Source organism: Streptomyces sp. NPDC036822, from assembly GCF_055609145.1.
In genome coordinates, this window is record NZ_JBVJPY010000014.1 from 1 (window position 1) to 57,671 (window position 57,671).

The following is a 57,671-nucleotide window of genomic DNA, read 5'->3' on the forward strand; positions in this document are numbered from 1 at the left end:
GACGCCCAGCCGGGTCAGCAGCCGCACCACCGCGCGGCCGGTCTCCGGGTAGAGCGTGTCGTTGACACAGGTGAGGAAGAGGGCGACACGCATCGCGGTCCTTCGATCCGTTCGGTAAGGCTCCGGGCGGGCACGGTGTCAGGGGCCGTGCCCACCCGGAGGATCAGTGGCCGTCCTGGACGGCGATGCGCCGGGCGGCGGCGTCCCAGGACACCCGGTCGCCCGACGGTTCGTAGCGGTGCAGCGGCTGGGTGCGCGCCACCAGCTCACGCATCCGTTCGCGGTCGCCGACGAGTCCCCGGGCACGGGCCTGCACCAGTACGTTCCCCAGCGCGGCCGCCTCCACCGGACCGGCGACGACGGGAATGCCGCACGCGTCGGCCGTCAGCCGGCAGAGCAGCGGGTTGCGGGCGGCGCCCCCCACCACGTACACCACGTCGACGGGACGGCCGGAGAGCCGCTGCGCCTCCTCGATCGCGTGCCGGTGGGCCAGCGCGAGGGAGTCGAGGATGCACCGCGTGATCTCGCCACGCGTCGACGGCACGGGCTGGCCGGTGGCGCGGCACGCCTCCGCGATGCGCCGCGGCATCCGGCCAGGCGCCAGGAACGCGGAGTCGGACGCGTCGACCACCGACCGCAGCCCCTCGGCCGCGGCCGCCTCCCGCAGAACCGCCGGCACGTCCTCCTCGTTCCAGTCGCGCATGCACTCCTGGAGCAGCCACAGGCCCATGATGTTGCGCAGATAGCGGACGGTGCCGTCGATGCCCAGCTCGTTGGTGAAGTTCGCCCGCCGGCTCGCCTCCGTGAGGACGGGCGCGTCGAGTTCGAGCCCGGCCAGGGACCAGGTGCCGGTACAGATGTACGCGAAGTTCTCACGGCGCCCGGCCGGGACCGCGGCGACGGCCGAGGCCGTGTCGTGGGACGCGACCGTGGTGACGGGAACCGCCTCGCGCCGGCCCAGGGCCTCGGTCACGTGCGGCAGCAGGCCGCCCGCCGGGTCACCCGGACGGCGCAGCGGCGCGAACAGGCCGAGGTCGATCCCGAGCGAATGCGCGATGTCCGTCGCCCAGGCGCCGGTACGGGGGTCGACCAGCTGGGTCGTCGAGGCGTTGGTCACCTCCGTGCCCTGCTCGCCGGTCAGCCAGTACGTCATCAGGTCGGGGATCAGCAGCACCCGCCTGGCGATGGAGGCCTGGGGCGTCCGCCCTGCCGCGACGAGTTGGTACAGCGTGTTGAACGGGGCGTACTGGATGCCCGTGCGGGCGTACAGCCGCTCGGCGGGGACGGTCCGCCAGACCTCCTCCGCGACGCCCTCGGTGCGGGCGTCCCGGTAGTGCACGGGCGCGCCGAGGAGGCGACCGTCGGCGTCGAGCAGCCCGTGGTCCACGGCCCAGCTGTCGACGCCGATCGAGTCGACCGGCCCTGCGGCGCGCAGCCCGTCCAGAATCCCCGCGTACAACGCGTGGACGTCCCAGCGCAGACCCTCCGGGAGGCGGACGGGCCGGTTCGCGAACCGGTGCGCCTCCGTGAGCTCCAGGACGTCCCGGGCCACCCGGCCCACCATGACGCGTCCGCTCCCGGCTCCGAGGTCGACGGCGGCGAACGATCCGCCGCGCGGCGTCGTCATCGCAGGAAGGCCGCGGCGACGCCCGCGTCGACGGGGACGTGCAGTCCGGTGGTGTGGGTGAGGTCTCCGCCGGTGAGCGCGAAGACCGCGCTCGCCACGTGCTCGGGCAGCACCTCCCGCTTGAGCAGTGTCCGCTGGGCGTAGAACTCGCCGAGCCTCTCCTCCTCGATGCCGTACGTCGCGGCCCGCTGGGCACCCCAGCCGCCGGCGAAGATCCCGGACCCGCGCACCACCCCGTCGGGGTTGACACCGTTGACACGGATGCCGTGTTCGCCCAGCTCGGCGGCGAGCAGCCGGACCTGGTGGGCCTGGTCGGCCTTGGTGGCCGAGTAGGCGATGTTGTTCGGCCCGGCGAAGACCGCGTTCTTCGACGCGATGTAGACGATGTCGCCGCCGAGACCCTGGTCGATCATGACCCGTGCGGCCTCGCGGGAGACGAGGAACGATCCTCGGGCCATGATGTCGTGCTGGAGGTCCCAGTCCTTCGCGGACGTCTCCAGGAGCGGCTTGGAGATGGAGATGCCGGCGTTGTTGACGACCAGGTCGACCCCGCCGAACGCGAGGACCGCCTGGCGGAACGCGGCGGCGATCCGCTCCTCGCTGGTGACGTCCACCGTGACCGCCACGGCCGTGTCCGGGCCGCCGATCTCCTCCGCGACCGCCCGGGCGTTGGCCGCGTCGAGGTCGGCGACGACGACACAGGCCCCCTCGGCGGCCAGCCGGTGCGCGATCGCCCTGCCGATGCCGCTGCCGGCACCGGTCACCAGCGCCACGCGGGTGGCCAGCGGCTTCGGCTTCGGCATCCGCCGCAGCTTGGCCTCCTCCAGCTCCCAGTACTCGATGCGGAACTTCTCCGACTCGTCGATCGGCGCGTACGTCGAGACCGCCTCCGCGCCCCGCATCACGTTGATCGCGTTGACGTAGAACTCGCCCGCGACCCGGGCGGTCTGCTTGTCCTTGCCGAAGGAGAACATGCCCACGCCGGGGACGAGGACGATCGCCGGGTCGGCGCCGCGCATCGCGGGGGAGCGGGGGGTGGCGTGCCGGTCGTAGTAGGCCGCGTACTCCTCGCGGTAGGCGGCGTGGAGTTCCTTCAGCCTGCGGACGGTGACGTCCAGCGGCGCCGTCGGCGGGAGGTCGAGGACGAGCGGGCGGACCTTGGTCCGCAGGAAGTGGTCGGGGCAGGAGGTGCCGAGCGCGGCGAGGCGAAGGTGCTCGGTCCGGGCGACGAAGTCCAGCACGGCACCGGTGTCGGTGAAGTGCCCGACCTGCGGCCGGTCCTGGGAGGCGAGGGACCGGACGTGCGGGGCGAGCGCGGCGGCGCGGTCCCTTCGCTCGTCCTCCGCGAGCGGCTCGTACCCCTCGATCACGGGACCGAACGGCTCGGCTCGTCCGCGCTCGGCGAGGAACGCCTCGGCGGTGCGGATGATGTGCAGGGAGTTGCGCTCGCACTCCTCGGAGGTCGCGCCCCAGGCGGTGATGCCGTGACCGCCGAGAACGCAGCCGATCGCCCGCGGGTGGGCGGCCTTGACGGCGGCGATGTCCAGGCCGAGCTGGAATCCGGGGCGGCGCCACGGCACCCACACCACCGACTCGCCGAAGCACTCCGCCGTCAGCTTCTCGCCGTCGGCGGCGCAGGCCAGCGCGATGCCGGAGTCGGGGTGGAGATGGTCGACGTGCGCCGCGTCGACCAGGCCGTGCAGGGCGGTGTCGATCGACGGGGCGGCGCCGCCCTTGCCGTAGAGACAGTGGTCGAACGCCGCGACCATCTCGTCCTCGCGCTCCACACCCGGATACACGTCCGCGAGGGCACGCAACCGGTCGAGGCGGAGCACGGCGAGCCCGTCCTCGGTCAGGGTGCCCAGGTCGCCGCCCGAGCCCTTGACCCACATCAGGCCGATGTCCGCGCCGGTCACGGGGTCCGTGCCGGCGCCCTTCGCCGAGGTGTTGCCGCCGGCGTAGTTGGTGTTGCGGGGGTCGGCGCCGAGACGGTGCGAACGCGCCAGCAGTTCGGAGGGCGTGGGAGGGGAAGCGGAAGACATGGACATCCTTCAGGACACGCGGGGGTGCGGACAGGTACGAGGGCGGGTGCGTCGGGGATCGGGGCCGAGTGCGTCGGGAGCCGGGACGGGTCAGGCGCCCCAGCCGGCCTGGTCGCCGCCGACCCGCTCCGCGGCGGCTCTCTCGGCCCAGCCGGAACGGGCGTACGCGGCGAGGGGATCCGCGTCCAGGCCCATCTCCTCGCGCACCTCGCGGAGAAGCGGCCGTACGTCGGTGGCGAAGGCGTCCATCAGGACGGCGTTCGCGGCCAGCACGTCCCCCGACCGCTGGGCGGCGGCCAGCGCGTCCGCGTCGACGAGCAGCGCCTTCGCCGTGGCCTCCTGGACGTTCATCACCGAGCGGATCACGGCCGGAACCTTCGCCTCGATGTTGTGGCACTGGTCGAGCATGAATGCGACCCCGGCCTCGGGCGCGAGCCCGCCGCCGCGCACGACCTCGTGCATGATCCGGAAGAGCTGGAAGGGGTCGGCCGCCCCGGCCATCAGGTCGTCGTCGGCGTAGAACCGGGAGTTGAAGTCGAAACCGCCGAGCTTCCGCTCGCGCAACAGCAGTGCCACGATGAACTCGATGTTGGTGCCGGGCGCGTGGTGGCCAGTGTCCACCACGACCTGCGCCTTCGGCCCCAGCTTCAGGCAGTGGGCATAGGCCGTACCCCAGTCGGGCACGTCGGTGGTGTAGAAGGCCGGCTCGAAGAACTTGTACTCCAGCAGCATCCGCTGCTCCTCGCCGAGCCGGGCGTAGACCTCGGCCAGACACGCGGCGAGCCGCTCCTGCCGCGCCGGGATGTCGTCCTGGCCGGGGTAGTTGGTGCCGTCCGCGAACCACAGCTTGAGGTCCGCCGATCCGGTGGCGTCCATGATGTCGACGCACGCGAGCAGATGGTCCACCGCGCGGCGGCGCACGGAGGCGTCGGGGTGGCAGACGCTCCCCAGCTTGTACGCGTCGTCCTGGAAGGTGTTGGCGTTGATCGCGCCCAGCTCCAGGCCGCGCTCCTCGGCGAAGGAGGCGAGGGCGGCGTAGTCCTCGACCCGGTCCCACGGGATGTGCAGGGACACCTTGGGGGCGATGCCGGTGAACTCGTGGACCTTCGCGGCGTCCTCCAGCTTCTCCCTCGGGGTGCGGGGCACGCCGGGCTGGGTGAACACCTTGAAGCGGGTCCCGGAGTTCCCGTACCCCCAGGAGGGCGTCTCGATCGTCTGGGTCCTCAGCGCGGCCTTCACGGCGTCCCGCACGACAGTCATGGGTACCTCACAACCTGGGCCGTGCATCCGCGACAGGCGGTGAATCGTTTCAGAACGACAAAACCACCTGATGGAAGGGGTGGTCAAGGGGGCGAGCGGAAGTTTGTGAAACGATTCAAAGCGTGGGCGCGGGCGAACTAGGATGAAGGCGTCGACGCGGGACCGAGGTGAACGGACGGGCACAGCTGGTGGTGGGCATCAAGGAGGTGGCCCGGGAAGCAGGCGTCTCGGTGGGCACGGTTTCCAACGTCCTCAACCGGCCGGAGCGGGTCTCCGACCAGGTCCGGGCGCGTGTGCACGCCGCGATCGACGCTCTCGGCTACGTACGGAGCGAATCCGCCCGCCAGCTCCGTGCGGGAACGAGCCGGATGCTGGGACTCCTCGTCATGGACACCGGCAACCCGTTCTTCGCCGCCCTCGCGCGGGGTACGGAGGAGGTGGCCGCCCGGGCCGGGCTCGGCGTCATGGTGTGCAACAGCGGCGAGGACGCCGCGGCCGAGAGGTCGTACCTGTCCCTCTTCGCCGAACAGCGGCTCCGCGGCGCGCTCCTTGCCCCCGTCGAGACCGACGGGGCGCCGTGGGAGGCCCTGCGCCGACAGAACATCCCCTGCGTCGTCGTGGACCGTGCGGTGAGCACCGAAGAAGCGTGCTCCGTGGCCGCCGACGACGTCCTGGGAGGCCTTCTCGCGGGCAGGCACCTGCTGGACGCCGGCCACCGCCGGATCGCCTACGTCCGCGGTCCGGAACACCTGCAGCAGGTGTGCGACCGGCGCACCGGACTGGCGCGCGCCCTGGAGGAGGCGGGACTGCCGCGAAACGCGCTCGTCGAGATCCCCGCGCAGCGGATGGACGTCCCGGCCGGCCGGGACGCCGGCGCGCGCCTGCTCGGGCTCGCCCCGCGTCCCACGGCCGCGTTCTGCGCCAACGACCTCCTGGCCCTCGGACTGCTCCAGACGGCCTTCGGGGCGGGGGTCGCGGTCCCCGAGGACCTCGCCGTCGTCGGCTACGACGACATCGAGTTCGCCGAGGCATCCCTCATCCCGCTGACCTCGGTCCGCCACCCCGCCGACGCCATCGGCCGCCTGGCCGCCGAGCTGCTGCTCGAGGAGATCGAACCGGCACGGGAGACCCACCGCCACCGCGGCATCGTGCTCAAGCCGGAACTCGTCGTGCGCCGCTCCAGCCTTCCGCGCTCCTGACGCCGGGAGCCTTCGCGCGGTGACGTCCGGGGAGTCCTCCCCGGACGCCTCGTACGCCTCGTACGCCTCGTACGACGCGGTACCGGTCGCCGGGCGCGTGCCGGTCGCCGGTACCGCGTCAGCCGCGGCGGTGACCCGGCCGCGAGGCGTAGGGAGTGGCCCGCGACCCGTCCACGCCCACCTCCAGCCGGCCCACCCGCTCGATCTCCACGACGACGCGGTCGCCGTGGCCGAGCGGTCCGACGCCCGCGGGCGTCCCGGTGGCGATCACATCGCCCGGGTGCAGGGTCATCACCGAGGACGCGTAGGCGATCAGCTCCCGCACGCCGAAGATGAGGCTCGCCGTGCTGGTGCGCTGGCGCGTCGTCCCCGCCACGTCGCACCGCAGGTCCAGGGCGTCGGGGTCCGGGATCTCGTCCGCCGTCACCACCCAGGGGCCGAGGGGGGTGAACGTGTCGAACGACTTGCGCGTGGAACGGTCCTCGCCGGAACGGACGGTGATGTCCAGGAGGCACGTGTACCCGAAGACGTGGTCCAGCGCGTCGTCGGCGCTCACGTGCGACGCGGTACGGCCGATGACGACGCCGAGCTCTCCCTCCTGGTCGGTGCGCTTGTCGGAGTAGGGCAGGACGACGTCCTGCCCGGGGCCGATCACGGACGAGTTCGCCTTGAGGAAGACGCCCAGCTCCGCGATGGACGTGGGGTACTCCATCTCGGCCTTGTGGTCGAGGTAGTTGACGGGCGCCCCGATGATCTTGCCGGGGCGCGGCAGCGGCGCCTCCAGGTTCGCCTCCGCCAGCGGGACGCGCCGGCCGCGCGCGAGGTCCAGCGGCGCGGCCGTGCCGGTGGAAACCGCCTCGATGTGGTGGTGGAGCGCGCCGGCGGATCCGGTGCCGGTGAGCTGGTCGGTCACGTCGACGATGTCGTCGCCGTCGACGACGCCGAGCCGCCCCTTGTCGAACAGGGCCAGACGCATCTGGGCCTCCTTGCGATGGTGTCGGGTGGGTGGATCAGGCGCCGGGATCGGCGCTTTCCCCGCGATAGAGGCCGAGGGAGCGCATGACGGGCTCGTCGCTGTAGGAGAAGAGGACCGCGTCGCTCGACGTGGACGTGTTCAGGTGGCGGTAGGACGCCCAGCCCGGTATCGCGAAGGTGTCGTGCTCGGACCAGTCCAGCCGCACACCGTCGACGACGGTGGCTCCCTCACCGCGTACGACGTTGAAGATGGTCGACGCCGTGTGGCGGCGGCCCGCGCCCTGGAAGCCAGGGCGCAGCCGCTGGACGCGGCAGCCGATCGTGGGCATGACCGGACCGCCGGTCCAGGGGTTGGTGTACTCCAGCACGATGCCGTCGACGTCGCTGCCCTCGGCGGAGTCGGCGATGGCTTCGAGGGCCCGGTCGGTCTCCTGCCACGTGTAGCGGGTGACGGGGGAGTTGAGGCCCTCCGGCGTGATCCACGTCGGGGTCAGGCGGCCGTGGAGGAACTGCCGGCTGCCCGCGTCGTCGGAGCGGGTGACCGGCTGGAGCCGCTCGGGGTACTTCTCGTAGAAGCCCGCCTCCAGGGCGTTGACGAGCGGGTAGTCCAGGGCGTCGAGCCAGATCATCGGCGCGTCACCCTGGTGGGTGTGGTCGTGCCAGTGCCATCCGGGGGTCAGCAGGAGGTCACCGGGGGCCATGAAGACGCGCTCGCCGTTGACGGTGGTCCAGGCGCCGTCGCCCTCCAGGATGAAGCGGAACGCGTTGGAGGTGTGCCGGTGGGCCTGGGCCGTCTCGCCGGGCACGATGATCTGGAGCCCGGCGTACAGGGTGTTGACCGTCGCGGGCGGGTCGCTCAGGCCGGGATTGACCAGCATGAGGACCCGGCGTTCCGCCTCGTCCAGGGACAGCGCTCGGGAGAAGTGCAGGAGGTGCGGGCGCAGTTCCCCCCAGCTCCACCGGAAGGGCACGGCCCGGCTGCGGGGCTGGGCGGGGAAGAGATTGCCGTAGAAGCGCCAGAGCGGGGCCGCTCCCAGGTCTTCGAGGGCCTTGTAGGCGGGGTCGTCGGTCATGGTGTCCTCTCGCGGTGGTCGCTCACTCGGTGGGGGGATGCCGTCAGGGCCGGGGCAGAGCCGGGACCGGGCCGGGGGCCGCGGTGGAGGCGGCGGCCGGGACCCCGGTGGGGCCAGGGGTCCAGACCCAGGCGATGTCGTCGAAGTCCTCGGGCGTACGCGAGGAAAGGAGCTGGTTGCGCAGGGTGGCCCCCATGCCTTCCAGGTGGCAGAGCTCGCCGAACCGGCGGGCGTTCGTCTGGATGCCGGCGGCCCGCTCCCGTCGGCGGCCGGCGTAGGACGCGAAGGCCGCGGCGGGGTCGCCGTGCCCGCGCAGGGCGTGGCCCAGCGTGACCGCGTCCTCCAGTGCCTGGCAGGCGCCCTGGGCGAGGTACTGCAGCATCGGGTGGGCGGCGTCGCCCAGAAGCACGATCCGGCCGTGCACCCACTCGGTGAGGGGCGGTCGGTCGAACAGGGGCCAGCGCCGGTCCCGGGCGACCAGGGGCAACGCGTCGCGCACAGCCTGGCAGGACCCCGAGAAGCGTGCCTCCAGCTCGGCCTCGGTGCCCCAGTCGTCGGAGCCGGGGGAGTACTGGTCGCTCTCGAAGACGGCGACCTGGTTGTAGAGCTCGCCGCGCCGCACGGGGTACTGCACGAGGTGCATGCGCGGTCCCGCCCAGACGATGACCGACTCCGTCGCGGCGTGCCGGGACATCGCCCCCGTCATGCGGCTGAGGGGCAGGGCCCCCCGGTAGGCCACGTAACGCGAACAGACCGGGTCGCCGTCACCGACGAGGATCTGCCGCAGGCGGGAGTGGAGGCCGTCGGCCGCCACGACCGCGTCCGCGGGCAGCCGCTCGGACGTCTCGGCGAAGTGCAGGCGGACCTCGGACGGGGTCTGCACCGCGTCCGTCACCGTGTGCCCGGTGCGCAGCGTGATCGACGGGTGCTCCAGACAGGCGGCGAGCAGCGCCGCGTGCAGGTCGGTGCGGTGCGTGACGAGGTACGGGTGCGGGAAGCGGTCGGTGTAGGCGTCGCCGCGCAGGTCGAGGGAGGTGACCTGTTCGCCGCTGAGCGCGTCCATCATGACGAGCCGGGGCGGCGCGACGGCGGACCGCCGCACGGCGTCCAGGACGCCGAGTTCCTCCAGGGCCACCGAGGCGTTCGGGGCCAGCTGCAGACCCGCCCCGATCTCGCCGAAGCGGGCGGCACGCTCCACGAGCGTCACACGGTGGCCGGCACGGGCGGTCGCGAGGGCGGCGGCCAGACCGCCGATGCCGCCGCCGACGACCGCGATGTGCAGGGTTGGGGAAGTCACGGGCACGAGGGCCTCCTTGGGATGTCGGACCGGGCGTGCGGGGGGGCGCGGCGGAGCGGCCGCGCCGCTCCTGACGGCCGGGGCGGTGGGGTGCTCTCAGCAGGCGGCGGCGACGCCGTCGACGTGGACGAAGGCTTCGGTACGGGCCCTGATGTCCTCGACCGTGACGCCGGGAGCCGTCTCCACCAGGGCGAGACCCCGGTCGGTGACGTCCAGGACCCCGAGGTCGGTGATGATCCGGTCGACGCAGGAGCGGCCGGTGAAGGGGAGCGTGCACTCCTCGACGATCTTCGGTGTGCCGTCCTTCGCGGTGTGTTCCATCAGGACGACGACCCGCCGGGCGCCGTGCACGAGGTCCATCGCGCCGCCCATCCCCTTGACCATCTTTCCGGGGATCATCCAGTTCGCCAGGTCGCCCCGCTCCGAGACCTGCATCGCGCCGAGCACGGCGGTGTCGACATGGCCGCCCCGGATCATCCCGAAGGACAGGGCGGAGTCGAAGAACGACGCGCCGGGAAGGACGGTCACGGTCTCCTTGCCGGCGTTGATCAGGTCGGGGTCGACCTCGTCCTCGGTGGGGTAGGGGCCGGTGCCGAGGATGCCGTTCTCGGAATGGAGCACGACGTGTACACCCGCCGGCACGAACGCGGGGATGAGCGTGGGCAGGCCGATGCCGAGGTTGACGTAGGACCCGTCGGTCAGCTCGGCGGCGGCCCGTGCGGCCATCTGGTTGCGGTTCCAGCTCATCGGCCGCGCACCGTCCTCTTCTCGATCTGCTTGTTCGACGCCTGGGCCGGTGTCAGGGCCACGACGCGCTGGACGAAGACGCCGGGCAGGTGCACCCGGTCCGGGTCGAGCGCTCCGGGCTCGACGAGTTCCTCGACCTCGGCGACGGTGATACGGCCGGCCATGGCGGCGAGCGGGTTGAAGTTGGCCGCCGCGCGGCGGAAGACGAGGTTGCCGTGCCGGTCCCCGCGCCAGGCCCGTACCAGCGCGAAGTCGGTGGTGATGCCGTGCTCGAGGAGGTGCGGCACTCCGTCGAAGGGGCGGGTCTCCTTCGCCGGGGAGGCGAGGGCGACGCCGCCGTCCGGCGCGTACCGCCAGGGCAGGCCGCCGTCACCGACCTGGGTGCCCACGCCGGCCGGGGTGTAGAAGGCGGGGATGCCGCAGCCGCCGGCGCGCAGCCGCTCGGCGAGGGTTCCCTGCGGGACGAGTTCGACCTCCAGCTCTCCGCCGAGGTACCGCCGGGCGAACTCCTTGTTCTCGCCGACGTAGGAGCCGGTGACCCGGGATATCCGTCCTGCCGCCAGCAGCACTCCCAGCCCTCGGCCGTCCACGCCGCAGTTGTTGGAGACGACGCGCAGATCCTCGGCGCCCTGCGCGTGCAGGGCCTGGATCAGTACCTCGGGGATGCCGCTGAGGCCGAAGCCGCCGACGGCCAGGGTGGCTCCGTCGGCGATGTCGGCGACGGCGTCCGCCGGCTTGACGATGACCTTGTCCACGTGTACGGGTGCTCCTTTCAGGCGGGGGCGCCTGGCAGTACGGCGGACCATCCGCCGTCGACGACGAGGTGGGCGCCGGTGACGTACGCCGCCTCGTCGGAAGCGAGGAAGACGGCGGCGCTCGCCACGTCCTGGGGCAGCCCGAGGCGGCCCAGGGGGATGCGACGCGCTGCCTCGCGCACCGGGTGGCCGGCGGCGAGCGGATCGCCGCGCGAGCCTTCGGCGTCGATCAGGCCGGGGCTCACGCAGTTGGCGCGGATGCCGTGCGCGGCTCCTTCGGCCGCCAGTTGGCGGGTCAGGGCGATCACGCCGGCCTCGGCCGCCGCGTGCGCGGCGGGGTGGTTCGTCAGGGAGCCGGTCCGGCCGGCGACCGATCCGACCGTGAGGACGCAGCCGCGGCTGCGCACGAGGTGCTCCCACGCCGCGCGCACGGGGAGCCACACCGCATCGAGTTCGGCTCGTACCGTGGCGGCGAAGCCGACGTAGGGCTGTTCGGTGACCTGTCCCAGCCGCACGGCTCCGGCGTCGGCGTAGCAGATGTCGATGCCGCCGAACGCGCCGGCGGCCTCCTCGACCCAGGCTGCGACGGAGGCGGCGGAGGTGACGTCCAGCGGGCCCACGGTGAGCGCGGTGCCGCCCTCCCGCGCGATGAGCCGCTGCGTCTCGACGGCCTCGTCGTGCAGGAGGTCGCCGCCGACGACCAGGGCTCCTTCGGCGGCGAAGCGGAGTGCCGCCGCCCGGCCGAGGCCGCGGGCGGTCCCCGAGACGAGCGCGACCTTCCCTTCCAGTCTCACGGCCCGGCCTCGCCGCGGACCGTGTCGGAGACGGACTTGACCCCGCCGTGCGAGGTGAGACCGCCGTCGACGGGGATCTCGGCGCCGGTGACGAACGACGACTCGTCCGACAGGAGGAACACGACCAGCGGAGTGACCTCCTCGACGGTCCCGACCCGGCCGAGCGGCGTCTCCCGGATGTTCGCCTCGCGGAACGACGGAGCCGCCGATGCCGTCATCTCGGTCTCGATGAAACCGGGATGGATCGTGTTCACCCGGATGCCGCGCGGACCGAGCTCCAGGGCCGCCGTCTTCGACAGCCCGCGCAGAGCCCACTTGCTGGTCGTGTAGGCCACCGGATAGTGGGCGGTCAGGGCCGCGGAGGAGCCGACGTTCACGACCGACGAGCCGGGCGGCATCAGCGGGGCCAGGTACCGGACGCCCAGGAGCGGACCGGTGACGTTGACCGCGTGCACGCGGGCCATGTCCGCGGGGTCCACGTCGTCCAGGCGGGCCCGCCAGGTGATGCCGGCGTTGTTGACCAGACCGTGGACCGCCCCGTATGTCTCGCGCAGCTCGGCGGCGAGCGCGGCCCACTCCTCGGCCGCGGTGACGTCCAGACGTCGCACGTCGCCCGTGGCGCGCACGTCGGTGGCGATCACGCGAGCGCCCTCGCGGGCCAGGGCGGCGGCCTCGGCGGCACCCTGGCCCCGTGCCGCGCCCGTCACGACGACGACCTTCCCCGCGAGCCGCCCGCCGCTCACGGCCGCTCCCGGCCGCGGCGCCGGCCCGCCGGAAGCGCGACCGGCTCCGGTCCCGGGACGACGCGGGTGGTCAGGGAGCCGATGCCCTGGACGGTCAGGGTGACCGTGTCGCCCGGCCCCAGCGGCGGCGGGCTCTGACTGCCGGAGCGTCCCCACAGCTCGGCCAGGCAGCCGCCGTTCCCGCAGGTGCCCGAGCCCAGGACGTCCCCGGCGACGACGCGGGTGCCGCGCGAGGCGTAGGCGGTCATCTCCTCGAAGGTCCAGCTCATGTTGGACAGCAGGTCGTGGCCGACCCGCCGCCCGTTGACCTCGGCGGTCAGCGCCAGCCGCAGGAAGCCGTCACGGTCGCGGTACGGCTCCAGCTCGTCGGCGGTCACCAGATAGGGGCCGAGCGTCGTCGCCGTGTCCTTGCCCTTGCACGGGCCCAGGCCGACCCGCATCTCGGCGGACTGGAGATCGCGCGCGGACCAGTCGTTGAAGATCGTGTAGCCCACGATGTGGTCCCGGGCCCGCTCCGGGGTGAGGTCACCGCCGTCGCGGCCGATGACGGCCGCCACCTCGAGTTCGAAGTCGAGGACGGAGGAGCCCGGAGGCATCGGGACGTCGTCGTGGGGGCCGTAGATCGCGTGCGGGTTGGTGAAGTAGAACGTGGGAGCCGCGTACCACTGCTCCGGCACGCCGGCCTCGCCGCTGACCGAGCGGCGCACGCCCTCGACGTGCTCCTCGAAGGCGACGAAGTCCCGTACGGAGGCGGGCTGGAGGAGCGGCAGGAGGCGGACCTCGGAGACGTGCGGGCCGGGCGGGACGTCGAACGCCGCCGCCCCGGCGGCGAGCAGGCCGGGCAGGCCGTCCGTCTCACGGATGAGATCGGTCAGGGACGTGATGCCCGGCAGGGGCAGAAGCGTGCCGTCTTCCTCGACGACGGCCACGCGGCGCCGTTGGCGGTGCTCGAAAGCGGCGAAGCGCATGGTGCTGCTCCAGACAGGGGGAGGAGGCGGATGGGGACCGGCACGGCGGGGGACCGGGAACGCGGCGGCGGGAGTCAGGGCGGGACCCTGCCGCCGCGTCCCGGGGTCAGGAGGGGAACCGGGCCGGGGGTCTCAGACCGGCGGGGCGACGAAGCAGCCGCGGTCGGGGTCGTTGAAGGACTCCTTGGCGACGAGCTCGTTCATCGGGTTCGCCGTGCCCCACTGGTCGGTGACCTCGGGCTGCGAGAAGTCGTAGACGTGCGGGTGCCAGGTGTCCTCGTCGAGTTCCTCCAGTTCGGTGGTGTACTCGACGGTGTTGCCGTGCGGGTCGAGGAAGTAGGTGAAGGTGTTGTCCCCGGCCATGTGCCGGCCCGGGCCCCAGAGCTTCCTGAAGCCGGCGCGGATCACCCGGCCGGAGCCGCGCATGTACTCGTCGATGCCGCGCATCTCGAAGGAGATGTGGTGCAGCGAGGTGTGCGGGCCCTTGGCCAGCGCCATGGAGTGGTGCTGGTTGCTGATCCGCATGAAGTGCATGACCTCGCCCATGTGCGGCGAGCTGAGCGTGTCGGAGAGCCGGAATCCGAGGTGCTGCTCATACCAGGCGCGGGTGCGGTCCAAGTCGGGCGAGTTGAGCACCACGTGGGAGAGCTTGACCGGGATCGACTCCTTCTCCTCGATCCTGCGGTGCCGGCGGACCTCGACGTCGGCGGTGACCTCGATGGTGCGGCCGTCCACGTCGAAGAACCGGAAGCCGTAGCCGCCACCGGGCGTGTCGACCGTGCCGGGCCGCGAGACCAGCTGCACACCGCCGGCCAGCAGCCGTTCGGCGAGCGTGTCCACGTCCGCGGGGGTCGCGGCGCCGTAGGAGACCAGGTCCAGTCGCTTCTCGGCGGCCTTGCGCAGCCGGACCACGTACTGCTCCGGGCTGCCCTCGGCGGCGAGGAAGGAGATGCCGGAGTCCTCGGCGACCTTGGTCAGGCCCCAGACGCCGGAGTAGAAGTCGAGCTGCTTGTCGTAGTCGGGCACGGCGAGGTCCACGTGCCGCAGATGGGTGAGCAGGCGAGCGCTCATGAGGGTGCCTCCTCAGGCGAGGGCGAGGTTGAGCAGGGCGGCGGCGTTCCCGCCGCGGATGGCGTCGAAGTCGGTCTCGGACAGGCCCGCGGCCCGCAGTGCGGCGACGGGGTCCGGGGAGCCCATGTCGAAGGGGAAGTCGGAGCCGAGCAGCACCCGGTCCGCACCGGCGGCGTCCACCAGGGCCCGCAGGACGTCGGGGGAGTGCACGAGCGAGTCGAAGTACACCTGCCGCAGGTAGCTGCTCGGTGGCTGGGCGCAGCCCGTCGACGCGTCCGGGCGGGCCCGCCACGCGTGGTCGGCGCGTCCGATGTGGGTGGGGAGGTAGCCGCCGCCGTGGGCCGCGATCAGCTTCAGTCCCGGATGGCGGTCGAGGACCCCGGAGAAGATGAGATGGGACAGGGCGACGGCGTTCTCGGTGGGCTGGCCCACGCTGTTGGAGAGGTACCACCGGTCGAGACGCTCGTCGAGGGTGCAGCCGAACGGGTGCAGGAACACGATCGATCCGGTCTCCTCCGCGCGGGACCACAGCGGCTCGTAGGCCGGATCGGACAGCTCCCGTCCCGGAGCGTGGCTGGAGATCTCCACTCCGGCCAGGCCCTGCTCGCGCGCGTGGTCGAGCGCCGGGACGAGCAGGTCGGGATGTTGCAACGGCACCAGTCCCAGGCCCCGCAGCCGGTCGGGCGCCTCCGCGCAGTGCGCGGCCGTCGCCTCGTTGGCGAGGCGGTAGACCTTCTCGGCGGTCGGCGCGTCCGCCCAGTAGTGGTAGTGCGAGGGCGACGGGCTGACCAGCTGGACGTCGACGCCCTGCGCGTCCATGCCGGCGAGGCGGACCGACACATCGGTCATGCTCGGTACGCGGTCGCGGACCATGGCGCCGCTGACGGCGAGCGCCTCCGGACCGTTGCGCCGGGCGTCGAGCCGCCTGGCCTCGGCGAGGCCGGGGAGTTCGGCGACGAGCGCCTCGATCCGCGGGAGGAGGACGTGGGCGTGCACGTCGATGGTGGGGCTGGTCACGGCAGCTCCCGCAGCATGGTCATGGTGCGTGCCATCAGGCCGGGCACGTCGGCGTCGCGGACGCCGTCGAGCTGCCATCGGCCGATCTGCACGGACGCGTCCACGACCGGGCGGACACGGGTGATCCGCCGCTCGTAATAGCTCTGCAGCAGTTCCTCGTCCCAGTCCTCCGCCTCGGTCAGCAGCTGGGCCAGCACCCAGGCGTCCTCCAGGGACAGCGCCGCTCCCTGCGCCAGCGTGGGAGGACAGCAGTGGGCGGCGTCGCCGATCAGGACGACCCGGCCGCGGTGCCAGGAACCCTCGACCAGCATCCGGTCGAACCAGGTGTAGTTGACCTTCGACGGATCGGTGATCGTTGCGGTGATGGCCGGCCAGGCGCCGCCGTAGGCGGAAGCGATCCGGCGCATCTCGTCCGCGTACGTGTCCGGCGGGATGGAGCCGCGGTCGCGGTTCTTCTCGACGACGTACGCGTAGAGCGTGGTGTCGCTCGTCGGGCAGTAGCCGGCGATGAACGCCGGTCCGCCGTAGGCGAGGTCCGTGCGCTCGACCCCCACGGGCCGCGGGGCGGCGACCCGCCAGATGGCCATGCCGGTCGGCTCGGGCTTGTCGGTGATGCCGACCTGCGCGCGGGTGGCGGAGCCCAGACCGTCGGCGGCGATCACCAGGTCGTAGCGGTGCTCGCCCGCGTCGCCGAACCGTATGGTCACACCGGTGGCGTCCTGGTCCAGGACGGTGGCGGTCGTGCCCAGGCGGATGGTCGCGCCGCTGGCGCGGACGGCCTCGATCAGGATCTGCTGAAGCCGGGGACGCTGCATACCGACGGTCGCCGGCAGCTCGTCGCCCCCGGTGCGCAGATCGCGCTGGACGTGCAGGACGTCGCCGTCGGGGGTGGTGATGCCGACGGAGCCGAAGGCGAAACCGGACTCCTTCACCTGCTCCCAGACGCCGAGTTCGCGCAGGACGCGCAGGGCGTTGCCCTGAAGGGTGATGCCGGATCCCGCGGTGGCGTTCCAGTCGTCCTTGGCTTCGACCAGGTCGACCGTGAGCCCGGCGCGGCGCAGCAGGATCGTGACGGCGTTTCCGGCCGCCCCGCCGCCGACGACGAGGACCGTGCGTGGTGTGCTCATGGGGAACTCCCTTGTTCCTCGGGCTTGGGGGCCCCGGGCTACTTGACGGCGATCGGGTTGACGGGGGACCCGACGGCGCCGGTGATGGGCAGGGGGGCGGCGGTGAGCCAGAACTCGTGGACGCCGTCGGCCGCGCAGTCGTCGGCGAGGGCCTCCAGGTCCCACATCTCGCCGATCAGCAGGCCGAGATGAGGGATGACGACCTGGTGCAAGGGCTGGAAGGCATGGTCGAACTCGTTGGGCCGTACCTCGAAACCCCAGGTGTCGGTGGCGATCGCGGCGATCTCGCTGGTGTGCAGCCAGGACGCGGTGGTGAAGGACAGACCCGGGGCGGCACCTCCGGCGTAGTCCCCCCAGCCGTCGCGGCGGACGCGGGCGAGCTGCCCGGTACGCACCAGCACGATGTCGCCCCTGCCGACCGTGACCCCGTGGGCGTCGGCGGCGGCCGACAGGTGCTCCTCGGTGATCGCGAAACCGTCCGGCAGCTCCCCGTCCGTGCCGGCCGTGCGGCCGATGTCGAGGAGGACGCCGCGCCCGGCGACGTACGGCGCCATGTGCTCGATGCCGGTGACCTGGTCGCCGTCGGAGGTGACGACCTGTTCGGCTGGGCGGCCGTTCCACGCCTTGCCGTGGTCGAAGATGTGCCCCAGGCCGTCCCACTGGGTGGAGCACTGGAGCGGCATGGCGATCACGTCGTCGGCCCCGCCGATCCCGTGCGGCAGGCCCTGGTTGCCGAGGGCCGCGTCCGTACCGGTGTCGAGCATGGTGTGGACCGGGTTGGTCCGGCGGCGCCAGCCCTTCTGCGGGCCGTTGATGTCGAAACGCTGCGACAGCGAGAAGCTCACCCCGCGCCGGACGAGCGAGGCACCCTCACGGCGCTTGGCCTCGTCCAGGAAGTTCAGGGTGCCGAGGACGTCGTCCTCGCCCCAGCGGCCCCAGTTGGAGCACTCCTTCGCCGCCTGGGCGATCGCGCCCTCGGGGTCGTGGCGGTTCACGCCTCCTCCGCCGCACATCGCGTGCGCTGGGCGCCGAGACCCGTGATCGAGGCGTCCATGACGTCGCCGTCGCGCAGCAGCCGGCCCCAGTGCATGCCGTTCCCGGCGGGGGACCCGGTGAGCACGAGGTCGCCGGGAAACAGACGCGCGCTCTGGGAGGCGTACGAGACCATCCGCGCCACGTCGAAGATCATGTCCTTGGTGGACTCGTCCTGCATGACCTCGCCGTTCAGCTTCAGGGTCAGCCGCAGGTCGCCCGTGTCCCCGAGCGACTCGGCCGGCACGATCCACGGTCCCAGCGGTGTGAAGCCGGGCGCGTTCTTGCTGCGCAGCCAGTCCGTGCCGATCTGCGGCATGTCCCTGCGGAACACGGTGGCCCGGTCGGTGAGGTCGTTGGCGATCGTGTAGCCGGCGACGTACTCAAGCGCCTCCTCGACGGAGACCCGGTAGGCCGGGCGGCCGATGACCGCGGTCAGCTCCAGCTCCCAGTCGGGCTTCGCGGCCCACGAGGGAAGTGTGACCTCGTCGTAGGGTCCGGCGACCGCGCTGGGAAGCCCGACGAACACGTAGGGGAGGTCCTCGGCGGCCCGCCGGTCCATGATCTCGGCCGCTTCGGCGCGCGCCTCCTCCTCGGACCGTCCGTCGGACGGGTCGCGGTGGGCGACGTGGAGGTCGATGACGTGCCGGCGGTAGTTGGCGCCCGACTGGAAGACCTGCCGCGGCTCGACGGGAGCCAGGACCCGGAAGTCCGCCAGCGGTCGGCGCGCGAGCCCGGTGTCGGCCGCGAGCTCGCGCAGCCGCGGCAGCACGTCCGGCCACCGTTCCAGCAGCCCCCGCACCGTCAGTCCGGGATCGGCCAAGGCCGTCCGCAGGTCGAGGACCTGCCCGTGCGGGTCGACGAGAGCGGGGAAGGCCGGGCCGTCACCGGCCGAAAGGGTGCCGAGGGCGAAAGGCCCGGCGAAAAGGTCAGAAGCGGTTCCAGGTTTCACCGACATGTCCTCCTGATTGCGATGGCACTAATCTGAACCCCTCCCGAGCAATCAGGGAAATCGATTGTATGGATGCGATCCATACACTGGCTCGATACTCTCTGGTCGGCGCCCGCACCCGAAGGAAAGCCCCGTGAACCTGGCCCGTCTCGACCTCAACCTCGTCGTCGCCCTCCGCGCCCTGCTCGAAGAACGCAACGTCACGAAGGCGGGGCAGCGCGTGGGACTCAGCCAGCCCGCCATGAGCGCCGCGCTGGGACGTCTGCGGCGGCACTTCGGCGACGAACTCCTCTCCCGCGTCGGCGGCCACTACGAACTCACCGCCCTCGGGCAGGTGCTCCTGGACCGCACGGCCACCGCCTACGACGTGCTCGACCGGCTCTTCGCCAGCCAGGCCGCCTTCGACCCGGCCAAGGAGAGCCGGGAGTTCCGTCTCGTCGCCTCCGACTACGCGGTCGACGTCTTCGGGGTCGAACTGGCCCGCGCCGTCCACGACGAGGCTCCGGGCATCCGGCTGCGCTTCACCCGCACACCCATCACCGTCGTCGATGACACGGCCAGCCTCCTGAGCGCCACCGACGGCCTGCTGATGCCCCACGGGGTCATCAGCGACTTCCCCGCCACCGACCTCTACGACGACCGGTGGGTCTTCGTCGTGGCCGACGACCACCCCAGCGTCGACGACCGGCTGACCAGGCAGGACCTGGCCAGGCTGCCCTGGGTCACCTACCAGCGCACCTACGACGCCCCGGCCGTGCGGCAGCTGGGCATGCTCGGCATCGAACCCCGCGTGGAGGTCTCCGTCGACAGCTTCCACGCCCTGCCCGCGCTCGTCGCCGGCACCCGGCGCATCGCGCTGGTCCAGGCCCGGCTGGCGCGCCTGATGGCCCCGCTGCACGCCGTACGCGTGATGGAGCCGCCCTACGAAGCCGTCCCGCTGCGCGAGGCGCTGTGGTGGCACCCGGTCCACACCCACGACGCCGCCCACATCTGGCTCCGGGAGATCGCCGCGAGGGTCGGGAGGCGCCTGGCCGACGCGGAGGCCTGAGGGCTTGCCCCGCACCACCCGCGTCGCCCTCGGGCGGCGCATCCGCGGGTATCCGTCGGGTGGATCGCGGGGATAGCGACAACCGATGGCGCGAGGGGTGGGCAGCGCGTCCGCCGGAACGCATAGTCGAGGGCACCTTCGCCCCTGGCGCCGACGTCACCCCGCAGCAGGCACGTGCCGTCCAGTGGGCGCTGTTCCCCGTCTTTCTCAGCGCTCTGGAGTGCCGCCATGCCCGCGTCCGTCGCCCCACCCTCCCGCGCCCACGACACCCCCGCGGCCCCCGCGGGACGACTTCCGGCCTTCGTGCTCATGGCGGGCAGCTGCCTGCCCGTCCTCGGGGCGGTGCTCCTCGCACCCGTCCTGCCCCGCATGCAGGACCACTTCGCGACCGTGCCGGGCAGCGCGGCCCTGGTCCCGGTGGTCCTGACGGTTCCCGCGCTGGCGCTCGCCCTGCTGGCCCCCTTCGCCGGCGTCATCGTGGACCGGCTCGGCCGCAAGCGCCTGCTCGTCGTCGCCACGCTCCTCTACGCGGTATTCGGCACCGCGCCGCTGCTGCTGGACTCCCTGCACGCGATCCTCGTCAGCCGGATCCTGGTCGGCATCACCGAGGCCGCCATCATGACGGCCTGCACCACCCTCATCGGCGACTACTACAGCGGGGAGCTCCGCGACAGGTACCTCGCCCTGCAGACCATGTGCGCCTCGGCCTCGGCCACGGCCTTCTTCGTCATCGGCGGCGTCCTCGGGGCGGCCGACTGGCGCGCCCCCTTCTGGCTCTACGCCATCGGCCTGCTGATCGCCCCCGTCATGGCACGCGTCCTGCCGACTCCCGTCCCCACGGCGGCGATCGGCGCGACGGATCCGGCGGCCGCGGAGGCCGCGAGACGTCCCTTCCCCGTACGCCGGATGGCCGGGATCTGTCTGCTCACCGTCTTCGGCGCCGTGGTCTTCTACACGGTGCCCGTCGAGATGGCCTACCTCCTCGACGAGCAGGGCGTCGTCTCCACCGGAGCCATCGGCGCCGTCACCGCCGTCGCCAGCGCCGCCACCGTGCTCGGGTCCGTCGTCTTCACGCGGCTCTCCCCGAGCAGGCGCCACCGGCTGCCCGTCCTCTTCGCCCTGTGCGCGGCCGGCTTCCTGCTGATGGGCATCGCCGACAGCCTCCCCCTCCTGATCGCGGGAGCCGTCGTCAACTGCGTCGGCACGGGTCTGCTGCTGCCGTCCCTGGTCACCCGGGCGATGTCCCGGCTGGAGTTCGCCGACCGGGGACGCGGAATGGGCCTGTGGACGGCCGCCTTCTTCCTCGGGGAGTTCCTCTGCCCTCTCGTCCTCCTGGGAACGAAGGGCCCGGCGGGCAGCCTCGCCGCGGCCGTCGCCGTGCTCGGAGCGGGTACCGCCGCCGTGGCCGCCCTGCTGCTGCTCCCGGGCCGCCGGGCCCGCGTGGCCGCGGCCCTGCCCACGGGCGAGGGGCGGTGACCCGGCTTCCGGGGCGAGGGCCCACCGCACGCCGGGTCACCGTCGCCGCTCGTCGGCGTGGCCCGAACGGACGGGGCGCCGGCTCGCCATGAGCAAGGACGCGAGCTGTTTCCCGGGCCGTGCGCTCACCGAGCGCACGGCCCACAGCCGTGCCCGGAGCGGACGCCCGTGCCGGCGCCGGGGTGGCGCCCCTCCGGCCAGGCCCGTCGCCGCCCGGCCCGTCGACCGGCACCCGCGCGTGCGCCAGGCCGCGGCCGTGCCCCGCTTTCCGCAGCGCCGTCCCGACCGCCCTTCAGCGGTGCGTGTCCTACCGGGCCCGTGGTGCCGCGGTGCTGCGCCGGACCACCAGGCGCGGGGTCATCGTGGTCCGCATGGCCCGGTCGCGGCGGCCTTCCACCCGTTCGATCAGCATCCGGGCCGCGGACGACCCCATGGTGTGCCCCGCCTGGTCGACGCTGGTGAGCTGGACGGGGGCGAGCGCGGCGAGCGCCGTGTCGTTGTAGCCGACGAGGGAGACGTCACCGGGAATCGAGAGCCCCAGCTCGTGGGCGGCCCGGTAGAGGCCCAGCGCCGCCACGTCGGCGCCGGCCATGACGGCCGTCGGCCTGTCGTCGCCGCTCAGGAGCGCGATGCCCGCCGCGTGACCGCCGTCGTCGGAGTAGGCGGCGTGGTGGACGCGCGCGCGGTCGGCGAGGCCGTGGCGTTCCATCGCCTGCCGGTAGCCGTCGGTCAGCGCGATCTCGGGGGTGCGCTGCCAGCGGCCCGTCCTGGTGCCCGCCGCCGAGACCAGGGCGATGTCACGATGCCCGAGGGCGACCAGGTGGTCCACCACCAGGCCGGCGCCCAGGTCGTCGGCGTCCACGACCGAGTCGTGGAGGTCGGAGCCGTCGTGGTGTCCGATGACCACGGTGGGCGTCGACGCCGCCGTGGCGAGCACCTCGGCGCGCGGAGCCCCCGGGGCGATGAGGATCAGGCCGTCCATCTGGCGGTCCACCAGCGATCGGATCGTCCGGGACTGCTCCTCCGCGTCGAACCCGGCCGCCCCGATCAGCACGGTGTACTCGCTGTCCCGCAACTCCTCGCGGATGCCGTCGAGGATGTCGGCGAAGAAGGCGTTGCGGACGTTGTCGAGCAGGACGCCGATGGTGTAGGTCCGCCCGCGCATGCCCCGGGCGGCCGCGTGCGGGCGGTAGCCCAGTTCCGCCATCGCCGCCCGGACCCGTTCCTGCATCGCCGGGCTGACGCCGTACGCGTTGCGCATGACCTTGGAGACGGCGGCGGTGGAGACGCCGGCATGGCGAGCGACGTCGGTGATCGTCACCCGCTTGTCGCGCCCGGGCGAGCTGTCCGCGGCCATGAGAACCCCGATCTCCATGCGTGTGGTGCAACGGTCTACACGATTCGAGCCTGGGTGGCGTCCGCTCATCGGCCAGGCGACGACGATGTTACGCGTCTGTGTCTTGACTATGCCAGAGGCCAGGGGTCATGGTGTTGCCCAACTTGGATGGAGAACGTTCTACACCGCTCCGAGTGTGACCCGCGGCCGTAGCGTCCCGCCGCCCCGGCGCCCGCCCGGCGCCCCTCTCCTCTCTCACGATCCCTGGGAGTCACCCGTGCCCCACCGCATGATCCGTGCCCGCCGTACCCGCCCGATCCTCCTCTCGGCCGGCGTCATGTCCCTGGCCGTTCTCGCCACCGCCTGCGGTGGCAGCGGTGGCGGCACCTCCGCGGCGTCCAAGAACTTCACGTACTTGAGCGTCACCGAGAACACCACCACCAGAACGGCCCTGACCGCCCTGTCGAAGGGCTCGTGCAAGGCCGAGAACGAGGCCCAGCCGCTGAAGGTGGAGACCGTCCCCCAGGCGAGCCTGGACCAGAAGCTCCAACTCCTCGCCGGCCAGGACGCGCTCCCCACGCAGTTCGCGGCGGGCAACGCGCCGGCCCTCACCAAGCAGCTGGATAAGTCCGGAAGGATCGCCGACCTCACGCTGGAGCTCCAGCGTCTCGGGGTGTACGACCAGCTCGAGCCCGCGGCCGTCTCCACGATCAAGGCGCTCTACGGCGGCAAGCTGGAGGTGCTGCCGTACGAGTACAACATCGAGGGGATCTTCTACAACAAGAAGATCTTCAAGGACAACGGGCTCCAGGTCCCCGGGACGTGGGACGAACTGCTGGCGGCGTCGGAGAAGCTCGACGCCAAGGGCGTCCAGCCCTTCGCCGCCTCCGGCCAGCAGGGCTGGCCGCTGACCCGGCTCGTCAGCGGGTACCTGTACCGGAGCCTCGGTCCCACCGCCCTGGAGAAGGTCGAGGACGGGACGGCGAAGCTGACCGACCCCGCCTACGTCAAGGCGGCGGAGGAGATCGCCGCGCTCGGCAAGAAGGGGTACTTCGGCAAGGGCGTCGGCTCCATCGACTACGACACCGCGATGAACCAGTTCCTGACGGGCAAGTCCGCCATGTTCTACATGGGCAGCTGGGCCCTGGCGAACATCGCCGACCCCCAGCAGAACAAGGTCGGTGCCGAGAACGTCGGCTTCATGCCGTTCCCCGCCGTCACGGGCGGTGCCGGATCCGTCGACCAGTACCCCTCCAACGTCGGACTGGCCATCACGCTCAGCGCGAAGGGCTTCGACAAGAAGACCGGCGCCTGGGTGTCCTGCATCGCCGAGAACTACGGCAGCACCGCCCTGAAGGACCACGGCTCCATCTCGGGCTTCAAGGTCAACGCCCCGGTCAAGGACGCCAACGAGGTCACGAGCACCGTCCGCAAGACCATCAGCACCTCCCAGCAGAACGTCCTGTGGTTCGAAGCCCTGTTCAGCACCAAGGCGACGACGCTCAGCCAGACCAACGCGGCCGGCCTCGTCAGCGGCAGCATCAGTCCGCAGAAGTTCATGGAGACCGTCCAGGAAGCGCTCGGCCGGTGATCCCTCGGGAGCGGGCGGCCCGCCACCACCCGGCGGGCCGCCCGCTCCCGACCGGCCGGCCTCTTCACCCGCAACGAAGTGGACACCACTGATGCACCGCGTACTCGGTGACCGCAGGGCGATCGCGATCCTCCTCGGTCCCGCACTTCTCGTCTACACACTGATCATGCTCGTCCCGATGGTGTGGTCGCTCGGGTACTCCTTCACCCAGGGCAACTCCATCGACGGTTTCACCGGCAACGGCCTCGCCAACGTCACCCGTCTCCTCTCCGACCAGGCCGTCCACGACGCCCTCTGGTTCACCCTGAAGTACGCGGTCGTCGTCACCGCCGGCCAGGTCGTCGCCGGCTACCTCCTGGCCCTGCTCTACGTCTTCTTCCTCAAGAAGGCCTCGGCGCTCATCCGCACGCTGGTCTTCTTCCCGGTCGTGCTGCCCACCGTCGCCGTGGGCCTGCTCTTCCAGAAGTTCTTCCAGGTCGCGCCGCAGACGGGCCCGGTCAACTCCCTTCTGAACGCCGTCGGTCTGGACTCCGTCGACTTCTTCGGCAGCGCCGGCAGCGCCTTCTGGGTCCTGGTCGTCATGGACATCTGGCGCTCCATGGGCTTCTACGCCGTCCTGCTCTTCGCCGGTCTCGTCGACATCCCCGACGAGCTCCTCGAATCGGCCCGCCTCGACGGTGCCTCCGGCCTCCGCCTCATCCGCCACATCGTCCTGCCGCTGTCCCTGCCGGTGCTCATGTCGTCCCTCATCTTCAGCGTCAACGGCACCCTGAAGGTCTTCGACTCCGTCGTCGCCCTCACCAACGGCGGCCCCGGCAACGGCACCACCCCGCTCACCCTGTACATGTTCCAGACGTCGTTCACCTACAGCGAGTACGGCTACGGCAGCACCATCGCGCTGCTCCTGACCGTCGTGTGCCTGCTGGTGAGCCTGGCGGTCTACCGCGTCTCGCGGCGCGACCTCACGGAGGGCTGACAGATGGCCATCGACACCCCCGTCAAGACCTCCGCGACGCACAGGCGCACCGACGGCAAGCCCCGCCCCGCCCGCGCGGCGGGCAGCCGGCTCTGGGTCAGGATCGCCGTCGGCCTCTTGCTGATCATCGAGATCTACCCGCTGGTCTGGATGTTCCTGACCTCGCTGAAGTCCAACAGCGACTACCTGAACAACTCCACCTGGAGCCTCCCCACCACCTGGGAGTGGGGCAACTACACCGAGGCCTGGACCACGGGGAACATCGGCCTCTACGTCGAGAACAGCCTTCTGGCCGTCGTTCCCGCCCTGGCGCTGATCCTCCTCCTGGGCACCGCGGCGGGCTTCGCCCTCCAGGTCATGGTGTGGAAGGGGCGCAGCCTCACCCTGCTGGTCTTCCTCGCGGGCATGATGGTCCCCCCGCAGATGATCCTCCTGCCGCTCTTCACCGTCTACTTCCGCACCGGCCTCTCCGGCACCCTGTGGCCGCTGATCCTCACCTACGCCGGAACCGGGCTCCCGCTGACCGTCTTCATGATGGCCACCTACTACAGGACCGTCCCCCGGGAGCTCTTCGAAGCCGCCACCCTCGACGGCGCCGGCATCCTGCGCGCCTTCTGGACGATCAGCCTGCCCATGGTCCGCAACGCGCTGCTCACCGTCGGCCTGGTGCAGTTCTTCTTCATCTGGAACGACCTGCTCATCGCCCTGACCTTCACCAACAACCAGGACCTGCGCACCATCCAGGTCGGCCTGCTCAACTTCACCGGCGACTTCGGCGCCACCCAGTACGGGCCGCTGTTCGCGGCCATCTGCATCAACGTCTTCGGCACTCTCGTGATCTACCTCTTCCTCAACCAGAAGGTCATGAAGGGCCTCACGTCGGGAGCGGTCAAGGGCTGACCGGCGATCCGCCCCAGCCCCTCCCGAGCACACGAAAGGTCCCTCCCTTGCAGTCCCTCCAGCCCTCCCCGGTGCGCTTCGAGCACCTCCCGGACGGCCTCGGCATCGGCACCGCCGCTCCCCGCCTGTCCTGGACCCCGGCGCCGGGCTCCGGCGCCCAGGAAGCGTACGAGGTCGAGCTCGACCGCGGCGGCCGCCCGTGGCGGACCGGCCGCGTCACCGGGGCCGAGCACCTCTTCGTCCCCTGGCCCGGAGAACCGCTCGCCTCCCGCGAGCGTGCCGTCGTCCGCGTACGGACCTGGTCCTCCGGCAGCGCCGGACCGTCGCCCTGGAGCGCCCCCAGCACCGTCGAGGCCGGCCTGCTGCGTCCCGAGGACTGGATCGCCGTCCCCGTCGGCGCCGCCTGGGACGAGGGCACGGCCGCCGAGCGCCGCCCGGCCCGCGTCCGCAAGGACTTCCGGACCGACCGGCCCGTCGCGCGAGCCCGCCTCTACATCACCGCCCACGGCCTGTACGAGGCGGAGATCAACGGCACCCGCGTCGGCGACGAGGCGCTCGCGCCGGGCTGGACCGTCTACCCCCACCGATTGCGCTACCGCACCCACGACGTCACCTCCCTCCTCACCGAGGGCGCCAACACCATCGGCGCCTGGCTGGGGGACGGCTGGTACCGCGGCAGGTACGGCTTCGACGGCGGCACCCGCGACATCTACGGCAGCGACCAGTCGCTCATCGCCCAGCTGGAGGTGACCTACGAGGACGGCACCACCAGCGTGGTCGCCACCGACCTCACCTGGCAGGCGGCTCCGAGCCCCATCCTGACGAGCGGACTGTACGAGGGGGAGACCTTCGACGCCCGTCTCGACGACCCCCGGTGGTCCACCCCGGCGGCCCGGGCCGGTGACTGGACTCCCGTACGCGCCGGAAAGCGGGACCCCGCGACCCTCACCGCCCCCGACGGCCCGCCGGTCAGATGCACCGAGGAGGTCTCCCCGGCCACGATCACCCGCACGGCCGACGGCCGGTATCTGCTCGACTTCGGGCAGAACCTCGTGGGCAGGCTCCGCATCACCGCCGACGGCCCCGTCGGCACCACCCTCACCCTCCGGCACGCGGAGGTCCTCCAGGACGGAGAACTGGCCACTCGGCCCCTGCGCGAGGCCCGTTCCACCGACACCCTCGTCCTGCCCGGCGGCGGGCCGTACACCTGGGAGCCCCGCTTCACCCTGCACGGCTTCCGCCACGCGGAGATCACCGGCTGGCCGGGCGACCTCACCGAGGACGCCGTGGCCGCGCGCGTCCACCACACGGACATGCGCCGCACCGGCTGGTTCGAGTGCAGCGACCCGATGGTCAACCGGCTCCACGAGAACGTCGTGTGGAGCATGCGCGGGAACTTCGTCGACCTGCCCACCGACTGCCCCCAGCGGGACGAACGGCTGGGCTGGACCGGCGACATCCAGATCTTCGCCCCCACCGCGACCTTCCTCTACGACTGCGCCGGCATGCTCGACTCCTGGCTCACCGACGTCGGCCTCGAGCAGCTGCCCGACGGCACCATCCCCTGGTACGTGCCCGTCATCCCCGGCGAACCGATGTGGACGCCCATCCAGCCCGGCGCCGCCTGGGGAGACGTCGCCACCCTCACCCCCTGGGTGCTCTACCGGCGCTACGGCGACCTCGAACTCCTGCGCCGCCACTACTCCATGGCCCAGGCGTGGGTCGATCGCGTCGAGACGCTGGCCGGCCCCGACCGCCTCTGGGACACCGGCTTCCAGCTCGGCGACTGGCTCGACCCGGCCGCACCGCCGGACGATCCCGCGGGCGGCCGCACCGACCGCTACCTCGTCGCCACCGCCTACTTCGCCCACTCCGCCCGTCATCTCGCCCACTCCGCCCGCGCCTTGGGCCGCACCGCGGACGCCCTCCGGTACGGGACACTCGCCGACGAGGTCACGGCGGCCTTCCGGTCCCGGTACGTCCTCGGCACGGGCCGCATGTCCAGCGACAGCCCCACCGCCTACGCGCTCGCGATCGGCTTCGACCTGCTCGACGCCTCGCGGCGGCAGACCGCGGGTGACCGCCTGGCGGAACTCGTCCTCCAGGACGACGCCCGCATCGCCACGGGCTTCGTGGGCACGCCCCTCGTCTGCGACGCCCTCACCGACACCGGGCACCTCGACATCGCCTACCGCCTGCTGTTGCAGACCGAATGCCCCTCCTGGCTCTACCCGGTGACCATGGGCGCCACCACTGTGTGGGAGCGCTGGGACAGCCTCCGCCCCGACGGGACCCTCAACCCCGGTGGCATGACGTCCTTCAACCACTACGCCCTCGGCGCCGTCGCGGACTGGCTCCACAGGGTCATCGGCGGCCTCGCCAGCACGGCGCCCGGCGCCCGGACGCTCCGTTTCCGGCCCCGGCCCGGAGGCGGCATCACCTGGGCGCGCACCCGCCACGAGACGCCCCACGGAACCGCCTCGGTCTCCTGGGAGGCGACCACCGCGGGCGTACGGGCCCGCCTCACCGTGCCCCCGGGCTGCACCGCCGTCGCCGAACTCCCCGGCCTCGCACCCGTCGCGCTCGGCCCCGGAACGCACACCCTCGGCCCGGACGCGCGCGACTGAGCACATCTCGCGGCGGGCACGCCTTTCCTCGGGAATGCCCGGCATGAAGCGATCCTTCATGCCGGGCATTCCCGTGCCCGAGGGTAAGGAGGTTTCCGCATTCGTATGCCGGATGGCGGTCATCGAATATCCGTATGGCGATCCCGGCCTCACGTGGGCGGCTTGTCTCATTCTTCTTTCTCTGTGCCGGAGAATTCTTTGATCGAGCAGGTCAGAGGCGCTCCGATCAATTTCCGATGTCAGAAGGGTTGACCGGAAGCGGCGATGACAATAGCTTTCCGATTCGTGTGAGGCGCTTCACCTCGAGCGCCCGAAGAGTCCTTGGAACTGGGTACCGCGGGACGCGGAAAACCCTCGAGGACGGAAAGCGCAAGAACTCGCCGGCCCGTGCCCTCGCCGCCGGACATCCCAGTTTCGCACCCGACCTCGGCGGGCCCGCCCCGCCCTTTCCCGCGTCCGGAGAGCCGCTGTGAACCGACGATCCTTCCTGTCCTCCGCCATCGCCACCGCTCTCGCCGTCAGCATGGCCCCCGTGGCCAGCGCCCAGGCGATCACCGCGCCCGACCCCCGCGCCTTCGAGCGGGCCGACGCCCTCCTCGCCCGGATGACCGCCGCCGAGAAGGAGGCCCTCATCCGGTGCGACTTCGCCGCCGTCGCCCACCTCGGCATCCCCGCACTGACCATGGTCGACGCCTCCGCCGGCCTGCGCGGCGAGCAGGGCGTCACCGCCTTCCCGGTCCCCCTCGCCCAGGCCGCTACGTTCGACGAGGACCTGGCCCGGCGCATCGGTGTCGCGCTCGGCACCGAAGGACGCGCCAAGGGCTACAACAGCCTCCTCGGCCCCACCATCGACCTGGCCCGCACCTGGCACTTCGGCCGCCAGGCCGAAACCATGGGGGAGGACCCGCTGCTCGCCGGCCGCCTCGGAGCGGCCCTCACCACCGGCATCCAGAGCCGCCGGGTGACCGCCACCGTCAAGCACTTCGCCGCCTACACCCAGGAGGTGAACCGCTTCTTCACCGACACCCTGGTGTCCGACCGGGCCCTGCACGAGGTCTATCAGGCGCCCTTCCGCCGGGTGATCGCCGCCGCGCCGACCAGCTCGGTCATGATGGCCTACCCGAAGATCAACGGCACCTTCGCCACCCAGAGCCCCGCCCTCTTCACCGACGTCAAGAACCGCCTGGGCCTCCAGGGTTACACCGTCCCCGACTTCTGGGCCGGGGACGACCAGGTCGCCGCCGCCAAGGCGGGCATGGACCTCGCCGGGCTCGGCCCCGCCGGCGTCAAACTGGCTCCCGGCGCACTCACCGACGGCTCCGTCCCCGCCTCCCGGGTGAACGACGCCGCCCGCCGCATCCTCGTCACCATGTTCGCCAACGGGCTCGTCGACAACCCCGTCTCCTCCCCGGTCCAGGACGCCAGCACGCCCGCGCACAAGGCCCTCGCCCACGAGGCCGCGCTCGAATCCACGGTCCTGCTGGCCAACCGCTCCTCCGCACTGCCGCTGCCGGCCGGGCTGAGGACACTGGCGGTCATCGGCCCCGCCGGCACCGACGCCTTCACCGGTGTCTCCGGCTCCACCTACGTCGACCCCGGCCCCTGGACCACGCCGCTCCAGGCCATCCGGACCCGCGCGGGCAGCGCCGTGAAGGTGACCCACACCCAGGGCAGCAGCGGCGACATCCCGTTGGCCACCGTCCCCTCGGTCGTGCTGCGCACCGCCGGCGGGGCCGCGGGCCTCAGCGGACGCTATTACGCCACCGCCGAGCCGACCGGGACCCCCGTGGTGACCCGGACCGACACCGTCGTGGACTTCATGAGCGCCCCCGTCGACACCCTGCCGGCCGTCTGGTCCGCGACATGGTCGGGCACCCTGACCCCGACCCACACGGGCCTGCACCGCTTCTCGCTCCTGACCGCCGGCACGGCCACGCTGAAGATCGACGGAGTCGCCGTCGTCTCGGGATCCCGGGGCACCCGGCGCTTCTTCCTCGGCCCCTACGACTATCCGCTCCAGGGCACCTGCGACCTGACCGCCGGCCGGACGGTCTCCGTGGAGCTGACCTACACCAACGCCGGCGCCGACCCCGGTACGTGCGGGCTCACCCTCGGATGGCAGCCCGCCTCCCTCATCCCCGCCGCCGTCCAGAACGCGCGGGCGGCCGACGCCGCCGTCGTCTTCGTCAACCGGGTGGCAGGCGAGGCTATGGACCACGAGCGGCTCGACCTGCCCGGGGACCAGAACCGTCTCATCGCCGCCGTCGCAGCGGCCAACCCCCGCACCATCGTCGTCCTGAACACCGACGGGCCCGTGGCCATGCCCTGGCTCGACGACGTCGAGGCCGTCGTCCAGGCCTGGTACGGAGGCAGCGGCATGGGCACCGCACTCGCCGCCGTCCTCTTCGGCGACAGCGACCCCTCCGGCCGCCTCCCGGTGACCTTCCCCGCCGACCCCGCCCAGGGACCCGGATCGACCCCCGCGACCTACCCGGGCCAGAGCGGCGCCGTCTCCTACGACGAGGGCATCGCGGTCGGCCACCGCTACTACGACGCCAAGGGCAAGCAGCCCCGGTTCCCCTTCGGGCACGGCCTGTCCTACACGACCTTCGCCCACGGCTCGCTCACCGCCGCCTACGACCCGGCCAGGAGGTCGGTCACCCTCGCGGTCGACGTCACCAACACCGGCGGCCGCGAGGGCACCGAGGTCGTCCAGGTCTATGCCACGCTGCCGAGCGCCGCCCAGGCGGAACCGCGCCGGCTCGTCGCCTTCCGCAAGATCACCCTGGCCCCCTCCGCCACGCAGCGCCTCACCTTCACCCTCACCCCCGACGAGCTCGCGGTCTGGAACGCCGGCGCCTGGACACTGGTCCCCGGCCTCTACACCCTCGCCGTCGCGCGCAACTCCCGTGCCGTGACTGCCCAGCGGGCGCTCACGATCACCTGATCGCCGGGGACCCGGGCCGCTCGGGAGCGGAGCCCCGGCCGGGAAGGGGGAGCCCGGCCGGGGCGGCCCGGTGTCACCTCTCGGGGCACTCCTTCCACGCGAGGTGGTAGACGGTGCTGATGTCACCGTCGGTGGAGTCCATGGTCATGTAGCTGGTGGCGGCGGGGTCGGACGTCCCGGCGTTCACGCGCAGCTCGGTGTTGATGTTGAAGTTCCGCTGCACTCCGCAGGGCGCCCATACGAGCTGCGCCCAGTCGGTGTCGTCCGTGGCCTGCCAGTTGTCCTCGTACGGACCGCGGAAGGTGTGCGTACGGGACGCGGTGCTCGGCGAGCCCTGGAAGTAGTACGACGCCTTCTCGGCGCTGCTCGCACCGGGCCGGAGCGACGCGTAGCCGCGGTAGTCGGCGCTGGCGATCGCGTAGGTGAATCCCTGGGGCACGTGCACCAGAAGGTTGAGCTGACAGTTCCGTCGAGCTGCCGTGGGGGAGGAGCCGCCGCCCACCTGGGCGAGGTACTCGCTGTAGGTGACGGTGAAGGCGGTGTTGTCCTCGGACACGGCGATGGCGGCGGTGCCCAGGGGACAGCCGGAGCCGTTCACCGTGGCGATGTCGATGACGATCCTGTCCGGGGGCGGGTCGACGATCGACGACGGGCCTGCCTGAGCGGGCAGGGCCGAGGCGAACAGAGCGGTGATCGCTCCGCTGACCAGCAGGGGGACTCTCATGGTTCTCCCATCGACGGCTGAACGAAAGGGGTGGTGCGATCGGCGACGGTTGAAGCATCATGTACATGACAGATGCCCGGGCCGGGCCGCCCTCGCCGATGTGGGCGGGGGGTGGTCGAATGCTAGAAGCCCGCGCGCGGCGGGGCAGGCGACACCCCGGCCAACAATCGCCCCGCGAAAGCCCCCTTCTTTGGCTCGTAAGAGCGGGTGGCGCCCCTCCTGCCCCACCCACCCCTCGCGAACCGTGCGCACCGCGCCTGGGCCGGTGTCGTCGGTGCCGGCAGCGCCGGTGCGACACTGGCCGGGTGACGGACGACGAACGGCGGACGGTCCGACGCCTGGAACGGGCCATCCTGGAACTGCTGGAGCGCCGCGCCCCGACCGCGACGATCTGCCCCTCCGACGCTGCCCGCGCCGTGTACGAAGGGGACGACGACGGCTGGCGCGAGCTCATGGAGCCCGCGCGCCGCGCCGCGCGGCGGCTGGTCACGGCCGGAGAGGTGGAGATCACCCAGGGCGGCCGGCCCGTCGAGCCGGCGAAGGCCCGGGGACCGATCCGCATCCGCCGCGTCCGCCGACCCGCGGGTGGTCCGTCAGGTGGGCAGAAGCGAGGGCGAGCCGTCGAGGATCGCGAGCTCGGCGGGTGAGGCCTGGCGCTTCCACTCGGGCGCGAGCGCGGTGTAGGTGTCGACGTCGTGCCAGCAGCCCTGGGTCCGGAAGAGCTGGCGCAGGGTCGCCTCCGGCCGCAGGCCGGCCGCCCTCATCACCGGGGGCATGTGGTGGTGATCCGTACGGTGGCCGGCCCAGATCCTGTGCAGGCCGAGAACGCCGAAGCCGTACGCCATGAGCAGGCGTCCGGCCTCGTGTCCGTGGCCCCGCACGGGCGCCCCGGGCAGCAGCACCAGGGACGTGAGCATCGCGTTGCTCCCGTACTCCTCGACCAGCAGGCCCATCGTGCCAAGCATGGTGTCGTCGTCAGGGGCGCACACCGCGAGGGTGTACGTGCGCCGCGGCCGGGCGAAGGGCTGCGCGAGTGCCTGCGCGAAGGCGTCGTGCGCCTGTCCGGGGTCCATGCGGTCGATGCCGAGGTACCGGGTGAGCACCCGGTGGGTCAGGATGCGCCGGAAGGCATCGTGGTCGTCGACCCGGAGCTCGCGCAGGCGGAGGCGGTCGCCGCGCAGGTCCGGGACTCGGTTGTCGTGGTGGACGCGGTTCACGGTGCTGCTCCGTCGGCTGCGGGGATGAGGGCTTCGAGGTCGATGGAGTACCGCCCGGACGGCACCGGCCGCCCGAGCAGGATCCGGCGGGCCGTGTCGGTGACGAGCGCCCCGCCGAGCATCACGCCGCTGGCCAGCTGCGGCCAGCTCGACAGGCTCGTGCCGACGCGGGAGAGGGCGTCGGTCATTGCCGGGCTCAGGCTCCGCTCGTCGACGACGCGCACCAGGAAGTCGACGAGTTCACGGCCGTCGAGGCCGCGGACGTCGGCGGCACGGACGTCGCCGGTGCGGCCGTGGAAGAGGGGGCGGTCGGGCTCGGTGTCGAAGCGTTCGACATCCAGCAGTCCGCGGTCGTTGGCGTCCATGAGGACCGGCAGCCGGTGGCGGCGGGCGTGTTCGCGGGCCGCCACCTTGACCCACGGCGTGTCGCACTCCTCCACGAGCAGATCGAGTCCGCGGTCGGCGGCCACCCCCGTGCCTTCGCGGGGCGCGGCGAAGAAGGCGTCGATGCTCTCCTCCGTCACGCCGCGGCGGTAGACATCGATGTCGAGGTAGGGGTCGAGCTCGTACATGCGGCGCGCGCAGATGACCGTCTTCTCCAGCCCGAGTTCGTGCACCCCGCACCGCAGCCGGTTGAGGTTCGACAGGCTCAGCCGGTCGAAGTCCGCGAGCCGGAAGGAGCCTCCGACGCCCTCCATGGCACAGGTCAGCGCGGCGCTGTTGCCGACGGACAGGCCGATGACGCCGATCCGGCGGGTGAGCAGATGCCGCTGCTCGTCGCGGGTGATCTTGTCGCGGTTGCGGTCGGTCCGCACCTGCCGGAAGGCGTCCTCGGGCAGGACCCGCACGAGGCGGCCGGACCACGGATACCAGACCCAGGTCCCGTACGCGTCGGGCGGCACGCTCCCCCGGGCGTCGGCCACGGCGCGCTCCAGGGCGGCCGGGCCGAACGACTCTCCGGGGAACCGGCATCCCACCAGCTCCTCGAGCTGGGCGTCGATGCGGTCGTGCACCTCGCGCAGGGTGGGGGAGTCGAGGAGAGCCTTCACGGCCTCCGCGTCGTCGGGCCGGGAAGGGTCGAGGAGCACAGGACGAAACGATTCGGCCGGACTGGTGGCGGCACGGCCGGGGCCGGGACCGTTCCACCCGTCGCCGAAAGAGGGGGAGTTGGGGGTCACGGATCCGAAGCTAGCAAGAGGACGATCTTGAACAGGCGCGGTTCACCTCCCCGCGCACGTTCGAAATGATCTTCTAGTTCTCCACGCCCGCGCGCGCCGGGGCCCACTTGAATGCGCCCCCGTGCGCCTCCCATCGACGACGCGACGGAAGGGCCCCGGCCGGTCGGAAGTGGGCGTCGGGGCGCTGATCCGCGCCGGCCGGCGGTTGCCTCCCGGCCGTTACGGGCAGACGACGATCATGGCGAGCACGGATGACCCGGGACCGGCCGCGGCCGGCGCCCGGACGCTGAGCGCCCTGGACGCGCGGTTGGTGCGGTGCCGCGCCTGTCCGCGTCTCGTGGCCTGGCGCGAGGAGACGGCCCGCGTCAAGCGTCTCGCGTTCGAGGACTGGCGGTACTGGGGGCGACCGGTGCCCGGGTTCGGGCCCGGGGACGCCGCCATGGTGATCACGGGTCTCGCGCCCGCCGCGCACGGCGCGAACCGGACGGGCCGGATGTTCACCGGAGACCGGGCCGGTGATCTGCTGTTCGCGACCCTGCACGAGCTCGGCCTGGCCTCACAGGCCACGGCGACGCGTGCGGACGACGGACTGGAACTGTACGGCGTCAGGGTCACGGCGCCCGTCCACTGCGCGCCGCCCGCCAATCGGCCCACGCCCGACGAGCGGGACACCTGCCGCCCATGGCTGGCCCGGGAGCTGCGGCTGCTGCGACCGACGCTGCGCTCCGTGGTCGCGCTGGGCGGCTTCGGCTGGCAGGCCGCGTGGTCCGCGCTGGGGGAGGCCGGCTGGAGCATGCCACGGCCCCGACCGGCGTTCGGCCATGGCAGGCGGGTGTCCCTGGCGCCGGCGAACGGGTCGGACGCCTCCCTGGCGGTGTTCGCCTCCTACCACGTCAGTCAACGCAACGTGTTCACCGGCCGGCTCACGCCGGAGATGCTGCGTCATGTGCTCGCCGAGGCCGCGTACACGGCCGGCCTGCCCGTCGAGCCGCCGGACCCGGACGACGGGCACCCGAGGGTGCGATGACGCCCCGCTTCCGTCGCCGTCACCGGCTCCCGTCCGCCACTGCCTGACCCTCGACCACATCCACCTCGGCGCCGTCGGCCGCAACGACGGGGACGCCCAGGCGTTCGGCCACGGTGGTGAGCGTGGGTCCCAGAGGCAGCGCGACCCGGGTGACGGCGTACCGGTCGCCCCGGGTCGGGTCCCGGTTCACGATCAGGACCGGCTTGCCCGCCTCGGCGGCCTGGCGGACGAACCGCAGGCCGGACATCACCGTCAACGAGGAACCGAGAACCAGCAGCGAGGTGGCCTCGCGGACCAGCGAGCGGCAGTGCTCGACCCGCTGCGGCGGAACGGATTCGCCGAAGAACACCACGTCCGGCTTGAGGACACCGCCGCAGACCGCGCAGGGCACCACCCGGAAGTCCCCGACCTGGTCGTCGGTGAGGTCGGCGTCACCGTCCGGGTTGATCCCCGCGGCCACCGGCGCGAATCCCGCGTTGGCCTCCTCCAGTCGCCGGGCGAGTTCGCGGCGGGGGCTGAAGGCGCCGCAGGAGAGGCAGACGACCCGCGCCAGGCTGCCGTGGAGCTCCAGGACGCCCTCGCTCCCCGCGGCCTGGTGCAGGCCGTCGACGTTCTGCGTGATCACCCCGGTCAGCAGACCGTGGCGAGCGAACGCGGCCACGGCGCGGTGCCCGGCGTTGGGGCGGGCGCGGCCGAAGGTACGCCAGCCGAGGTGGCTGCGCGCCCAGTACCGGCGCCGGGCCCGTGCGCCGCCGGTGAAGTCCTGGTAGGTCATCGGGGTGTGCCGGCCCAGGCTCCCGCCCTCGCCGCGGTAGTCCGGGATGCCCGACTCCGTGGAGATGCCCGCGCCGCTGAGCACCAGTACACCGCCGGTGCTCAGCGCGTCGGCGACCGGCTCCGGATCCGTGATGCCCGGCGGCAGATCCTCGGGAGGGGTCCAGGTCAGTGTGGGACGCATCCGCATGCCGCCAGGGTACGGAACCGGTCCCCCCGCCCGCCCTCCGTCGACACGAGGTCGTCAGCTCGGGAAGCCGTCGCGCACGCTCCGTAGAAGAAGGGTGAACGCACAGCGACGCATGGCGACCTCGACCGCGGGCGCGGGTCGACGGCGCGGTGAGATCCTCCCCACGGGGCGTATACGGTGGCGACGCCTGGGCATCCGGGCGTCATGGACATGAAAGTGACACCGGTCCCGGACACCGAGGGCCGCGGACCGAGACGCAGCGAGACGGGCTGGTCGTGGTCCCGTTCCCTGACTCGCCTCCGAGCCCTCGCCTGGCACCTCGTCCGCGCGTACGGCCGACCCGCGTAGTCCCGCGCCGCCGTACCGGCCGGCGGCAAGGACCCGCAGGACCGACCGACGGCTTCCCTCCCGACCAAGGACGTCACATGACCCTCGTGGAAGAGCATCAGAGACCCGCCGCCGCCCGTGCCCAGCGGCTGCGCAGACGGCTGGAACGACTCCTCGGCATCGCCGCGACGGAAGGAAACGAACTCGTCGCCCTGCGCAACGGCGACCGGATCTTCCCCGCCATGCTCGACGCCATCAAGGCGGCCGAGCACACCATCGACATGATGACGTTCGTCTACTGGCGCGGGCAGATCGCCCGGGACTTCGCCGCCGCCCTCGCGGAGCGCGCGGCGGACGGCGTGCGGGTGCGGCTGCTGCTGGACGGCTTCGGGGCCAAGGCGATCGAGCAGAGGCTCCTCGACGACATGGACGCCGCCGGCGTGCAGGTGGCCTGGTTCCGGAAGCCGCTGTGGCTGTCACCTCTCAAGCAGAACCACCGCTGCCACCGCAAGGCCCTGATCGTCGACGAAACCACGGCGTTCACCGGCGGTGTCGGCATCGCCGAGGAGTGGTGCGGCGACGCCCGCAACCCCGACGAGTGGAGGGACACGCACGTCCAGGTGCGCGGTCCGGCCGTGGACGGCATCGCCGCGGCCTTCGCTCAGAACTGGGCCGAGTGCCACGACGAGCTGTACGACGAGCGGGACCGCTTCACCGAGCACGAACAGCCCGGCGACTGTGTCGTCCAGGTCGTCCGCGGATCGGCGAGCTTCGGCTGGCAGGACATGCAGACCCTGATCCGGGTCATGCTCACCTCCGCCGAACAGCGCTTCCGCCTCGCCACCGCCTACTTCGCCCCCGACACGTACTTCGTCGACCTGCTGTGCGCGACCGCGCGGCGCGGCGTCACCGTCGAGATCCTGCTGCCCGGCCCCCACACGGACCAGCGGGCCTGCCAACTTGCGGGCCAGTACCACTACGAGCGCCTGCTGGAGGCGGGCGTGTCCATCCGCGAGTTCCAGCCGACGATGATGCACGCCAAGATCATGACGGTCGACGGCGTGACCGCGCTGATCGGTTCCACCAACTTCAACCGGCGCTCCATGAGCCACGACGAGGAAGTCATGCTCGCCGTGCTCGACGAGGACTTCACCGCGGGCCTGGACCGCGACTTCGACGCGGACCTGCTGCGCAGCACCCCCGTCGACCCGTCCCGCTGGAAGCGCCGCGCCGCCCTCCAGCGCATCGCCGAGGCCGCCGTCCTGCCCGTGCGCCGCTTCCTCTAGGCCTTCGTCAGCCCGCCGCGCGCAGGAAACGGATCGCCTTCACCGTGAGGACGCAGCCCATGAGCGCCGCGCCGCAGAGCATCAGCGGGGCGTTGCCGATGAGGAGCCCTGCCAGGAGCGCGACACCGCTGACGCCGTCGAGGGCGTCCCACCGCGCCTCGGCCCGTCGACCGGGTCCTTGTCGGCGCATCCGGCGCAGGACGGCGAAGAGGGAGAGAAGCTGCAGTACGACCAGGGCCGTGAGCACCCAGCGAAACGCGACAGGTATGTCCACGCCCCGAAATGTACGCCCCGTGTCGATCACCCGAAGCGGCCGAGAGATGAACCGCGGGCAAACTCCCATGGGGACACCGAGGGCGGCACGCACGTGACGCGCCATGTGCTTGCCCGAGCCGGAGTCCGCTCCCGGACACGCTGCAGCGCGGGGTCAGAAAGGCTCGGCTGCTTCGATGGGACTTCTGGGCACGGCGGCTTCGGCCGATCCCGGACTCCGCAGCAGTTCCCGTGCGGCCGTGGCGAGCCTTCGGGCGGTGACGTGCGGTTCGGCGGCAGGCAGGACGAGATGGCTGATGGTCATGCGGACGATGATGTCCGCTGTCATCTCAAGAGTCTCCGTACGCTGCCCCGGGTAGCGTGTGCGCAACCATTCCCGCACCAGGTACTGGCCCGCGTCGAAGATCGGGTCCGCCCGGGCGGTGAGGTAGGGGAGCAGGCTGTCGGAGCCGTGGCGGGCGGCTGCGATGACAGCCCGTATGAGGGGCTGGGTGTGAGCTTCCTCGAGCACGTACCGGATGGCGGCTTCGAGGCAGGCTTGGGAGTCGGGCAGGCCGGGATAGAGCGTGTCGGCCACCCCGGCCAGGAACTGCCGGGTCTCACGGATCACCAGGGCGCGTCCCAGACCGGCTCGATTGCCGAACTCCTTGTAGACGGAGGGGCGGGAGACCTGAGCGCGTGCTGCGACGGCCGAAAGGCTGACCTCGTCCCACCCTGCTTCGCACGTCAGGTCGTGCGCGGCATCAAGGACGCTTGCCCTCATCTGTTTGCGCCAGGCGATGCGCGGAGAGTCGGGTGGGTCTTCCCCTGCGAGGCCATGCGTTCTGCGCTGTTGTTCGGCTGCCATGTCACACGCCTGTCAGCGGGTTGAGCCGCCGCAGCGGAGTAGCTCCGCGCGCGTGCGGCCGGACGGGTACGCGGTGGTGCCGACCCCTTGGCACGGGGGGACGGGGTCGGCACCACGTCAGGAGTCCGGGTGAACCGGACGGTCAGGAGCGCTTGCGACGGGCAGCCGCGACAAGACCGCCGCCGAGGGCGAGAACGGCCGCCGCGATGCCGAGGGGGAGCAGGGGATCGGAGCCGCCGGTCTGTGCGAGCGGACCGTCCCCGCTGTTCGCGTTCAGGTCGGATCCGCCGCCACCATCGGTCTCGTTCAGCCCTTCTGCGCCGGGCGAGGCGGTGGTGTCGGTCGTACCGGGCTGTTCTCCCCCGGGCCGGGCATCATCCTGCCGACCGCCGGCGCCGGAACCGGAGTCGCCGCCGGGATCGGAAGCACCCTGTGTCACGTCACCGGTAGCGGTTGCGAAGCCGTAGGCGCCACGGTCGGGCGCACCATCTGCCCGGCGGGTGCCGGTGGTGACAGCGCTGAACGGAGTGCCCGACCCGATGGCCGGGGAGCTGTCACGCAGCCGGAAGGTCGCGTCCGCCGTGGTGCCGGCGTCGGCGAACTCCGGGTCGGCGACGATGTCGTGCGGACCCTTGACCTCAGGAGCCTTGCCACCGAAGTAGACGTTGTAGTCGTAGGTCACGTCCGCGTTGCGGGACTTGCTGTTCGTCGCCTGGCCGGGCCGGCCGTAGGCGATGTTGTTGAGCAGCCGGACGTCGGTGCTGTCGTGGGCGAAGATGTTGGCGTAGCTCTTCATGCGGGTGCTACGGCCGTTCATGTACGCCGTGTTGTGGACGATGTCGACGTGCCGGCTCTTGAAGGAATGGATCCCCGAGCCGCCGTTGTCGTAGGAGAGGTTGCCGGCGACCAGGACGCGCCCACCGTACGCGGGGTGGTCGGCGTCGCCCTTGAGTGTGTCGATGATGATGCCGTTGCCATCGGAGTAGCAGCGGCACCTCTCCCATTTGATCTTGGTTTCGTTGTCGTGGACGCGATTGCCGGTGATGCGGATCTTGTACGTCCTGGCGTCGGAGCTCCCCACGTCACGTGGGGTGAGGACGGAGATACCGCTGGTGGCATAGACCGTGTACCACGAGTTGGAGTACACGTGGTTCGCCGAGATGGTCAGGTGATCGGATTCGATCGCCGATATGCCGCTGCCCGCGCAGGCGTGAACCTTGTTGCCGGTCACCTCGATGTGGTGCGACACCGCACCGGTGGATCTGTCCCGTTCGATCGAGATGCAGTTGGTGTTGTAGGTGGGGTCGCCCTTCCTCGATCCGCGTTCGGCCCCGGCGAGGTTCAGGGCGGCGTTGTTGCCCTTGATCTCCAGGCCCTTGAGGGAGATGTAGGACGCGCCGTGGACGCTGATGCCGTTCCACGCCTTCACCGGGTGGATCACCGGCCGGTGGCCGGGATGTGCGGTGAACGTGATGGGTGCGCCGGGGCGGCCCGAGCGCTTGATGGTCAGCACGTTGGAGCCTGCGGAGCGTTCGGAGTACGTGCCGTTCATGATCGATACGGTGTCGCCGGGGCCGGCGCTGTCGGCGGCCTTCTGCAGGGTGCGGAAGGGCGCGCCGGTCGAGGTTCCCGGGTTGCTGTCGCTGCCTTCGGCGCTCACGAAGTAGGTGCGGTTCGCGGCATGGGCCGAACCGGCTCCCACGGTGACGGCGCCGAGTGTCGCGGATGACGCGAGAAGTGCTGCGGTTACGGCGATGGTGCGAGTGCGTTTCATTGGTGCCTGGTCTCCGAAGTCGTCCGGACTGAAGCGGGCCGTGTCTCCCTCGGCCGAGGGGCCGTGCCCGGAAACGAGGGCCGGAAGGGCGGGGCAGGGGCGTTACGCCGTGGCAGGGCGCCGGCCTGGGACGGCGCGCCACACCCTGATGCGCTCCGAAGTCCGCTGTGGGGGTTGGGTTTTGCGTGAGCGACAGTTACAGAACTGGCGATTGAGCGCAACCCTGTACCGTCTGTAAACGTTCTGACATCGAGTCAGAAGAGCCGAAACAGCGCCGACGGCTGTCACGGGGGCCATTTCAGAGAACCTCTGCACGAGGGTTGCGAGTTGGCATGTTGGTATACCAGCATGCCGCCATGCCGCAGATCGACTATCCAGTGAACAGCGCTGAGGCCCTGCCTCCCGGCTCACTGCCGCCCTTGCGTCAGGCCGTCTCCCGTACCGACCGGGTGCGTGAGGCGTTGAGGCAGGCAATCCTTGAAGGTGTGCTCCCCCCCGGAAAGGCCCTGGTCGAGCGGGAACTCGCCGAGGCGTACGGGGTATCCAAGACCCCGGTCCGCGAAGCGTTGAAGCAGCTGCATTCCACCGGTCTGGTGGAGATCAACGCCTACCAGGGCGTCAGCGTCCGCCGCCCCGACGATCTTCTGGTGCAGGAGCTGTACGCCGCCCGCTGCGCAGCGGAACCCGAGGCCGTACGCCTGGGCGCGGTCCGCCTCGGAGCGACCACCCACGCCGCTGCCCGCCAAGCGCTGCAGGACGCGACCACGCTGATCGGCTCGGGCGAGACACGCGGCCTGGGCATAGCCAACCGTCGCTTCCACCGCGAGCTCTACAGCGCCTGCGGCAACAGCTTCCTCTGCGGCTTCCTGGACCAGCTCCAGGACCTCACGGCTTTCGTGGCCGGCCTCGGCTGGCGACTGCGTGCCACCTGGGAGGAAGAGGCCGCCGAACACGCGGCGATCCTGGAAGCCATGGAGCAGGGCGACGGGCCGCTCGTGGAACGCCTGACCCGCGCACACATCGAAAAGGCCAAGCAGACCATCTCCCACGCCCTCGGCGACGCCCCCAGAGACGGCCGATGAACATCGAGCTGTTCGCCCACCCCCTCTCCTTCCGCCGGCGGCCCCAGGCCCAGGCGGACCGACTGGCCGCCTATGGCATCGACGGCGTCCACTTGGCGTTCACTTATCACGGCGGGCGGTGGTTGCTGACGACCAGCGCCCCGTGTGCTGTGGCCGACTTCCAGGCCGGGCAGTGGTTCCGCGACGACGCCGCCCCCCTCAACGGGAACGACCTCGCCCTGCCGGTTCTCGGCGACGACGCGACGACCGCCACGACCGCCCTGCTGCGGGCCGGCATCAAGGTGACGGCCTGGCTCGTCGGACTCCACCAGTCCGGGCCCGCCACCCGCCATCCCGAATCGGCGCTGCGCAATGCCTTCGGACACCACTACCGGCACGCACTGTGCCCGGCACGGCCCGAGGTCCGCGCCTATGCCACTGACCTCGTCGCCCGAGCCGCCCGCCGACCCGGTGTCACCGGCCTCGAACTCGAAGCCTTCGGCTACCTCGGCTGGCAGCACCAGAGCGCCCATGACAAAGTCGGCGTGGCCCTTCGTCCGGTGGACCGCTGGCTGCTCTCCCTGTGCTTCTGCTCCGCCTGCACGGAACGCTTCACCGAGGCGGGCATCGACGTGCCCGCCCTGGCCGAAACCATCCGCGCGACGCTACTCGCCCAACTTGCCGAGCCACGCGAAGCCGGCGACCTCGGTGCCGACGCCCGCGCCACCCTCGGCTCCGACCTGCACGACACCGTCCTTGCCGTGCGCTCGCGAACCACCGTGAGCCTCGTGCGGGACGCCGTCGCCGCAGCCGGCGGGCTGCCCGTCTCCGTACGCACCACCGGCGACCCGTACGCCTGCGACGGCAAGTCCGCCGCCGACACAAGCGCCCTCGCCGCAGCAGCGGGCGCCCTCACCGTCACCGACCTGTCGGGGAATCATGACGCCCTGCGCCGCGAACTCGCCGCAACAGCCCGGACCGGCGCACAGGTGAGCGCCGGATGGAACCTGGCCGCAGACTGGACCACCGGTGAGCAGCAACTCACGGACGTCGCCCAGGACGCGTACGCGGCCGGAGCCCGCTCCCTTGCCCTGTACGCCTACGACCTGGCCCCGGCACAACGCCTCGCGTGGCTGAGCGACCTCTCCCGCCCCACCTACCGCCCTGACACGGCCAAGCCCACACCCTCGCCCCCTCTACCGGAGCCGGTGAAATGACCGGATACCTCGTACGCAGACTCTTGCAACTGATCCCGGTCGCCCTCGTCGTCTCCCTGGTGCTCTTCATGCTCCTGCGGCTGATGCCGGGCGACCCCACCCTCGCCATCCTCGGCCAGGAGGCCACCGAGCAGGACCGAGCGGTACTCCGAGAGGACCTCGGCCTCGACGCACCGCTCTGGCAGCAATTCACCCAGTGGCTCGGCGATCTGGTCCGCGGCGACCTGGGCAGCTCATGGCTCACCGACGAGAAGGTGGGCACGGTCATCTCCGACCGGTTCGCCGCCACGGTCGAGCTCGGAGTCATCGCGTTGGTCTTCGCCGTTCTCATCGGGATCCCCGCGGGCATTCTCGCCGCCGTCCGCCGTCGCACCCGCACGGACACCGCGCTGAACTCCGTCGGCCTGCTCGCCCTGTCCGCACCTCACTTCTACCTTGCCGCACTGCTCATCCTCGTCTTCGCCCTGTGGCTCAAGGTCCTCCCGCCCTCGGGATACGTTCCCTTCACCGAGGACCCCGTCGAGAACCTGCGACGCATGATCCTCCCAGCCGTCACCATCGGCTCCACCATCGCCGCGGTCACCATGCGCCAGACCCGCGCCGCTCTCCTCGCCGCGTTCAACGAGGACTACATCCGCACAGCCGAGGCATCAGGTCTCTCACGAGGCCGGATCGTGGGCGTCTACGCCCTGCGGAACGCCATCCTGCCGGTCGTGACGGTGATCGCTCTCCAGATCGGGGCGCTGATGAGCGCCACCGTCGTCACCGAGACCGTCTTCACCGTTCCCGGCATGGGCACCTTGATCGTCAACGGCATCTTCAGCAGGGACCTCCCCGTCGTTCAGGGCGCCGTGCTGATGGTCGTGGTCCTCGTCCTCCTGGTGAACCTTCTGGCAGACCTGGTCTATGCCTGGCTCGACCCGCGCATCACGTACTGACTCGGCCATCGCCCACCGTGTCACCCGATCCGCGCCTCCCTGCGCGCCGATCAGCACGTCCCGCACCGCACGTCCCGCACGCACCTTCTGGAGCGCTGATGGCCATAGACCTCGCGCCGAACGTCTCCCGCAGACCGGTTCTGGACCGGCTGCGCCGTGACCGCCGCGCACACATCGCCGTACCCCTGCTGTTCCTCCTGCTCGTGGCCGCGGCCGCCGCACCCTTCATGTCGGACTCGGTCAGCGCCACGGACACCGGCCGGCTCCTGACCGGCCCCAGTTCCCAGCACCTGCTCGGCACCGACGAGATCGGGCGGGACGTCCTGGCCCGGATCGTCGCCGGCGCCGTGGTCACCGTAGGGGTGGCCACCATCACCGTGGGCGCCGCCCTCATCGCCGGAACGGTGCTCGGCCTGATCGCCGGATACCGCGGCGGCTGGGTGGACACCCTCGTCATGCGCGTCTCCGACGGACTGCTCGCCTTCCCCCTCCTCGTTCTCGCCCTCACCGTGGTCGCGGCCCTCGGCCCCGGGCTGCGCAACGCCCTGATCGCGATCGCCGTCGTCACCACCCCGCGTTTCGCCCGTGTGGTCCGCGGCGAGGTGCTCTCCCTACGCACCCGCGAATGGGTGTCCGCCGCACGGATCGTGGGCGTCACACGGACCACGATCATGCGCCGTCACCTGCTGCCCCACCTCGCCGGCAGCCTGCTGGTCTTCGCCGCTCTCCAGGTGTCCACCGCGATCATGGCCGAGGCCGCGCTGAGCTTCCTCGGGCTGAGCGTCCAGCCCCCGCAGCCGAGTTGGGGCGCGATCGTCGCCAGCGGCACCGACCACCTGAGCGCGAGCTGGTCGCTCAGCGTCTTCCCCGGACTGGCGATCCTCCTCACCGTCGCCGCGTTCAATCTGCTCGCCGACGCCCTGCGCGACGCGCTGGACGCCCACCGTCCGGACCTCGCACCCGCGCGCTGAGCCGTCTCCCAGTCCTCCACCCCCTTCCCCCGTACAGAGGAAGTACTTCGTCATGCCCAACTCCACACTGCCCCGGATACCACGTCGCACCGTCTTGGCCGGTGCCGCGGCCACCGCGGCCATCGCCACCCTGACCGGATGCGGCTCCTCGGACTCCTCCGACGGAACTTCCTCCGGGGGGACGCTCACCGCCGGTTTCGACAACGAGCCCGTCACCCTCGATCCGGCGCTGAGCTCCGCCATCTCCTCCGACCGCGACGTCCTGAACCTGTTCTTCGACACCCTGCTGCGTCAGCGCCGCGACGGGACCTTCGAGCCGGCCCTCGCCACCCAATGGACCGACACGGGCACCGAGATCACCTTTGAGCTCCGCCAGGGCGTGAAGTTCCACGACGGCACCCCGTTCGACGCGGATGCGGTCGTTCTCAACCTGAAGCGGATCTCGGATCCCGCCACCCGCTCCACCAAGACGGCCGCACTGGCCTCCGTCCGTGAAGTGAAGGCCATCGGCCCGCGGACCGTCACGGTCACCCTGAAGGCGCCCGATCCGCTGCTGCTCACCCATCTCGCCCACGAGCCCGGGATGATCGCCTCGCCCACCGCGCTCGCCAAGGGGGCCGAGGAGTTCGGCCGCAGGCCGGTGGGAACCGGCCCCTTCACCTTCCGCCAGTGGCGGACCAAGGTCCAGCTGACCGCCGAGCGCAACAAGACCTACTGGGCCAAGACAGAGGACGGCGACGCGCTTCCGCTCCTCGACAAGGTGGTCCTGCGCTTCGTCACCGAGGCAAAGGTACTGCGCGCCGAACTGTCCACCGGGGGAGTGCACCTGGTGCGGGCCCTGCCCCCGGAGGAGTACAAGCAGCTGGCCGACGCCCCGCGGATCACCATCAAGGACGAGGGCGTGCGCCGCAACTACTACGCCTCACTCAACGTCGCCAAGGGGCCCTTCCGCGATCCACGGGTACGCGCGGCCTTCGCGATGGCCGTCGAGCGCAGGTCCGTCGGCAAGGCCGCCGCCGGCGGCGACTTCGACATCGCCCCCTCCTTCGCCACCTCCGACGACTGGTTCTACGACGACTCCCTCGCCCCCCTGCCGTACGACCCCGACAAGGCCCGCTCCACCCTGGACAAGGCGGGACTGCGCGGAAAGGTGCCAATCACCCTCGTCGCCCGCCGCCGCGCCCCCGATCCCACCGTCGCGGAACTGCTCCAAAGCCAGCTCACCGCGGCGGGATTCGACCCCAAGGTGGAGATCCTCGAATTCCAGACCCAACTGGAACGCATGCGGAAGCAGGACTTCGACGCGGCGATCCTCGTCATCGACGTCCCCCGTCTGGACCCCTCCCTCACCTTCGACCCGTACTTCGCCAGCGACGGCCCGAGCAACTGGTCGGGCCTGAAGGACTCCGCCCTCGACGCCCTGCTCGACAAGGGGCTGGGCACGGACGACCGCGCCATGCGCAAGCAGGCGTACGTCGACGTCCAGCGCCGCATCCTGGCGAACAACTACTGGGTATTCCTGCACCAGGCCAAGTCGCCGCTGATCCACAGCAGCAACCTCACGGGCGTCGGCCTCGACGTCGACGGCCAGTGGCGCCTCGAGCGTGCCCGGCTCGGCGCCTAGGGGGCCTGCGATGACCCTCCTCGACATCAACCGGCTCGGCGTCACCTTCCACACCGCCCCCGACGACCCGCCCGTGCGCGCTGTGGACGAGGTCAGCCTGCACCTCGACACCGGTGAGACCCTCGCCATCGTGGGCGAGTCCGGCTCGGGCAAGACCGTCACCGCCCTGAGCCTGCTCGGCCTCAACCCGCCCCCGCCTCTGTGTGAGACCACAGGGTCGATCCAGCTGGACGGCACCGACTTGCGAGGCCTGGACCGGCGCTCCTGGCGGGAGGTACGCGGCAACCGGGTCGCCATGGTCTTCCAGGACCCCGGCACCGCCCTCAACCCGCTGCTGACCATCGGCACACAGATCATGGACGCCGTCCGCGCGCACGAACGCATGAGCCGCGAACAGGCGCGGAAGCGGGCGGTCGAGGCGCTGACGCAGGCCCGCATGCCCGAGCCCGAGAAGCGCCTGACCCAATACGTCCACGAACTGTCCGGAGGCATGCGCCAGCGCGCCGCCATCGCCCTGGCGATCGCCGCCGGCCCACGACTCCTGATCGCCGACGAACCCACCACCGCCCTCGACGCCGCCGTCCAGGCCGAGATCATGACCATGCTCCGCTCGCTGTGCGACGACCTCGGCATGGGCCTGATCCTCATCACCCACGACCTCGGCGTGGTCGCCGAACAGGCCGACCGGGTCGCGGTCATGTACGCCGGACGGATCGTCGAGAGCGGACCCACCGCCCAGGTCCTGGCCGACCCGCGCATGCCCTACACCCAGGCACTCCTCGCAGCGACCCCGCGCCTGGACGCACCCGCCCGCACCCGCCTCGCCTCCATCGACGGCCGGCCACCCCGGCTCAGCGACCGCCCCCCGGGCTGCTCCTTCGCACCACGCTGCCCGGTCCGCGCCGACGGCTGCGAGAGTGTCGTGCCTCCCCTGCTCACCGTCGGTGAAAGCCATGCGGCGGCATGCCTGTTCGCCGACGCACCACGCGAACGGCCCGCGCCGCCGCCCGTGACGACCGACGAACCGCCCCAGGACGCCGAACACGAGGGCGGCACGCCGCTCGTCGAGTTCGATGCCACCGACCTGCGCTATCCGGTCCGCACCGGGGCGCTGCGCCGTGTCACCGGGCACGTCGATGCCGTCCGGCAGGTGAGCCTGAAGGTCGCGCCGGGGCGCACCCTCGCTCTTGTGGGGGAGTCCGGCTCGGGCAAGACCAGCCTGACCAAGATGCTGCTGCGGCTGGAGACCCCCTCCGGGGGGACCGTCCGCTACGACGGCATCGACGTCCGACGGCCGTCCGCGCCGGAGCTGCGGCGGCTCCAGCGGGAGATCCAGGTCGTCTTCCAGAACCCGTACGCCAGCCTCGATCCCCGTATGACGGTCCGCCAGATCCTTGCCGAGCCGATGCGGGTCCACGGGCTGGACACCGCGGAGCCCGAGCTCGTACGCCTCCTCCAGGACGTCGGCCTCGACGCGTACGCGCTGGACCGCTTCCCCTCCGCCTTCTCCGGCGGACAGCGCCAGCGCATCGCGATCGCCCGGGCGCTGTCCCTGCAGCCACGACTGATCGTCTGCGACGAGGCCGTCAGCGCCCTCGACGTCTCGGTCCAGGCCCAGATCCTCAACCTGCTCGCCGACCTCCAGGCCGCGCACGGCATGGCCTACCTCTTCATCACCCACGACCTCGCCGTCGTCAGATCGGTCGCCCACCGCATCGCCGTCATGCGGCAGGGCCGGATCGTCGAGGAAGGCCCGGCGGGCCGGATCTACGAGACCCCCACCCACCCGTACACCCGCGAGCTGCTCTCGATGGCTCCGGGTCGCACCACACCCCGGCTCGCCGACGCGCAGAGCACTGCCGGCACCGTCAAGGAACGGAGCATCACATGGCCAAAGTGACCCGAGTCCGCCTCACCTCGATCAACACGCCGCGGCACAACAGCATCACCTGCGGACACGTCCTGGTCGAACTCCTCACCGACGACGACGCGCTGACGGGCATCGGTGAGATGTCCGACCTCCAGCACCTCCCGCGCTACCACCTCGACGTACCCGATCTGGAGGCCACCCTCAACGAACTCCTCGTCGGTCTGGACGCCCTTCAGATCACGGAGATGGAACGCCGCCTGGAAGCGAACTTCCCGCAGGCCGGATACATCTACGACAAGAGCCGCGCTATCAAGTGCGGAGTCGACATCGCCTTCTGGGACCTGGCCGCGAAACAGCTCGGTGTCCGGGTGTGCGACCTGCTCGGCGGTGCGGTCCGCGAGTCGGTGCCCATCGCGTATCCGATCTTCCGCCAGCAGCACGAGGAGGACGTCGAGCGCAACCTCGCCATGGTCGAGCGCCGGCTGGCGGAGGGCTTCACCTTCTTCCGCGTGTATGTCGGACGCCGCCTCGACCTGGACGAGCGGTTCCTGCGCACCGCCCGCGAACGGTTCGGCGACCGCATCACCATCAAGTCCCTGGACTTCTCCAACCTCCTCGACGCCAAGGCGGCCTGCGCCTTCGCCGAGCGGGTGGCCGACGTCGGCTACGACCTCATCGAGTCGCCCGCCCCGCACCACGACATCCGCGGTCTGGTCCAGGCCCGCGACCGGCTCGCCGTCCCGATCAGCGAGCACGTCTACAGCTTCCGGTGGGCACTGGACCTCGTCGCCGCGGACGCGGTGGACGTGTTCAACGTCAGCGTCATCGCCATCGGCGGGATCACACCGGCCCGCCGGATCTTCGCGATAGCCGACGCCGCAGGCAAGGCGTGCCTGGTGGGCACCACGCAGGAGCTGTCCATCGGCACGGCGGCCGCCGCGCACGTCGCGATGGCCATGTCGGCCGTCACCGTCCCGAGCGACCCGGTCGGACCGCTCCTCTACACACGGGACGTCGTCACCGACCCCGTCCGTTACACCGGCGGGCTGCTGTCCGTGCCGCACGGCCCCGGCCTCGGCATGACGCTCGACCCGCAGCGGGTGTCGGCCTCCGCCGGACCGCTGACCTGGGCGGCCACCAGTGCCGCCGCTGTCGTCGACCGACAGGTGGCCGCCACGTGAGCGACGCACCGCGGGCGACGAGCGACGCCCGTGCCGAGGGCCGCTTCACCGGCCGGGTCGCGCTGGTCACCGGCGGCGCACGCAACATCGGCCTCGCCATCGCATGGCGGCTCGCGCAGGAAGGCGCGGCGGTGGCCCTCAACGGCCCCGATCCGGCCGAGACCGAGGCAGCAGCCGCGGCCATGCGCGACCGGGGCATGTCCGCGGTGGCCTGCCCCGGCGACGTATCCGACGCCCGCCAGGTCGACACCTGCCTCGACCGTACGGTCGATGTCCTCGGCGGACTCGACCTGCTGGTCAACAACGCTGCCGCCCCCATGCTGGGCCGTGGTCCGCTGCTCGACATCGACGTCGCCGACTGGGACCGCAGTTTCGCCGTCAACGCGCGCGGGGTGTTCCTGTGCACGGTGGCAGCCGCCCGGGTGATGCCCGCCGGCTCCTCGATCGTGAACATCTCCTCGGTCGGGGCCACCCGCGCCCACCGGGCCGCCGTCGCCTACGACGCCAGCAAGGGCGCCGTCGACGCGGCGACCCGTGCGATGGCCCTGGAACTCGCCCCCCGGGGGATCCGCGTCAACGCGGTCGCCCCCGGCCCGGTCATCAACGACCGGTTCGCCCTCCTCGATCCGGCCCAGCAACGGACCCGCGCGCAGCCGGTCCCGCTGGGTCGGGTCGGCGACGGATCCGATGTCGCCGGGGCCGTCGCGTTCCTCGCCTCGGTGGACGCGTCCTTCATCACCGGACAGGTCTTGAACGTCGACGGCGGTCTCAGCGCCCAGCTCAGGCCGCCGGGCGTCGACCTCAGCCTCGACGACCCCACTTCCTGACCAGCCCCATCGCCGCCCATCTGGCACCTGCCATCCGTTCTGACGCACCGAAGGAAGCACGAGACATGACCCAGACCCCCCGGCCGCCCCTCGACCCCGACGATCTGGCCGCCCTGGGCGAGGCAAGCACCGCCACCATCACCACCCAGCTCTTCAAGCACGGTCTGCGCAACACCTTCCTGGCGGGCCTGACCTGTGTCACGCCCGATGCCAGGCGCATGGTCGGCGAGGCTTTCACCCTGCGTTACATCCCGGCCCGCGAGGACATCGACACCCTTGAGGTCTACGACGACTACGACCACCCGCAGCGCCTGGCGGTCGAGCAGGCCGGCCCCGGCCAGGTTCTCGTCGTGGACTGCCGCGGCCAGGGACGCGCCGCCGCCGCGGGCAACATCCTTCTGACCCGCATGGCGGTCAACGGCGCCGCCGGCGTGGTCACCGACGGCACCCTGCGCGACATCGAGGAGATCAGCCGCCTGCCCCTGCCCGTCTTCGCCACCGGGGCGGCGGCCATGACCAACCTCGCCCAGCACCACGCGGTCGACCTGCAAGTCCCCATCGGATGCGCCGGCGTCGCCGTCTACCCCGGGGACGTCATGGTCGGCGACGCCGACGGTGTGGTCTGCGTACCCCGCCACCTCGTCCCGGTCATCGCCAAGGCGGCCCGCGAACAGGAACTGCAGGAGGCGTTCATCGTCGCCCGCGTCGCAGGCGGCGCCCCCCTGCGCGGCACCTACCCCCCGGACGAGGCGACCCGCCGCGCCTACGACGAATCGCGCGGCACGCGCCCGGCGACCGACTGACACACCCGTCCACCTGCCAGGTCACCGACCGCGCCGGCGGCCCAGCCTCCGGAGCGCCGGAACCGGCGCTCCGGAAGCACGGCTCAACCCCGTCCAACGATCGATCCGCCCTCCCCCGCAGAAGGCAGGAATCATGGTCAACCCCGCCACATCCGGTTCCGTACGGTCCCGTACGGGAAGAACCGTCCCACTCCTCCTGACCGGCGCCCTGGTCGGCGCCCTGATCTCCGTCGCCTCGGCCGGCCCGGCCGCCGCGGCGAACCTCTCCAGCACCTTCGACACCATCACCCCGGGTGCTCCCGCTCCCGGCTGGACCGTCAGCGGCGACGTCACTGTCCAGGACGTGACCGGCACCGTCGACCGCAGCCTTCGCCTGCGCGACGTCTCCGCCACCGCCAACACCACCGCCACCGCCACGTTCGGGACCACGACGTCGACTGTCGCCGCCGGATTCCGGCTGCGAGCAGCCCAGACCACCGCCACGGTCGGTGTACACCTCGACAGCTCGGGCGGCCACAGCGTCACGGTCGCCATGAGCCCCACCGGCCGTCTCTACACCTACGACGGCGCCACCCAGGTCGATCTCGGTGCCTATGTCCCCAACCGCTGGTACGACATCCGTCTCGTCGCCCGGCCCGGCACCGCCAGCGCGGACCTCCACATCGACGGCGAGCGCCGTGCGGCCGGGCTGGACTTCCGCACCTCCACCACCGATCTGGGCAGCCTGCAGGCCGGGGTGTCCGTAGCCGACACCGGCACCGCTTACCTCGACGACGTCCGCACCACCGCCGAGGCGTCCCCGACGGCCTGGCCGCACCTCGGCACGATCGCCCCCCGCACGGCCGCACAGGTGGGCACCTCCCAGCTGCTCGTCGGAGCGGAGACCCTCGACCGCGACTACACGAACTACCAGGCATACGCCCCCTACCTGGGGCGGCTGGGGGCCACCGGGGTCCGCCTGCAGGGCGGCTGGGCCAAGACCGAGAAGACGAAGGGGGTCTACGACTGGACATGGCTCGACCGGATCGTCGACGACGCCGCGGCCCGCGGCGTCAAGCCCTGGCTCCAGCTGTCCTACGGCAACGGCATCTACACGGGCGGCGGAGGCTCCGGCCTCGGCGGTCAGATCCCGACGTCCACCGAGGCCCTGGCCGCCTGGGACGCCTGGGTGACCGCCATGGTCAAGCGGTACGAGAACCGGGTCACCGAGTGGGAGATCTGGAACGAGCCCAACCTCGCCGGCATCCCGGCAGCCACGTACGCCGACTTCTTCGCCCGCACCGCGGCCCGCGTCCGCGCCGAACAGCCCGACTCCGTCATCTACGGTCCGGGCGAGGCCGGCATCGACGTCCCGTACACCAACGACTTCCTCGTCCGGCTCTCCGGACAGGGCAAGAGCCATTTGCTCGACGGCATCAGCTACCACCCCTACAACCCCAACCCCGACGACGTCTGGACCTACCAGCAGGTCGACAAGATCCGGGCCCTGATCAACCAGTACGCACCCGGAGCCGTACTGAGGCAGGGCGAGAACGGTGCCCCCAGCGCGCCCAACAGCTTCGGCGCGCTCGGTGACCTGGACTGGACCGAACTGAGTCAGACCAAGTGGTTCCTGCGCCGCCTCATGCACGACCTCGGCCAGGGCATCAGCACCAGCGCCTTCAGCATCTCCGACCTCCACTACCCCTCGAAGATCAACAGCAAGGGTCTGCTCCGGACCAACAGCGACAAGTCGATCCGCTACGCCAAGCCGTCCTACTACGCGGTCCAGACCCTCGCCTCCGTCATCGACAGCACGGTGACGGCTCTTCCGGCCTACGCGTTCACCACCGACTCCGCCACCACCCTGACCGTCCAAGGCTTCGCCAAGAGCGACACCGGGCGCCAGATCGTCGGCATCTGGAACGGCACCAGCACCCCCGGTGACAGCACCACCCGCACCTCGGTCCGCCTGACCCTCCCCGACGGCGACTTCACCGACCCCGTGTACGTCGACGTACGGACCGGCGCCGTTTTCGACATCCCCGCCGCCGACTGGACGGTGTCGGGCAGCACCCACACCTTCCGCAACGTGCCGGTGTACGACTCGCCCGTCCTCATCGCCGATCGCTCCGCCATCAGGCTCTAGAACCGGCCGGGCCCCGTCCCTCCCCCCGGCCGGGGCCCGGCTCCGAGGAGAACCCCATGCACGCCACCGCACGAGCGGCCCTGCGGTCGGTCGTCGGGCCCGGTCACTTCCGGGAGACGGACGGCGAACTCGTCCCCTACAGCCGGGACGCGACCCCGCTGTTCCACGCCCGGCCCGACGCCGTCGTCTTCCCGGCGGACACCGCCGAGGTCGCCGCCGTCCTCGATATCGCCACCCGCTACGCCGTTCCCGTGATCCCACGCGGCGCCGGCTCCAACCTGTGCGCCGCCACCGTGGCCTCCCGAGGAGGCGTCGTCCTAGTCCTGACCCGTCTGAACCAGATCCTCGAGATCGCTCCGGCCGAACTCCTGGCCCGGGTCCAGCCCGGCGTCACCAGCGCGGCCCTGGCCGATGCCGCCGCCCACGGCGACCTGTTGTGGGCCCCCGACCCCGGCAGCCGTACGGTGGCCACCCTCGGCGGCACGATCGCCACCAACGCCGGCGGCCTGCGCGGCCTCAAGTACGGCGTCACCCGCGACTACGTCCTCGGCCTGGAGGCGGTCCTGCCCACGGGAGAGGTGATCCGCACCGGAGGCCGCCTCCACAAGGACGTCGCGGGATACGACCTCACCCGGCTCCTCACCGGCTCCGAGGGCACCCTCGCCGTCATCACCGAAGCCACCCTCGCCCTGCGGCCCGCCCCCGCGACGGCCGGTACGGGAGTCGCCTACTTCCCCGACCCGGCAGCCGCGGGCCGGGCCGTCACCGCGATCATCGCCGCCGGGATCCTGCCCGCCACCCTCGAATTCCTCGACCGGTCCTGCGTCCGGGCCGTTGAGGACTTCGCCCGTCTCGGGCTGCGCACCGACGCCGGCGCACTGCTCCTCTTCGGCGACGACGGCGAGAGCGACACGGTCGCCCGCGCCCTGGAGCGCATGAGTGACGTCTGCACGGCCCACCATGCCCTCGACGTCACGACCGCAGCCGAAGTGGCGCAGGCCGAGGCGCTGCTGGCCGCCCGGCGATGCGCTCTTCCCGCCCTCTCCCGGCTGGGTGAGCTGACCATCCTGGAGGACGCCACCGTGCCCCGGCCCCGCATCGCGGAGATGGTCGACCGCATCGACGCCATCGGAGCCCGCCATGGCGTCACGATCGCCACCTTCGGCCACGCCGGGGACGGCAACCTCCATCCCACCTGCGTGGTGAAGTCCGAGAACGACACGGACACCATCGCCCGCGCGGAGAGCGCCTTCGCCGACATCTTCGCCGCCGCGATCGACCTGGGCGGCACCATCACCGGCGAACACGGTGTCGGCGCGGCCAAGCTCCCCTATCTGACCACGCAGCTGGGCGCCGACCAGATCACCCTCCTGCGCCGACTGAAGACGGCGTTCGACCCGGCCGGCATCCTCAACCCCGGAAAGCTGGGCTCATGACCGACCGCACGGGCGGCCCCCTCCCGAAGCCCGTCCTCGACCCGGACCTCCTCTCCCGCTGCATCTCCTGCGGCTTCTGCCTCCCCGCCTGCCCCACCTACGCCGAGACCGGTGACGAGGCCTCCTCGCCCCGAGGCCGGATCAACCTCATGCGCGCCCTGCAGAACGGTGATCTCGCACCCGACGACCCCGCCCTGAAGGAACAGTCCTCGCAGTGCCTGGGCTGCCGCGCCTGCGAACCGGTCTGTCCGGCCGGCGTCGAGTACGGGCAGCTTCTGGAGCAGTGGCGCGACCACCAGTGGCGCGGACGCCGGATGCCCGTTCTCGCCCGTGCCCTCATGCTGGTCGCCGGCCGGCGGGGCCTCTTCCGCCTGCTGGGACGACTACGGGGGACCCCGCGCACGAACGTCGCCGAGACCTCGGCCGCCGCGTCCGGCAGGGCCTCACTCATGCTCGGATGTTTCGAACGCGTCCTCTTCCCGCGCGTCGGCCGCGCCGCTCTCGCCCTCGTCCCCGGACTGGCCGTTCCTCCTTCCCAGGGCTGCTGCGGCGCGCTGCACGCCCACAACGGCGACACCGCCACCGGCGAACGCCTCGCGCACCGGATGGGCGAGGACCTTCCCGGCACCATCGTCACCACCTCCGGCGGCTGCGCCGCCCACCTCGCCTCGGTCCTCGGCAGGGCTCGCGTCCGCGAACTCTCCGACCACCTGGCCAGCGACTCCTCGTACCGGCCCCCCGGTGAACTCCGGGTCGACGGCCGTCGAGCGCGTGTCGCCCTCCAGGACTCCTGCCACCTGCGCAACGGCCTCGGAGTGTGGACCGCCCCGCGTGATCTGCTCGCCGGAATCGTCGACTACGTCGAACTCCCCTCCGCCGGCACCTGCTGCGGTGCCGCCGGGACCTACTCCCTGCTGCGCCCCCGTGAATCGCGCCGCATCCTCACCGCCAAGATCGACGAGATCGAGGCCGCCGGCGTCGACTTCGTCGCCGCGGTCAATCCGGGCTGTCTGCGCCAGCTCCGCACCGGCCTGCGCCGCAGACGCTCACAAGTCAAGGCCGTGCACCTGGCCGAACTCCTGCTCATGGCAGGAGAGAACAGGTCCCCGATCGCCTAGGGCCGCCCGGAACACCGACTTCTGCACACCCCGCCACACCACTGAGAGAAGACATGCCCTCCTGCTCCCCGCTCGACCCCCTGGCCATCGAAGCCGCCAGCGCCGCCGCTCCGACTCTCGCCGCACTCGCCCCGGCCGAGGTCGGCACACTCCTCCGTGGCCTCGCCGACGTGCTCCGCGAGCACACCGACGAACTGGTCGCCCTCGCGGAGGAGGAGACCCGCCTCGGTGACGTCAGACTGCGGAGCGAGGTACTGCGTACCCGCGTACAACTGGAGATGTTCGCGGAGATCGCCGAAGAGGGCGCCCACCTCGACGTCATGATCGACCGGGCGGACGACACGGCCGTCCCCGCCCCGCGCCCGGACGTACGGCGCATGCTCGTCCCGCTCGGCCCTGTTGCCGTCTTCACCGCTTCCAACTTCCCCTTCGCCTTCTCCGTCCTCGGCGGGGACACGGCCAGCGCGCTCGCCGCCGGCTGCCCGGTCGTGGTCAAAGCCCACGAGGGCCACCCCCGCCTCACCGACTGCACCGCCGCCCTCGCGGCCGAAGTCCTGCCACCAGGGGCGCTTACCGTCGTCCACGGCCGCGAGGCGGGCCGCACCCTGGTCACCGACCCCGCCGTCCAGGCCGTCGGCTTCACCGGCTCCACCACCGGCGGCCGGGCGCTGTTCGACCTCGCCTCCGGCCGCCCCGACCCGATCCCGTTCTACGGAGAACTGGGCTCCCTCAACCCCGTGGTGGTCACACCCCAGGCCCTCGCCGCACGCGGGCCGGCCCTCGTGAGCGAGTACGTCGCGTCCGTCACCCGCAGCCAGGGCCAGCTGTGCACCAAGCCGGGTCTGCTCTTCCTGCCCGAACGGCACGACCTGGACGAACTCCTCCGCCTGGCCGTCACCCAGACCTCTCGCGCGCCGATGCTGGGATCCTGGATCGCCGAGGCCTACCGCGCGACCCTCGACGAACTGGCCACCCACCCCGCCGTCCGACGGATCGCGACCGCACCGATCTGCACCCACCGCACTGAACGACCAGCCGACGGCCCCTCGGCGACGCTCCTCACCATCACGGCCCATGACCTGCGCGCCCACCCCGAACTCCTCCGGGAATGCTTCGGCCCGGCATCGACCGTCGTCACCTATGCCTCTACCGAGGACTTGCTCACCACCCTCCGGGAGCTCCCGGGCAGCCTCACGGCCACGGTGCACGGCCAGGAGGAAGCGGACGAGGAACTGTCCCGCGCGATCTGGTCCGCCCTGCGGGCCGGCCGCCTGATCTGGAACGACTGGCCGACAGGAGT

Annotated in this window: 47 protein-coding genes and 2 pseudogenes (1 of these 49 running past the window's edge); 24 read left to right on the forward strand and 25 right to left on the reverse strand. The window is 71.6% G+C overall.

Annotated features, from left to right (window positions below):
- From ACZ68P_RS27040 to rhaI, 4 genes and pseudogenes are all read right to left on the reverse strand, one after another.
- Positions 1-93: pseudogene (locus ACZ68P_RS27040) on the reverse strand ((Fe-S)-binding protein); the annotation flags it as partial.
- A gap of 70 nt (positions 94-163) precedes the next feature.
- Positions 164-1,627 (reverse strand): rhamnulokinase, encoded by a 1,464-nt coding sequence (locus ACZ68P_RS27045; RefSeq protein WP_471010577.1) that lies wholly within the window; start codon positions 1,625-1,627, stop codon positions 164-166.
- On the reverse strand, positions 1,624-3,669 hold the full coding sequence (locus tag ACZ68P_RS27050) for a bifunctional aldolase/short-chain dehydrogenase (RefSeq protein WP_471010579.1): 2,046 nt from the start codon (positions 3,667-3,669) through the stop codon (positions 1,624-1,626). Before ACZ68P_RS27050 ends, ACZ68P_RS27045 begins: the two co-directional genes overlap by 4 nt.
- A gap of 90 nt (positions 3,670-3,759) precedes the next feature.
- The gene (gene rhaI / locus ACZ68P_RS27055; RefSeq protein WP_471010580.1) at positions 3,760-4,929 is read right to left on the reverse strand and encodes an L-rhamnose isomerase; all 1,170 of its coding nucleotides are present in this window, start codon (positions 4,927-4,929) and stop codon (positions 3,760-3,762) included.
- Positions 4,930-5,096: 167 nt separating this feature from the next.
- Here rhaI and ACZ68P_RS27060 point away from each other — a divergent pair, with 167 nt between their 5' ends.
- On the forward strand, positions 5,097-6,128 hold the full coding sequence (locus tag ACZ68P_RS27060) for a LacI family DNA-binding transcriptional regulator (RefSeq protein ID WP_471010582.1): 1,032 nt from the start codon (positions 5,097-5,099) through the stop codon (positions 6,126-6,128).
- Between the two features lie 118 nt (positions 6,129-6,246).
- Here the strand turns inward: ACZ68P_RS27060 and ACZ68P_RS27065 are convergent, their stop codons facing one another.
- From ACZ68P_RS27065 to ACZ68P_RS27125, 13 genes are all read right to left on the reverse strand, one after another.
- A complete protein-coding gene (locus ACZ68P_RS27065) occupies positions 6,247-7,104 on the reverse strand; it encodes a fumarylacetoacetate hydrolase family protein (protein ID WP_471010583.1) in 858 nt (285 codons plus the stop codon).
- Positions 7,105-7,138: 34 nt separating this feature from the next.
- Positions 7,139-8,176: a cupin domain-containing protein gene (locus tag ACZ68P_RS27070; RefSeq protein ID WP_471010585.1), complete on the reverse strand. Its 1,038-nt coding sequence runs from the start codon at positions 8,174-8,176 to the stop codon at positions 7,139-7,141.
- 43 nt (positions 8,177-8,219) lie between these two features.
- Positions 8,220-9,473, reverse strand: a complete 1,254-nt coding sequence (locus ACZ68P_RS27075; RefSeq protein ID WP_471010587.1) for an FAD-dependent monooxygenase — start codon at positions 9,471-9,473, stop codon at positions 8,220-8,222.
- A 96-nt stretch (positions 9,474-9,569) separates the two neighbouring features.
- Complete coding sequence (locus ACZ68P_RS27080; RefSeq protein ID WP_471010589.1) at positions 9,570-10,220, reverse strand: CoA transferase subunit B; 651 nt, start codon at positions 10,218-10,220, stop codon at positions 9,570-9,572.
- Positions 10,217-10,975: a CoA transferase subunit A gene (locus ACZ68P_RS27085; RefSeq protein ID WP_471010591.1), complete on the reverse strand. Its 759-nt coding sequence runs from the start codon at positions 10,973-10,975 to the stop codon at positions 10,217-10,219. Before ACZ68P_RS27085 ends, ACZ68P_RS27080 begins: the two co-directional genes overlap by 4 nt.
- A gap of 17 nt (positions 10,976-10,992) precedes the next feature.
- Positions 10,993-11,769, reverse strand: coding sequence for an SDR family NAD(P)-dependent oxidoreductase (locus ACZ68P_RS27090; protein ID WP_471010593.1), 777 nt, complete (start codon positions 11,767-11,769; stop codon positions 10,993-10,995).
- Positions 11,766-12,512 (reverse strand): SDR family NAD(P)-dependent oxidoreductase, encoded by a 747-nt coding sequence (locus ACZ68P_RS27095; RefSeq protein ID WP_471010596.1) that lies wholly within the window; start codon positions 12,510-12,512, stop codon positions 11,766-11,768. Before ACZ68P_RS27095 ends, ACZ68P_RS27090 begins: the two co-directional genes overlap by 4 nt.
- Complete coding sequence (locus ACZ68P_RS27100; RefSeq protein WP_471010599.1) at positions 12,509-13,480, reverse strand: fumarylacetoacetate hydrolase family protein; 972 nt, start codon at positions 13,478-13,480, stop codon at positions 12,509-12,511. The genes ACZ68P_RS27095 and ACZ68P_RS27100 overlap by 4 nt, the downstream gene beginning before the upstream one ends.
- Before the next feature lie 132 nt (positions 13,481-13,612).
- A complete protein-coding gene (locus ACZ68P_RS27105) occupies positions 13,613-14,551 on the reverse strand; it encodes a VOC family protein (RefSeq protein WP_471010601.1) in 939 nt (312 codons plus the stop codon).
- A gap of 12 nt (positions 14,552-14,563) precedes the next feature.
- Complete coding sequence (locus ACZ68P_RS27110; RefSeq protein WP_471010605.1) at positions 14,564-15,568, reverse strand: amidohydrolase family protein; 1,005 nt, start codon at positions 15,566-15,568, stop codon at positions 14,564-14,566.
- Complete coding sequence (locus ACZ68P_RS27115) at positions 15,565-16,695, reverse strand: FAD-dependent oxidoreductase (protein WP_471010607.1); 1,131 nt, start codon at positions 16,693-16,695, stop codon at positions 15,565-15,567. Before ACZ68P_RS27115 ends, ACZ68P_RS27110 begins: the two co-directional genes overlap by 4 nt.
- A gap of 38 nt (positions 16,696-16,733) precedes the next feature.
- On the reverse strand, positions 16,734-17,690 hold the full coding sequence (locus ACZ68P_RS27120) for a cyclase family protein (protein ID WP_471010608.1): 957 nt from the start codon (positions 17,688-17,690) through the stop codon (positions 16,734-16,736).
- Positions 17,687-18,685 (reverse strand): fumarylacetoacetate hydrolase family protein, encoded by a 999-nt coding sequence (locus tag ACZ68P_RS27125; RefSeq protein WP_471010610.1) that lies wholly within the window; start codon positions 18,683-18,685, stop codon positions 17,687-17,689. Before ACZ68P_RS27125 ends, ACZ68P_RS27120 begins: the two co-directional genes overlap by 4 nt.
- 127 nt (positions 18,686-18,812) lie before the next feature.
- Between ACZ68P_RS27125 and ACZ68P_RS27130 the strand changes: the two genes are divergently transcribed.
- Together ACZ68P_RS27130 and ACZ68P_RS27135 are read left to right on the forward strand one after the other, a co-directional pair.
- Positions 18,813-19,727 (forward strand): LysR family transcriptional regulator, encoded by a 915-nt coding sequence (locus ACZ68P_RS27130; protein ID WP_471010611.1) that lies wholly within the window; start codon positions 18,813-18,815, stop codon positions 19,725-19,727.
- A gap of 228 nt (positions 19,728-19,955) precedes the next feature.
- Positions 19,956-21,203, forward strand: a complete 1,248-nt coding sequence (locus tag ACZ68P_RS27135; RefSeq protein WP_471010612.1) for an MFS transporter — start codon at positions 19,956-19,958, stop codon at positions 21,201-21,203.
- A gap of 307 nt (positions 21,204-21,510) precedes the next feature.
- Here the strand turns inward: ACZ68P_RS27135 and ACZ68P_RS27140 are convergent, their stop codons facing one another.
- On the reverse strand, positions 21,511-22,560 hold the full coding sequence (locus ACZ68P_RS27140) for a LacI family DNA-binding transcriptional regulator (RefSeq protein WP_471010613.1): 1,050 nt from the start codon (positions 22,558-22,560) through the stop codon (positions 21,511-21,513).
- 256 nt (positions 22,561-22,816) lie between these two features.
- On the opposite strand from ACZ68P_RS27140, the gene ACZ68P_RS27145 reads away from it, so the two are divergent.
- The 5 genes from ACZ68P_RS27145 (at position 22,817) to ACZ68P_RS27165 (ending at position 31,580) form a co-directional block, all read left to right on the forward strand.
- Complete coding sequence (locus ACZ68P_RS27145; RefSeq protein ID WP_471010615.1) at positions 22,817-24,130, forward strand: ABC transporter substrate-binding protein; 1,314 nt, start codon at positions 22,817-22,819, stop codon at positions 24,128-24,130.
- Positions 24,131-24,221: 91 nt separating this feature from the next.
- A complete protein-coding gene (locus tag ACZ68P_RS27150) occupies positions 24,222-25,106 on the forward strand; it encodes a carbohydrate ABC transporter permease (RefSeq protein WP_471010617.1) in 885 nt (294 codons plus the stop codon).
- 3 nt (positions 25,107-25,109) lie between these two features.
- Positions 25,110-26,006 carry a carbohydrate ABC transporter permease gene (locus ACZ68P_RS27155; RefSeq protein WP_471010619.1) on the forward strand — a complete coding sequence of 299 codons (897 nt, stop codon included), beginning with the start codon at positions 25,110-25,112 and terminating at the stop codon, positions 26,004-26,006.
- Positions 26,007-26,053: 47 nt separating this feature from the next.
- On the forward strand, positions 26,054-28,633 hold the full coding sequence (locus ACZ68P_RS27160) for a family 78 glycoside hydrolase catalytic domain (protein WP_471010621.1): 2,580 nt from the start codon (positions 26,054-26,056) through the stop codon (positions 28,631-28,633).
- A 469-nt stretch (positions 28,634-29,102) separates the two neighbouring features.
- Positions 29,103-31,580, forward strand: a complete 2,478-nt coding sequence (locus ACZ68P_RS27165) for a beta-glucosidase (protein ID WP_471010623.1) — start codon at positions 29,103-29,105, stop codon at positions 31,578-31,580.
- A 73-nt stretch (positions 31,581-31,653) separates the two neighbouring features.
- Here ACZ68P_RS27165 and ACZ68P_RS27170 read toward each other — a convergent pair whose 3' ends face one another.
- Complete coding sequence (locus ACZ68P_RS27170; RefSeq protein WP_471010626.1) at positions 31,654-32,304, reverse strand: DUF4360 domain-containing protein; 651 nt, start codon at positions 32,302-32,304, stop codon at positions 31,654-31,656.
- A 305-nt stretch (positions 32,305-32,609) separates the two neighbouring features.
- Here ACZ68P_RS27170 and ACZ68P_RS27175 point away from each other — a divergent pair.
- Positions 32,610-32,879: pseudogene (locus ACZ68P_RS27175) on the forward strand (DUF3253 domain-containing protein); the annotation flags it as partial.
- 18 nt (positions 32,880-32,897) lie between these two features.
- Here ACZ68P_RS27175 and ACZ68P_RS27180 read toward each other — a convergent pair.
- A complete protein-coding gene (locus ACZ68P_RS27180) occupies positions 32,898-33,521 on the reverse strand; it encodes a GNAT family N-acetyltransferase (protein WP_471010628.1) in 624 nt (207 codons plus the stop codon).
- Positions 33,518-34,609, reverse strand: a complete 1,092-nt coding sequence (locus ACZ68P_RS27185) for a ThiF family adenylyltransferase (RefSeq protein ID WP_471010630.1) — start codon at positions 34,607-34,609, stop codon at positions 33,518-33,520. Before ACZ68P_RS27185 ends, ACZ68P_RS27180 begins: the two co-directional genes overlap by 4 nt.
- 328 nt (positions 34,610-34,937) lie before the next feature.
- Between ACZ68P_RS27185 and ACZ68P_RS27190 the strand changes: the two genes are divergently transcribed.
- Entirely contained in the window at positions 34,938-35,726 is a 789-nt protein-coding gene (locus ACZ68P_RS27190; RefSeq protein WP_471010632.1) for a uracil-DNA glycosylase, read from the forward strand.
- A 19-nt stretch (positions 35,727-35,745) separates the two neighbouring features.
- On the opposite strand, the gene ACZ68P_RS27195 is transcribed toward ACZ68P_RS27190, so the two are convergent.
- On the reverse strand, positions 35,746-36,690 hold the full coding sequence (locus ACZ68P_RS27195) for an NAD-dependent protein deacetylase (protein WP_471010635.1): 945 nt from the start codon (positions 36,688-36,690) through the stop codon (positions 35,746-35,748).
- 425 nt (positions 36,691-37,115) lie between these two features.
- On the opposite strand from ACZ68P_RS27195, the gene ACZ68P_RS27200 reads away from it, so the two are divergent.
- Positions 37,116-38,303 carry a phospholipase D-like domain-containing protein gene (locus ACZ68P_RS27200; RefSeq protein ID WP_471010637.1) on the forward strand — a complete coding sequence of 396 codons (1,188 nt, stop codon included), beginning with the start codon at positions 37,116-37,118 and terminating at the stop codon, positions 38,301-38,303.
- Positions 38,304-38,310: 7 nt separating this feature from the next.
- On the opposite strand, the gene ACZ68P_RS27205 is transcribed toward ACZ68P_RS27200, so the two are convergent.
- From ACZ68P_RS27205 to ACZ68P_RS27215, 3 genes are all read right to left on the reverse strand, one after another.
- The gene (locus ACZ68P_RS27205) at positions 38,311-38,577 is read right to left on the reverse strand and encodes a hypothetical protein (protein ID WP_471010639.1); all 267 of its coding nucleotides are present in this window, start codon (positions 38,575-38,577) and stop codon (positions 38,311-38,313) included.
- 153 nt (positions 38,578-38,730) lie between these two features.
- On the reverse strand, positions 38,731-39,423 hold the full coding sequence (locus ACZ68P_RS27210) for a TetR/AcrR family transcriptional regulator (protein ID WP_471010640.1): 693 nt from the start codon (positions 39,421-39,423) through the stop codon (positions 38,731-38,733).
- A gap of 142 nt (positions 39,424-39,565) precedes the next feature.
- Positions 39,566-41,197 carry a right-handed parallel beta-helix repeat-containing protein gene (locus ACZ68P_RS27215; protein ID WP_471010642.1) on the reverse strand — a complete coding sequence of 544 codons (1,632 nt, stop codon included), beginning with the start codon at positions 41,195-41,197 and terminating at the stop codon, positions 39,566-39,568.
- Positions 41,198-41,553: 356 nt separating this feature from the next.
- Here ACZ68P_RS27215 and ACZ68P_RS27220 point away from each other — a divergent pair, with 356 nt between their 5' ends.
- The 13 genes from ACZ68P_RS27220 to ACZ68P_RS27280 all read left to right on the forward strand — a co-directional run.
- The gene (locus tag ACZ68P_RS27220; RefSeq protein ID WP_471010643.1) at positions 41,554-42,279 is read left to right on the forward strand and encodes a GntR family transcriptional regulator; all 726 of its coding nucleotides are present in this window, start codon (positions 41,554-41,556) and stop codon (positions 42,277-42,279) included.
- On the forward strand, positions 42,276-43,475 hold the full coding sequence (locus tag ACZ68P_RS27225; RefSeq protein WP_471010646.1) for a hypothetical protein: 1,200 nt from the start codon (positions 42,276-42,278) through the stop codon (positions 43,473-43,475). Before ACZ68P_RS27220 ends, ACZ68P_RS27225 begins: the two co-directional genes overlap by 4 nt.
- Positions 43,472-44,413 carry an ABC transporter permease gene (locus ACZ68P_RS27230; RefSeq protein WP_471010648.1) on the forward strand — a complete coding sequence of 314 codons (942 nt, stop codon included), beginning with the start codon at positions 43,472-43,474 and terminating at the stop codon, positions 44,411-44,413. Before ACZ68P_RS27225 ends, ACZ68P_RS27230 begins: the two co-directional genes overlap by 4 nt.
- A 98-nt stretch (positions 44,414-44,511) precedes the next feature.
- Complete coding sequence (locus ACZ68P_RS27235; RefSeq protein WP_471010651.1) at positions 44,512-45,384, forward strand: ABC transporter permease; 873 nt, start codon at positions 44,512-44,514, stop codon at positions 45,382-45,384.
- Positions 45,385-45,436: 52 nt separating this feature from the next.
- Positions 45,437-47,008 carry an ABC transporter substrate-binding protein gene (locus tag ACZ68P_RS27240; RefSeq protein WP_471010654.1) on the forward strand — a complete coding sequence of 524 codons (1,572 nt, stop codon included), beginning with the start codon at positions 45,437-45,439 and terminating at the stop codon, positions 47,006-47,008.
- Positions 47,009-47,018: 10 nt separating this feature from the next.
- Positions 47,019-48,908 (forward strand): dipeptide ABC transporter ATP-binding protein, encoded by a 1,890-nt coding sequence (locus tag ACZ68P_RS27245; protein ID WP_471010655.1) that lies wholly within the window; start codon positions 47,019-47,021, stop codon positions 48,906-48,908.
- Positions 48,896-50,059: a mandelate racemase/muconate lactonizing enzyme family protein gene (locus ACZ68P_RS27250; protein WP_471010656.1), complete on the forward strand. Its 1,164-nt coding sequence runs from the start codon at positions 48,896-48,898 to the stop codon at positions 50,057-50,059. Before ACZ68P_RS27245 ends, ACZ68P_RS27250 begins: the two co-directional genes overlap by 13 nt.
- Positions 50,056-50,886, forward strand: coding sequence for an SDR family NAD(P)-dependent oxidoreductase (locus ACZ68P_RS27255; RefSeq protein ID WP_471010658.1), 831 nt, complete (start codon positions 50,056-50,058; stop codon positions 50,884-50,886). Before ACZ68P_RS27250 ends, ACZ68P_RS27255 begins: the two co-directional genes overlap by 4 nt.
- Positions 50,887-50,951: 65 nt before the next feature.
- Positions 50,952-51,689 carry a ribonuclease activity regulator RraA gene (locus ACZ68P_RS27260; RefSeq protein ID WP_471010660.1) on the forward strand — a complete coding sequence of 246 codons (738 nt, stop codon included), beginning with the start codon at positions 50,952-50,954 and terminating at the stop codon, positions 51,687-51,689.
- 133 nt (positions 51,690-51,822) lie between these two features.
- Complete coding sequence (locus ACZ68P_RS27265) at positions 51,823-53,817, forward strand: GH39 family glycosyl hydrolase (RefSeq protein WP_471010663.1); 1,995 nt, start codon at positions 51,823-51,825, stop codon at positions 53,815-53,817.
- Between the two features lie 56 nt (positions 53,818-53,873).
- Complete coding sequence (locus tag ACZ68P_RS27270; RefSeq protein WP_471010665.1) at positions 53,874-55,253, forward strand: FAD-binding oxidoreductase; 1,380 nt, start codon at positions 53,874-53,876, stop codon at positions 55,251-55,253.
- Positions 55,250-56,371: a (Fe-S)-binding protein gene (locus ACZ68P_RS27275; protein WP_471010667.1), complete on the forward strand. Its 1,122-nt coding sequence runs from the start codon at positions 55,250-55,252 to the stop codon at positions 56,369-56,371. Before ACZ68P_RS27270 ends, ACZ68P_RS27275 begins: the two co-directional genes overlap by 4 nt.
- Positions 56,372-56,424: 53 nt before the next feature.
- Positions 56,425-57,671, forward strand: partial view of an aldehyde dehydrogenase (NADP(+)) gene (locus tag ACZ68P_RS27280; RefSeq protein WP_471010668.1) — the 5' portion only. Its footprint extends 193 nt past the window's final position; only the first 1,247 of its 1,440 coding nucleotides appear in the window; the start codon lies at positions 56,425-56,427; its stop codon lies off the right edge, out of view.

Coding starts and splice junctions, on each gene's coding strand:
- ACZ68P_RS27045 (WP_471010577.1), bottom strand. CDS start 1,627: ATGACGACGCCGCGCGGCGGATCGTTCGCCGCCGTCGACCTCGGAGCC.
- ACZ68P_RS27050 (WP_471010579.1), bottom strand. CDS start 3,669: ATGTCTTCCGCTTCCCCTCCCACGCCCTCCGAACTGCTGGCGCGTTCG.
- rhaI (WP_471010580.1), bottom strand. CDS start 4,929: ATGACTGTCGTGCGGGACGCCGTGAAGGCCGCGCTGAGGACCCAGACG.
- ACZ68P_RS27065 (WP_471010583.1), bottom strand. CDS start 7,104: ATGCGTCTGGCCCTGTTCGACAAGGGGCGGCTCGGCGTCGTCGACGGC.
- ACZ68P_RS27070 (WP_471010585.1), bottom strand. CDS start 8,176: ATGACCGACGACCCCGCCTACAAGGCCCTCGAAGACCTGGGAGCGGCC.
- ACZ68P_RS27080 (WP_471010589.1), bottom strand. CDS start 10,220: ATGAGCTGGAACCGCAACCAGATGGCCGCACGGGCCGCCGCCGAGCTG.
- ACZ68P_RS27100 (WP_471010599.1), bottom strand. CDS start 13,480: ATGCGCTTCGCCGCTTTCGAGCACCGCCAACGGCGCCGCGTGGCCGTC.
- ACZ68P_RS27105 (WP_471010601.1), bottom strand. CDS start 14,551: ATGAGCGCTCGCCTGCTCACCCATCTGCGGCACGTGGACCTCGCCGTG.
- ACZ68P_RS27115 (WP_471010607.1), bottom strand. CDS start 16,695: ATGAGCACACCACGCACGGTCCTCGTCGTCGGCGGCGGGGCGGCCGGA.
- ACZ68P_RS27125 (WP_471010610.1), bottom strand. CDS start 18,685: ATGTCGGTGAAACCTGGAACCGCTTCTGACCTTTTCGCCGGGCCTTTC.
- ACZ68P_RS27135 (WP_471010612.1), top strand. CDS start 19,956: ATGCCCGCGTCCGTCGCCCCACCCTCCCGCGCCCACGACACCCCCGCG.
- ACZ68P_RS27140 (WP_471010613.1), bottom strand. CDS start 22,560: ATGGCCGCGGACAGCTCGCCCGGGCGCGACAAGCGGGTGACGATCACC.
- ACZ68P_RS27150 (WP_471010617.1), top strand. CDS start 24,222: ATGCACCGCGTACTCGGTGACCGCAGGGCGATCGCGATCCTCCTCGGT.
- ACZ68P_RS27155 (WP_471010619.1), top strand. CDS start 25,110: ATGGCCATCGACACCCCCGTCAAGACCTCCGCGACGCACAGGCGCACC.
- ACZ68P_RS27170 (WP_471010626.1), bottom strand. CDS start 32,304: ATGAGAGTCCCCCTGCTGGTCAGCGGAGCGATCACCGCTCTGTTCGCC.
- ACZ68P_RS27190 (WP_471010632.1), top strand. CDS start 34,938: ATGGCGAGCACGGATGACCCGGGACCGGCCGCGGCCGGCGCCCGGACG.
- ACZ68P_RS27195 (WP_471010635.1), bottom strand. CDS start 36,690: ATGCGGATGCGTCCCACACTGACCTGGACCCCTCCCGAGGATCTGCCG.
- ACZ68P_RS27200 (WP_471010637.1), top strand. CDS start 37,116: ATGACCCTCGTGGAAGAGCATCAGAGACCCGCCGCCGCCCGTGCCCAG.
- ACZ68P_RS27210 (WP_471010640.1), bottom strand. CDS start 39,423: ATGGCAGCCGAACAACAGCGCAGAACGCATGGCCTCGCAGGGGAAGAC.
- ACZ68P_RS27215 (WP_471010642.1), bottom strand. CDS start 41,197: ATGAAACGCACTCGCACCATCGCCGTAACCGCAGCACTTCTCGCGTCA.
- ACZ68P_RS27220 (WP_471010643.1), top strand. CDS start 41,554: ATGCCGCAGATCGACTATCCAGTGAACAGCGCTGAGGCCCTGCCTCCC.
- ACZ68P_RS27225 (WP_471010646.1), top strand. CDS start 42,276: ATGAACATCGAGCTGTTCGCCCACCCCCTCTCCTTCCGCCGGCGGCCC.
- ACZ68P_RS27230 (WP_471010648.1), top strand. CDS start 43,472: ATGACCGGATACCTCGTACGCAGACTCTTGCAACTGATCCCGGTCGCC.
- ACZ68P_RS27235 (WP_471010651.1), top strand. CDS start 44,512: ATGGCCATAGACCTCGCGCCGAACGTCTCCCGCAGACCGGTTCTGGAC.
- ACZ68P_RS27240 (WP_471010654.1), top strand. CDS start 45,437: ATGCCCAACTCCACACTGCCCCGGATACCACGTCGCACCGTCTTGGCC.
- ACZ68P_RS27245 (WP_471010655.1), top strand. CDS start 47,019: ATGACCCTCCTCGACATCAACCGGCTCGGCGTCACCTTCCACACCGCC.
- ACZ68P_RS27250 (WP_471010656.1), top strand. CDS start 48,896: ATGGCCAAAGTGACCCGAGTCCGCCTCACCTCGATCAACACGCCGCGG.
- ACZ68P_RS27260 (WP_471010660.1), top strand. CDS start 50,952: ATGACCCAGACCCCCCGGCCGCCCCTCGACCCCGACGATCTGGCCGCC.
- ACZ68P_RS27265 (WP_471010663.1), top strand. CDS start 51,823: ATGGTCAACCCCGCCACATCCGGTTCCGTACGGTCCCGTACGGGAAGA.
- ACZ68P_RS27270 (WP_471010665.1), top strand. CDS start 53,874: ATGCACGCCACCGCACGAGCGGCCCTGCGGTCGGTCGTCGGGCCCGGT.
- ACZ68P_RS27275 (WP_471010667.1), top strand. CDS start 55,250: ATGACCGACCGCACGGGCGGCCCCCTCCCGAAGCCCGTCCTCGACCCG.